Genomic DNA, 55945 nt, shown 5'->3' with positions numbered 1-55945 from the left:
CGCCCCGACCTTCAACAGGGGGGCGTGGCGCTCAGGAATGGCGAGCCGCAGGAACAGGCCGCCGGCCGCGATCGTTGCGACCTGCTCGCCCGGCAGCACCACCGATCCACGGCGGATCGGCACCGTCAGCACACGCCCGGCAGCCGGTGCGACGACGGAGCCTTCCGTCGCTTGCTGGAGGATGACGGCCCGCTCGGCCTCCGCCTGATTCATCTGGTTGGTGAGGACTTCGGCCTGCGTGCGCAACTGGTCGACGCGCTGCTGGGTCGCCGCACCACGGGCCAGAAGTGCGGTCGTCCGCTCGAACTCGACCCGCGCGTTATCGAGCTGCGAGGAGACGGCGCGGATGCGCGCATCGGCGGCGTTCAGTTGCAGCGCGAGCTTCTCGTCGACGACACGGGCGATCGGCCGGCCCGCTTCCACCACCGATCCCTCGGTCACATCGAGATCGACGAGCGTCCCGCCGATGCGCGAGCGGGCCGGCACGACGAACCGGCTTTCGATACGGCCATAGACAGCCTTGCTGTCCACCACGGCGACAGGGCTGACAACCTCCTCGGCCGCAAGGACATCCGTGGCGGGCAAGGCCGCAACGGCGAGGCCGAGGACGCCGGAGATCAGGAAATGGTGCGAGCGCATCGTCCCATCCTTACTTGAACGCGCAACCCGTCTTCAGGCCCATGGCCTTGAAGATCATGGCGGCGGGGCAGAATCCGGTGAACCCGGCCTGCAGCATGTTGACGCCGACGAAGGCATTGAACGCAAGGAACCACGGCGACACGAGATAGGCGAGCGCCAGCGAGGCGAGGATCATCAGGCCCGCAAAGCTGAGAACGGCGTTGTCGATGTTCATGGGAATCTCCCTCTCCTGTTCACGATGGAGCATGGTGTGGGCATGGCGTCGTTGCGATGGCCGCTTGACGCCCCCCGGGCGCTCCGGTATGTGCGCCCTTGTAATATATTCAATTATTCGAATATCAAGAGGGCGCGAGGATATTGCTCGTCTCGCGTGTCCGTAGGAACCGACAGGGACTGCTCGCCGGATCCCGACGGGCAGGCCCCATCCGCCGACCGCCGTCGCCGAGGCGGTGACGGCCTGCCATACCTGTTCTATCCATATTACCGCTTGCGGTGTGTAGATCGCTGACGCAGTCTAAGCCCCGATCTTTGGACGGGCTTCGAGGCAGCGCCTATGACCACGTTGGACACCATCGTCCGGGGCGGGAAAATCGTGTCCGCCACGGAAGTCTATGAGGCCGACATCGGCATCAAGGACGGTGTGGTGGCCGCCATTGGCAGAGATCTCGGACCCTGCGAGAAGATCGTCGATGCCACGGGACTGCTTGTTCTGCCTGGCGGCGTCGATACCCATGTTCATCTCGAACAGACCGGCCTCGGACCGGAAATGTGCGACACTTGGGAGAGCGGCACCGCATCTGCAGCCGCCGGCGGCACGACGACAGTCGTCTGCTTCGCCTGGCAGTCGAAGGGCGGTTCTCTCGCCGCCATCACCGCCGACTACCACATCAAGGCTCGCCAGGCGCGCGTCGACTATTCCTTCCACCTGACAGTGACGGACCCGACATCCGAGGTTCTCGATGTCGAGTTGCCGCGGCTGATCGCCGAGGGGTGCCGTTCGGTAAAGGTCTTCATGACCTATGACGGTGTCAGGCTCGACGACCGGCAGGCGCTGCGTGTGCTGGCGGCTGCCCGCCGCAACGAGGCCCTCGTCTGCGTCCACGCCGAGAACCACGACCTCATCGCCTGGCTCACTGAACAACTCGTCTCTGCTGATTTAACAACGCCTAAATTTCATGCATATGCCAAACCGATGATCGCTGAGCGGGAGGCTGTATACAGGATCATCAGCCTGGCCGAGGCACTCGACGTCCCCATCCAGATTTTTCACGTCTCCGGGGCCCAGTCGGCCGAGGAGATCGCCAGGGCCCAGGCCCGCGGCCTCAAGGTCTGGGGCGAGACCTGCGTTCATTATCTCACCCTGACCGCAGATGATCTCGACCGTCCAGGTTTCGAGGGTGCCAAGTTCATTTTCGGCCCCCCTGCCCGGACAAAAGCCGATCAGGAAGCGCTCTGGGGCTATCTCAAGCGCGGCGTTATCGAAGTGGTCTCGTCGGACCACTCACCGACGCGCTTCGACGACCCCAAGGGCAAGAAGTTCGCAGGCGACCCCGCCCCCTTCAACAAGGTGCCCAACGGGATTCCTGGCCTCGCGGCGCGGTTGCCTGTCCTGTTCACCGAGGGCGTCTCGAAGGGCCGCATCGACCTGCCGACCTTCGTGCGGCTCACCAGCACCAATCCCGCCAAACTTTTCGGGCTATTTCCCCAGAAGGGAAGCCTGGCGGTCGGCAGCGATGCCGATTTCATCCTCTGGGATGCAGAAAAATCGGTCATCCTGACCAATGAGCTGATGCATCACGGCGGCGACTACACGCCCTATGAAGGCTATCGGACCCGGGGTTATCCGGTGGCGACCTATTTGCGCGGCAAGGCGATCTTCGACGGCCGGACCGTGACCGGACCCGCCGGCGGTGGCCGGTTCATCGCCCGTCCACCCTATCCCATGAGCGCGCCGCTCGAACGGTTCCCGACGCCGTTCAACGCGGTCGACGGTCACCTCGTCTGAACCGCAGATCGGCGCGGGGAGATGGCACGTCCCTTGCGAAACCCGCGTCACACAAGACCAACGCCCCCAACCCGAGGATGATGCAGCATGGCCTACAAGACCCGCCTTTCGCGCCGCACCTTTGCTGCCGGTTCCCTTTTCGCCGTCACCGGCTTCCCCAACATTGTCCGTGGCCAGACGCGTGAGATCTTCGTCGGCGGTCCGGCCTCGCCGGGCCTGACGGACATCCTGTTTCCGGTGATCGAGCGCAAGCACAACATGAAGATCCTCTTCGAGGGGACCAACTCACTGATCAACCTCGAGAAGATCAGGGCGAACAAGGCTCGGCCGACAATGACCGTGACGATGATGGATGATCCGGTGCTGGTGCTGGCCGAGCGCGAGAAGGTCATCCGGAAGCTGCCGGCTGACATCACCAATCTCGGCGACATCCCGGCTGCTGCCAAGCCGCGCGACGCTATGTGGGTCAACTGGTGCCAGCCGATGTGCTCGTTCTCCTACAACACCCGGGCGCTGCCTCAGGGCCTCGCCTCCTACAACGACGCCTGGGACCGCAAATTCCGCGAGCGCATCATCATGATCTCGATGCGCATCACCCAGGCCGTCGCGCCGCTGGTCGCGGCCGCCTCCTACGCCACCAAGAAGCCCCTCGACCAGGCTTTGAAGGAGTGGGGCGCCGGCATCGAGCGTCTGAAGGAACTGCGCCCCAACGTGATCCAGGTCTCGTCGAACGCGCCGCAGGCCCAGCAGTTGCTGGAGACCGGTGAATGCGACCTCTACATGGCGCCGGATTCCCGCACGACGCTGTTCCGCAAGGCCCAGGGCGCGCCGGTCGACCAGGGGATGCCCAAGGAGGGCGTGCTCGCCATGCCCGCCGGCGTCGCGCTGGTCGAGGGCGGCCCCAACCAGGATCTTGGCATCGCCTTCATCAACGAAATGCTGAACCCGGAGACGCAGGCCCTCATCGCCCGCACCTTCTGGTCGAAGCCCACCAATGCCAAGACCGTGCTGCCGCAGGGTGTCAGCTTCCCCGAGCTCGTCGCCCTCGACTGGGAATACTTCGCCGACAATCGCAATGCGATGATCGAGCGGTTCGAGCGGGAAGTCTCCTCGCGATGAGCCAGCATGCGACGGCGACACCGCCGGCGACCGAGACGCATCAGGAGCCGAGCTATCTGGCGGTATCCAACGTCACCAAGCGTTTCGGTGCCGCCACCGTTCTCGATACGTTGAGTCTCTCGGTCGGCCGGGCGGAGTTCGTCTCTCTGCTCGGTCCGTCGGGCTGCGGCAAGACTACGCTGCTGCGGTTGATCGCAGGCCTCCTCGCGCCCGATCAGGGCGCGATCGAGGTCGGCGGTCGCGATCTCACGCGCGTCGCAGCCCACAAGCGCAACATCGGCGTGGTGTTCCAGAACTACGCCCTGTTTCCGCACCTCACGGTTGCGGAGAACATCGCCTATGGCCTCCGGGCCAAGGGCGTGCCGAAGGCCGAGCAGGCCCGAAAGGTCGAGAACGCTCTTGGACTCGTGCGGATGGAGGCCTTCGCCGACCGTGCCGTCACAGCCTTGTCGGGCGGTCAGCAGCAGCGGATCGCCGTCGCCCGCGCGGTGGTCGTCGAGCCGAGCCTTCTCCTCCTCGACGAGCCCTTCTCGGCACTCGACAGGAAGCTGCGCGAGACGATGCAGATCGAGCTGCGGCACATTCTCCGCAATCTCGGGATCACGTCGATCTTCGTCACCCACGATCAGGATGAAGCGCTCGTCATGAGCGACCGCATCGCCGTGATGAACGAGGGACGGATCGAGCATCTGGGCACGCCTTCGGAGGTCTATGCCCGGCCGAAATCGCTCTACACGATGGAGTTCGTCGGCCAGTCGAGCCGCATCACCGGCGTGGTCAAAGGCAGCAGCGAGAGCCTGGTCGAAATCGATACGCCCTTCGGTATGATCCGTGCCCCCGGCCATTTCCTCACCGGCAGCAAGGTCGTCGTCGGCGTGCGGCCCGAGGCGATCGCCGCCGGCGAAGGGCCGGCAGGCGAGTACAACACCGTGCGCGGCACCGTCGCCGAAGTCATCTATTTCGGTTCGCGCACACTGCTCCACTTCCAGACGGCGCAGGAGGGGGACCGTCTGCATGTCGAACTGAACCGCCTGCCCGACACTGTCGAGCCCGGCTCGGCCATGACGCTGCGCTGGCGCGTCGACGACAGCCGCGTCTTCCCGGCACCGACCGAGGCGGCCCGATGACGCTCGCCCGAGACGACCTGGCAGTGCCGCCCACCCCGGTTTCGCGCTGGCAATTCGATGCGAAGGCGCTGATCGCCGCGCCCGGCCTGGTATTCATGGCGCTGGCCTTCGCCGTCCCGGTGCTCATGCTGGTCGGCGACAGTTTCGTCGACAGCCAGGGCCTGAGCCTCGCCGGCTACCGCAAGGTGCTCGGCGACCCCTATTACATCGGGATCATCGGCAATTCGTTGCAGCTGGCCTGCATCACCACCGCCGTCTGCCTCGCCGTCGGCTACCCCGCCGCCTGGGCTCTCGCCAGGATCAAGGGCGTATGGCAGGTGGTCCTCTTCGCCCTGATCTTCCTGCCGCTCACCGTATCCGTCGTCGTCAAAACCTTCGGCCTGACGATCATGATGCGTCGCGACGGCATCATCAATTTCCTGCTGGTGAACCTCGGCTTCATCGAGCGTCCCATGCGCCTCGTTTTCACCGAGTTCAGCCTCTATTTCGGCATGGTCAACGTCTTCCTGCCCTTCATGATCCTGCCGCTCTATTCTGTGATGCGGATGCTGGACCCGCGGCTCATGGACGCCTCCGCCTCGCTCGGCGCCGGCCCGCTCCACACCTTCCTGCGCGTGACCTTGCCGCTCACGATGCCCGGTGTCATCGCCGGAGGGACCCTGGTCTTCTCGATTTCGGTGGCTGCCTATGTGACGCCCGGCCTGCTCGTCGGCGACCGCTTCATGACCATGTCGCAGGTCATGGCAAAGGCCTACCTCAACATCCGCGACTTCCAGCTCGGAGCGAGCATGGCGGTCATCATGCTGGTCATATCGGCCGCGCTGATCCTTGCCTCCTCTTATCTCGTCCGCTCGCCGGGCGGGGAGAAGCACTGAGCCATGGCCCTCTTCGGTTCCCTCTTCTGTCGCCTCATCCTCGGCCTCGTCATCGCCTTCCTCTTCATGCCGATCCTCATCGTCCTGACGGTGTCGTTTTCCTCCTCGGCCGTCTTCGCCTTTCCGCCGCCCGGCTTCTCGCTGCGCTGGTATGCGTCCCTCGGCAATGCCGACTCGATGCTGCAGGCGGTCTGGCTCTCGACGCAGATCGCCGCCCTCTCCACTGCCATCTCGCTGGTGTTGGGCACACTCTGCGCCATTGCCATCACAAGGGGCATGATTCCCGGCGCCAAGGCGGTGGCGACCTTCATGGCCTCGCCGCTGATGCTGCCCGGCCTCGTCCTCGGCATCGCCTTCCTGCAGGCAGCGCGCGATTTCGGTCTGCGCGACACCTATACGACCCTGCTGATCGCCCATGTCGTCATCACCATGCCCTTCATCATGCGCACGGTACTGGCGAGCCTGTCGTTGTTCGACTTCGCGATGGTCGATGCCGCCCGCATGCTCGGACGCTCCTACCCTGCGGCTCTCTGGACCGTGCTGGTGCCGAACATCCTTCCGGGCTTCGTCAGCGGCGGGCTTTTCGCCTTCATCGCGTCCTTCGACAATTATCCCGTCTCGATCTTCCTGGTGGACGTGCGCACCAAGACGCTGCCGATCCAGCTTCTCAACCAGGTTGAAATGTCACCGGACCCGACGGTCGCCGCCATCTCCGCGCTCCTCATCCTCGGGACCATCGTCGCACTCATCGTCTGCGACCGGCTGGTTGGCCTGAAGCGAATGGCCTCGATCTAGTGTTTCGTCACAACCCACAGGGGTGACCGCCATGTCCGCCGAAACCGCCTCCAGGGCTCTCTTCGTGTCGCTGGGACCGCAGCGCTACCGTGTCGAAAGGCCGTTCGGCGCCTTCGAACGCGGGAGCGCCCTGGTCAGCGATGTCGCCTGCGACAGCCGCGGTCACGTCTTCGTTCTGCTGCGGCTCGATCCGCTGGTCGATGAACCGCGCGACCCCGTCGTCGAACTCGACCCGCTCGGACGGGTTGTCAGGTCTTTCGGCGCCGATGACGTTCTGGACGCCCATATGCTGGCAGTCGATCCGCAGGACCGCGTCGTCGTCGTCGACCGCGACGCCCATCGCCTCGTCTTCTTCGGACCCAACGGAGCGGTGACGAGGACGATCGGTTCACCCGAGCGACCGGGCGAGCCCTTCTCGCACCCCTCCTCGGTCGCCTTCGCGGCGGATGGCAGCTTCTATGTCGCCGACGGCTATGGCGCCTCCAGGGTGCAGCGCTTTTCGGCGGCGGGAGATCGTCTGGGGAGCTTCGGCCGGCGTGGCAAGTCCCCGGGCGAATTCAGCACGCCGCACGGCGTCTGGGTCGCCGGCGACGGCAGGGTCCTCGTCACCGATCGCGAGAACGACCGGCTCCAGGTCTTTTCACCCGAAGGCGAGGCGCTGGCCCAGTGGCCCGACCTGCCGCGTGCCATGGACGTCTGGAGCGCGGCCGACGGCTCGATCTTCGTGACGGACCAGGTGCCACGGCTGACGCGCTACGACCGCGACGGCAACCTGGTCGGATCCTGCCGACCGGTCCTGAACGGCGCCCACGGCATCTGGGGCACCGGCGATGGGACGCTCTATCTGGCCGAGGTCAATCCAAGCCGCATTACCCGCCTGACCCCGGCCTGACGGCCCTCTGCGGCCCTGCCGGCCGGTCAGCCACCGCCTCTTGGAGCAGGCGAGGAATCTCCAGAAGACTCCCGCAAATGAGATCGGCCTCGCCGTGCCCGAGGGCCGGGCCGAAACCGATGACCAACAGCCCCGCCGCGCGCGCCGACACCGCGCCTGTGGCGCTATCCTCTACGGCCGCTACCTCATGCGGGGGCAGCCCGAGCATCGCGCAGGCGATCCGGTAGGGCTCGGGATCCGGCTTGCCGCAGGCCACATCATCGAGACTGATCGACCCCACGAGGTAGGGTGCGAGCCCGAGGGCGACGATATTGGCATCGACCACGACCCGGTTGGAGTTCGACACGCAGACCTGGGTCAATCCGGCCCCGTGCAGGGACCGGATGACGTCGACCCCGCCGGCGATGGGCGTCAGCGGCTCGGCATCGGCGACATAGGCGCGGTTGATCGCATCAAGCCAGGGATCCCTTCCCACATCGCTCGGGTAGCGCGATCGCAAGACCTCCCACACGTCCAGCATGTGAACACCGCGGAAGGCCTGATCGGGCAGGTCGTCGAGAGCGACGCCGAGAGCCCGGGATGCCACCAGAAGGGCGCGGTGGTGCCGCGGCTCGCTGTCGACAAGCGTCCCGTCGATATCCCAGGCGATGGCGCGGATCACGCGGGCCGCTCCGCCAGCCGGCGGTAGAGTTCACGGTAGCGACGGTAGCCCCGCTGGTAGACCTCCGCCTTCGTACCGTCCGGATCGAAGCCGCGGCCGGGCGACACGAAGGCCTGGAGCCCGTTCCAGTCGGTGGTCAAGCCCGCGCCGATGGCCGCGGTCCAGGCAGCGCCGAGGCAGGACCCCGGATGCCCGGCGAGGGTCTCCACCCTTTCGCCGATGACGTCCGCAACGATCTGCATCCAGAGCCCGCTCTGCGAGCCGCCGTCGGAAGCGAGAAACCGCCTCGGCTCGTGGTCCATGTCCCGCAGCACCTCCAGATGGTGCAGAAGCGCGAAGGCATAGGATTCAAGCAGGGCGCGCCAAAGGTGGCCGAGATCATGGCTCAGCGTCAGGCCGTCGACGATCCCGCGCGCATCGGCGTCGTGGACGGGCGTCTTCTCGCCGAGGAAATAGGGCACGATCGTCAGCCCTTCGGCTCCTGCCGGCCGGGCGGCCGCGAGACGGTCGAGATGCTGGTGGATCGTCAGGCCGGCACTGGCCGCGGCCGCCATTTCACCACCGGCAAAGGTCCGCGCGAACCAGTTGAGCGCCGAACCGCCGGTGGACATACAGCCGTTCGGCATGAAGAGGCCGGGCACGAGATGGTAGTCGAGATAGAGCCTGGGATCTGGCTGGACCTTGTCGGTGGCGACGAGGATGTCGACCGAGCCGCCGAATTTCAGCAGGACATCGCCGGGGGCGGTCACACCGGCGGCGAGCGCCGAGGCAATCATGTCGGCGGCGCCGCCGACCACCGGTGTTCCCGCTGCAAGCCCGGTCTCGGCCGCTGCTGCTGGCGAGATCGTGCCGATGATCTCCTGCGACAGCGCCTTCTGAGGCACCGCAGCGCGCGGCACATGCGCATAGGCCACGAGGTCGTCAGCAACAGCATGCGTTCCCAGGTCGACGAACCCGGCCTCCAGCGCCCAGTTCTGCTCGATCCGCCGCTCCCCGGTCAGCCGGAGATTGATATAGTCATACGAGCCGAAAACGGTGGCGATGCGTCCGAACACGTCGGGCTCGTGCCGCTCAATCCAGCGCAGCTTTGCGGCGACCAGCTGGTGATTGACGCCGTTGCCCGCACGGCGGATGAAGGCGGCCTCGTCGATCTCGCGGCGCAATTCCTCCACCTCGGCCCCGCAGCGCCCGTCGCTCTGCTGGATGCTCGGGCGCAGGACCTCCCCGGCCGCGCCGAGAAGCACGACCGCTGGCAGCATGCCGGTCGTCCCGACCGCCGCGACCTCCGCAGGATCGATCCCGGTGGTCGCGATCAGCTCGTGCGTCAACGCGCAGACATTGCGCCACCACTCGGCCGGGTCTTCCTCGCTCCAGCCGGGATGGAGCGAGTTCAACGTCACCGGCCGCGAGGCGAGGCCGAGAACCTCGCCGGGCATACGCACCAGGATCGCGATCGTCGAGGTGGTGCCGATGTCGATGCCGAGGATGCAGGCCATGGCCGTCTCCGTCAGCGCAGGCTCGCGACGCGGTCCATGAAGCGCTTCACCCGCGCCCCTTCGACCGGGTTCCAGGTGTTGCCGCCGACCTTGAAATGGGTGCCGATGACCACACCGCTGGCCAGCGCCAGGATGTCCCCGACATTGTCGATATTGACGCCGGTATTGGCGAAGACCGGAACGTCCTTGACGGTCTCGCAGACGGAGCGGAGCTGCGAGGCCTCGGCCGGCTGACCGGTGAGCGGGCCCGATACAAGGATCGCATCGGCCATCGACGAGAACACGGCGCTTCGCGCGCGCAGCTCGATCGGCCGCTGGTCGAGCGAATGGGCGAATTCGGCGTTGATGTTGAAGAGCATCTTCATGTCCTGCCGGCCGAGATTGCGGCGCAGCCTTGAGGCGGCGGCGCAGTCGGGCTGCCACAGCCCCATGTCCGAGGCAAAGAGTCCGGTGAATATCTCACGCACGAAGCTTGCGCCCGTCACGGCGCCGATCGAGACACTGGCCGTCGGGTCCCACAGATAATTGACACCGAAAGGCACGGTGAGGCTCGGCTTGACCGCCTCGACCACCGCGGTCATGGCGGCGATGCCCTCCGGCGGCGCCTTGAAGACATAGGGCCGGTCGTTCTCGTTGCCGAACATGATGGCATCGACACCGCCTGCCTGCAGCTTCTCGACGTCGGCGAGGACGCCGTCCACCAGCTTGGTCATGCCACCGTCGGCGTCGTAGTTCGGCGTCCCCGGCAGGGCGCCGATATGGGCCATGGCGATGACCACCTTCTTCTTGTCGCCGAAGCACGAGAAGACCATTCGTTCACTCCCGAGAAAATGAAGCGCCGCGACTCACGCCCGCGCATCCGATGAGCCGGCGATGCGGACATCGATGCCACTTGCTGCCAGCACGGCAGCAAGGGCCGGCGGCGGAGGCGCGTCCGTGACGAGAATGTTGACCTGGGCGAGCGCCCCGATATTGACCAGCGACATCCGCTGGAACTTGGACGCGTCGCACAGCACGATCCTGACGCCCGACCGCCGCAGGTAGACGCGCTTCAGTTCGGCATCCTCGACCGAATAGTCGAAAAGGCCTTCCGGCGTCACCCCGGAAACGCCGATGACGGCGACGTCGAACCACAGTGGCTCGAACTGCGCGACCGCAGCGGGCCCGTAGGTCGACATCTCGTCGGCGCGCACGAGACCGCCGGCCACGTAGATGTCGGGCGCGGCACCGTCGAGGGCGGCGGCGATCCGCAGGCTGTTGGTGAAGATCTTGGCATGAGCCAGCGACCGCAGGTGCGGCGTCATCAGGAAGGTCGTGGTGCCGACATCGAGAGCGATGGTCCGGTAGCGGGCGACGAGCTCGGCGGCCTTGGCGGCGATGGCTTCCTTGCCCTCCTGCTGCCGCCTCAGGCGCGAGGCGAAGCTCGGCTCCTCGCTGTCCATGGCGGCCGGCGGCAGATAGGCCACCGGCAGCGCGCCACCGTGAATGCGTCGCAGCCGCCCCTCGGCCTCGAGCTCGATCAGGTCACGGCGGATGGTCATTTCGGAGACCTCAAGCCGGACGGACAATGCCCGCACGACCACCGTGCCCGCAGCGGCGAGCTCGTCGAGGATCGCAGCCTTCCGCGACGGCGCGAGAAGGCCTGCTACGCCCCTGCCCTCGCCGCCCGCCGTATCCAGACCATGCTGAGCCGACATCATCCCAAGCTCCGCTTCTCACCTTGTCATAGCCCGACGTCGCACATTATCAAACATTATTTTCCGCCTTGATGGACGTTATTGTTTGGTATCTAGTGAGCCGCCGAGGAGCTTTGAGGACCCATGGCCGCAGTCCCCTCCTATCCCGAACTGGCTGGCAGGAAGGCGCTCGTCACCGGCGCCGCGGCCGGTATCGGACGCGCCATCGCCACGGCCCTGGCAGCCCAGGACATGATCGTCGGCGTCGCCGATATCGATCTCGACGCCGCCAGTGCGACGGCGGCGGCGATCGGCGGCACCGCCATCGCCCTGTCGATCGATGTGACGCGACGCGGGCGGGTCGAGGAGGCCTTTCAGAGCTTCGTCACGACGGTCGGCGGCTGCGACCTACTCGTCGGCAATGCCGGCGTCTCGACCATGCGGCGGGCCGTCGACCTCACGGACGAGGACTGGGATTTCAACTTCGCGGTCAACACAAAGGGCATTTTCCTGACCAACCAAATCGCCGCGCGCCATTTTCTGGCGCAGGGGTCTGGCTGCATCGTCAATACCGCTTCCCTCGCCGCCAAGGTCGGCGCCCCTTTGCTCGCCCACTACTCCGCCTCCAAATTCGCAGTCCTCGGCTGGACGCAGGCACTCGCGCGCGAGCTCGCGCCCAAGGGCATCCGCGTCAACGCCGTCTGCCCCGGCTTCGTGAAGACGGGCATGCAGTCGCGCGAGGTCCTCTGGGAGGCCGAGTTGCGGGGCATGACCCCGCAGGCCGTGCTCGACGAATATGTCGGCCTCACGCCCCTCGGACGGCTGGAGGAGCCTGAGGACGTCGCTGGTGTCGTCGTCTTCCTCGCCTCCGACCAGGCTCGCTTCATGACCGGCCAGGGCGTCAACGTGACGGGCGGCGTCTATATGACATGAACCCGCCAAAACGAACATTATAACGCATCAAACATCATCATCCTGATCGTTCCTGCGTCACGACCAACAACTCCAAACGAAGCCAGAGGGATAGCGTCATGTCGGATTCCAACTCCACGCCGGCGAAGCCGGGCATTCCCGTTCTCGACCGCCGGGTCGTTCTCGGCGGCATCGCCGGTGCCGTGGCGACGCCGCTCATCGCCGGCCGGGCCGTGGCGCAAGCGCGCTTCCAGCCGCCGGCGGCACTCGCCGCCAAGGGCGTCATCACCTATTGCGCGACCATCGATAACCCGCCGCGCGCCTTCTATGACAATCAGCAGCGGCCAACCGGCTTCGAGATCGAACTCGGCACCGAGATCGCCACGCGCATGGGCCTGCGGGTCAACTGGGTGCAGCTCCGTTTCGTCGGCCTCATTCCGGCGCTGCAGGCGCAGCAGTGCGACGCCCTGATGCAGGAACTCTTCATCCGCCCCGAACGCCTCGAGATCATCGACATGATCCCCTTCTCGCGCACCGGCCAGCGGCTCGTCACGACCAAGGCCTCAACGCTGCAGGCGACCTCGCTGGAAGGCCTGTCGGGCCGGAAGATGGCCGTGCCGAACGGCACCACGATCCACAATCTGGTGAATGAGGCGAACGTCAAACTGAAGGCCGAGGGCAAGCCGGAGATCAATCTCGTCGTCCTGCCGACGACGACCGAGACCTTCCAGCAGCTGGCCACCGGCCAGATCGAGGCCCTCGGCACCACGACGACGGCGGCCTCCTACTATGTCGGCCTGCGTCCGAACGACTTCAAGCCGCTGGGCGAGCCCTTCGGTCTCATCGGCACCGGCATCGGCCTGCGCAAGGGAAACACGGAACTCCTCAACCCGATGAAGCAGAGTTTCGATTCGATCGTCGCCGACGGCACCTACAAGCGCCTCATCGACAAGTGGGCGATGCAGGGCTCCGAACTCTGATGGGTTTCGACTGGCCTTTCTTCTGGAGCCGGCTCACGGATCCGGGAGACCTCTACATGATCGCGCTCGGCAGGACGGTCCTCATGGCCGTCCTCGCCATGCTTCTCGGCCTGGTCATTGGCGTTCTCGTCGGCTTCGGACGGCTGTCGAAATTCGCCCCGATCAGAGCCGTCTGCGCCTTCTACGTCTGGCTGATCCGCGGCATTCCCGTGCTGGTTCTGCTTGTCTTATTCTTCTCCGGCCTCGCGGCTGCCGGATTTTTTCGCTTCTCCGACATCACCCTCTTCGGCATCACCATGTCCGCTTCCTTCCAGGCGGCGGTGCTGGGCCTCGCCATTCACGAAGGCGCCTACATGGCCGAAATCGTGCGCAACGGCATCCAGGCGGTTCAGCGCGGCCAGATCGAGGCGGCGAAATCACTCGGCATGGGCACGTTCCAGCTCACCCGGCGCATCATCCTGCCGCAGGCCACGCGGGTCATCGTTCCGCCGCTCGGCAACGACTTCAACCACCTCCTGAAGACGACCTCGCTCGCCAGCGTCATCGGCGTGCAGGAAATCTTCCAGCTCACAGAGAGCATGTCAGCGACCACCTTCAAGACCTTCGAGCTGCTCATCGTCGTCTCGATCACCTACCTGGCGCTCACGACGGTGTGGAATGTCATCCAGGGCCTGATCGAAGCCCGTCTGCGCCGCCATGAGCGCGACGAGCAACCGACGACGCTGTTCGCGAAGATCGGATACTACCTCTGGCCCCGGGGTGATGCCGCCATGGAGCGGCGCTGATGACGGACGTGGATGGGGCCCTGGTGCGCGCCGAGAACGTGCACAAGTGGTTCGGGCAGAACGAGGTCCTGAAAGGCGTCAGCCTGCATGTCGGGCGCGGCGAGGTCCTGTCCATCATCGGCCCGTCCGGCTCGGGGAAAAGCACCTTTCTGCGCTGCATCAACCAGCTCGAGACCTATCAGAAGGGCCGTATCCACGTCGGCGGCGAGCTCATCGGCTTCGAGGACCGGGGCGGCAGGCTCGTGCCGCTGCCCAACCGCCGCATCGTCGCGCAGCGCCGCAACATTGGCATGGTTTTCCAGCAATTCAACCTGTTCTGGCACATGACCGTGCTGGAAAACATCATCGAAGCCCCGATGCTCGTGCTCGGCCAACGCCGGGTCGAGGCCGAGGCGACAGCGATGGCTCTCCTCGAACGCGTCGGCCTTTCTGAAAAGGCCCACGCCTATCCGATGAAGCTCTCCGGCGGGCAGCAGCAGCGCGCGGCCATCGCCCGCGCCCTCGCCATGAAGCCGGACCTGATGCTGTTCGACGAGCCGACCAGCGCCCTCGACCCGGAGACGACCGGCGAGGTCCTGAACGTCATCGCCGACCTCGCCAGGTCCGGCATGACCATGATCGTGGTGACTCACGAAATGGCCTTCGCCCGCCAGGTCTCGGACCGTGTCGTCCTGATGGAAGACGGCAAGGTCGATTGCGAGGCGGATCCGGAGACCTTTTTCCGCGACCAGCCCAGCGCCAGGCTGAAGGCGTTCCTCGCGACGATCCATTAGGTCACGTGCAGCGCAGCTTCTTGCCGGAGAATGACCGCGAGGCGGCCGCGTCTTCGCGGCCGTTGGTCGGCGTCACCCGAGCGTCGTCACCCAGATGACGCGAGCGACCTGTTGCGTCGGGTTGTCGAACATGTGTGGCACGGTCGAGGGGAAACGAAAACTGTCGCCGGGCTCGAGCACATGGGCCTCGTGATCGAGCCAGAGCCTGAGCCGTCCGGCCAGTACATAGCCGGCCTTCTCGCCGCTGTGGCGGACGAAGTCGGTCCCAGACGATCCGCCGGGATTGAGGGTGAGCTCGTAGAACTCGATCTCGCCCTTCTCGGCCGGCGTCAGTGCTTCCTTGACGACGCCACTGGCGGTCAGCCGCAGAAGACGGCGATCGTTCTTGCGCACGATGTAACGGACCGGCGAGACCGGCTCGTGGTCCTCGAAGAAATAGGAGATCGGCACGCCGAGCGCGATGCTGAGCAGACGCAGCGTCCGGACCGAGGGCGTCGCCAGCGCCCGTTCGACCTGGCTGATCATGCCTGTCGACAGGCCTGTCGTCTTCGCCACCTCCTGGATCGACAGCCCGGCGCGCTGTCGCATCATGCGGATGGTCTCGCCGAGGCGCTGGTCGCTATCGTCCTCGGCCACGGTGGCACTCGCCCCTGCTGCTCCGGCCCGACCCGTGCTGCCTCGACCGCTCATGCGACGTCCTTCCCGGGGGTGGCCCCTGACTGGTCTCGTCTTTGCCATCCGGACGGCCTCGGGAGATCATCTCCGTAAACAGACGAGCAAAGCGCAGGGTGCCATTGACAGCCCTGTTTAGCAGTGTTGAAGTTTGTTCTCGATAATTCAAGACCACTGAACGCTGCGGACGCTGATCCGCCGGGCGCCGGTTCTTTTCCGGCGAACGGCGCCGCCATGCCGCGGGCAACGGAAGGGGGCTGGACGATGGCCGACGACACGAAGCATGGCACGAGCGGTCTGTGGACCAACGGTATGCAGCCGAGCCGGCGCACCCTGATGGTCCTCGGAGCCGGCGCGGCGGCGGGCCTCGCCACATCCGGGCAGCTTCTCGCGCAGGGTGCCCGACCCGGGACGCCTCCGGACCGTCCCCGCGGTCAGATCGTCGCGGCCCTGTCGCAGGAACCGACGGTCTTCAACCCGCTCATGCCGGGCATCGAGGTCGACCAGGCGGTGTGGTGGCAGCTCTTTTCGACGCTCTGGTACATCGACCCGGACGGCAACTTCGTGCCAGATCTCGCCCGCGAGGTGCCCACCGTCGCCAATGGCGGCCTGTCGGCCGATGGACTGACCTGGAAGATCAAGCTGCGGACCGGGGTGAAGTGGCACGACGGCACGGCCTTCACCGCCGAGGACGTCAAATATTCGCTGGAGCTCATCAACAACCCCAATTTCCGCGTCCGCAACCGCGTCGGCCACAGCCTCGTCAAGGACATCACGGTCGTCGGTCCGGACGAGATCCACTGGCGCATGGACGCGCCCTATTCGCCCTATCTGTCGATCCTGTCGCTGACGTTTCTCGTGCCCAAGCACATCCTGGAAAAGGCGCCGGACCTGAACGCCTCGCCGATGAACAACGCGCCCATCGGCACCGGCCCTTTCCGCTGGGGCTCGCGCACGCCCGGCGACAACATCCTGCTCACCGCCAACACCGCCTATCACGGCAAGGGCCCCTATGTTGAGCGGCTGATCTTCAAGTACATTTCCGACCTGACCGTGCTCTACACCCAGTTCCGCACCGGCCAAGTGGACTATACCGGTATCCAGGGAATCCTGCCCAATTTCGTCGCCGAGGCGCGGACGCTGCGCGACCGCACGGTCGTCGTCTCCTCCACGTCCTCCGTAGAGCACATCGCGCCGAACCTCGAATTCGGCGCTCTCGCGGACAAGACCGTGCGTGAGGCGCTCTACATGGCGGTCAACAAGAAGGCGATCATCGATGCCCTGAACTACGGGCTGCCTTCGCCGACCGAGACCTTCGTGCCGCAGCAGGGCTGGTCGTTCCAGCAGGGTCTGCCCGCCCATGTCTATGACCCGGCCAAGGCCAACGCGCTTCTCGATGCCGCCGGCTGGGTACGCGGTTCCGACGGCATTCGCGCCAAGGGTGGCGTGCGCATCGAGTTCACAAACTCGACCACCTCTGGCAACGCCGTCCGCGAGCAGACACAGCAGCTCCTGATCCAGGACTGGCGGGGGATTGGAGCCGCCATGCGGATCCAGAACATGCCGCCGGCAGTCATGTGGGGCGAGTTCTGGCAGCAGTCGAAATTCAACTCCGCCCTGGTCTCGGTCAACTTCATGCTCGGGGCCGATCCTGACGTCACGCCGCGCTTCGGCTCCGGCGCCATTCCGGCCAAGGGCGGCCGCGGCTTCAACACCTACCAGTACCAGAACCCCGAGGCTGACCGGCTGCTCGCCCTCGGCGCGACGCAGTTCGACCTCGCCGCGCGCAAGGCGAGCTACGGGCAGTTGCAGAAGATCATCCGCGCCGATCTGGCGATCCTGCCGCTCTACCAGGGGGTGATCTCGGAGGGCCTCAAGGCCAATCTCCGCGGCTTCCGTCCGAACGCCAACACCTCCACCAATTGCTGGAACATCCGCGAATGGTACTGGGCCTGATCCCGTCGCCGGGCCGGATCGGCTGACATGGCGCGCTATCTCGTCAACCGCCTGGGCCAGGCGGTTCTGCTGCTCTTCATCGTCTCGATGCTGGGGTTTGCGATCCTGCACCTCGCCCCCGGCGGGCCGCTGTCGCAATTCGCCCTGTCGTCGCAGATGACGCAGGAGGATCTCGACCGCATCACAAGCCAGCTCGGACTCGACCGGCCGCTGCCCGTCCAATATGCGGACTGGCTGTGGCGGATGCTGCGCGGCGACTGGGGCGTCTCCTACCGGGACGGCGAGCCGGTCCTGAAGATCATCGGCGCGCATGTCGGCGCGACGGTGGAACTGATGGCCACCGCCACCGTCATCGCCGTCATTCTCGGCTGCTGGATCGGGGTCCTCGGCGCGATCCGCCGCTACTCGATCTTCGACCAGCTCGCCACCGTCGGCGCCATGGTGGCCCTGTCGATCCCGACCTTCTGGTTCGGCCTGATCGCCATCTACCTGTTCTCGGTGACGCTCGGCTGGCTGCCCTCCGGCAACCGCCAAACGGTCGGCGCCGAGGGCTCACTGCTCGACATGCTGCATCACCTGATCGCGCCGGCCCTGGTTCTGGCGCTGGTGGAAACCGCCATGTGGGGCCGGTTCATGCGGTCCTCCATGCTTGACGTCATCAACCAGGACTATATCCGCACCGCCCGCGCCAAGGGCCTGCCCGAATGGCGCATCCTGTCCCAGCACGCCCTGCGCAACGCCCTCCTGCCGATGATCACCGTGGCGGGCCTGCAGTTCCCCACCCTGCTCGGCGGCGCACTGGTCACCGAGACGGTCTTTACCTGGCCGGGGATGGGACGGCTCTTCCTCGATTCCATCGGCTATCGCGATTATCCGGTCGTGATGGGCATCCTCATGTTCTCCGCCACCATGGTGCTGCTCGGCTCGCTCATCGCCGACATGCTCTATGCGGTGGTCGATCCGCGCATCCGGGTGGGCTGAGCCATGACCGCCATATACGCCGCCGACACCGTCCACCTCTCGCCGGCCCAGGCCGCCTGGCAGCGCTTTCGCCGCCACCGGCTCGCCATGGCCGGCGGCATCATCATCGCGCTGCTGATGTTCGGATCCTTCGTCGGGCCGTTCCTGCTGCCCTTCGACGACAAGTTCATCAACATCATGCAGCGCTTTTCGCCGCCGCTGACGGGCGCGCATGTGCTCGGCACCGACGAACTCGGCCGCGACGTGCTGGCGCGGCTGATGATGGGCGGCCGCGTCTCGCTGACCATCGGCATCGTCGCCATGGTGATCGCCATGGCGGTCGGCATCGTCATCGGCACCTTTGCCGGCTTCTACGGCGGGATTTTAGGTGCCGCCCTGATGCGCTTCGTCGATGCGGTCCTCTGTTTTCCGGCGATATTCCTGCTGCTGGCGCTGGCGGCACTGATCGAACCGGGGCTCATCGCCACAACCATCCTGATCTCGGTCACAGCCTGGATGAGTGTCGCCCGCATCGTCGAGGCCCAGGTCCGCGCGCTGCGCGAACGCGACTTCACCGCGGCGGCCATCGCCTTCGGCTCCTCCAACATGCGCATCATGTTCAAGGAACTGGTGCCCAACGCCATGGCGGCCATCGTCGTGGCGGCAACCCTCAACGTGGCCAAGGCGATCCTGCTGGAATCCTATGTCAGCTATCTCGGCTACGGCATACAGCCGCCGGCCGCGAGCTGGGGCAACATGCTCAACAATGCCCAGATCTACATGACCAGTGCCCCCTGGCTCGCCATCGCCCCGGGCATCGCCATCACGCTCGCCGTGACCAGCTTCAACTTCCTCGGCGATGGCTTGCGCGACGCGCTCGATCCGCGCCTCGACATCCACTGACCGACCGATTGCCAGGAGCCTCGTGCCATGTCACCGCCGCTTGACCGTATCCAGGGTGACGAGCGCCTGCCCGAGAGCGCTGACGTCGTCGTCATCGGCGGCGGGGTCATCGGCGTCTCGGCCGCCTATCACCTGGCGAAGAAGGGCCATTCTGTCGCCCTCGTCGAGAAGGGCCATGTCGGCTGCGAGCAGTCGAGCCGCAACTGGGGCTGGTGCCGCCAGCAGGGCCGCGCCCGTGCCGAGATCCCGCTGGCGCGCGAGGCCCTGCGCCTGTGGGAGGAGATGCAGGCCGATGCCGGACAGGATGCCGGGTTCCGCCGCACCGGCGTGCTCTTCCTGACCAAGAACCCGGCCGAGCTCGCCGCCTGGGAGAAATGGGCCGAGATCGCCCGCGACATGCAGGTCCATTCCACGGTGCTGACCCCTGCCGAGGTGCAGGAGCGCCTGCCGGGCAACGCCGACACCTGGGTCGGTGGCCTGCATACGCCCAGCGACGGTCGCGCCGAGCCCTCGATGGCCGTACCGGCGCTCGCCGCCGCAGCCCGCAAGCACGGCGTCACCATCCATCAGGGCTGTGCCGCCCGAGGTCTCGAGCTGGCCGGTGGCCGGGTCGGCGGCGTCGTCACCGAGAAGGGCACGATCCGCACCTCCTCGGTGCTGCTCGCCGGCGGCGCCTGGTCCTCGCTCTTCTGCCGCCGCCACGGCATCGACCTCCCCGTCGGCCTCGTCAACGCCACAGCCTGCCGGACGACGCCAGGCCCCGACATCACCACCGGTGCCCTCGGCACGGATTTCTTCTGCATCCGCAAGCGCCTCGACGGCGGCTTCACGCTCGCCCTGCGCGGCCGCGGCACGGTGGATTTCACACCCGACCTGATCCGCTATGCCCGCACTTTCCTGCCGACCTACCGGCAACGCCGCAAGGGCCTGAAGATCGCCCTCGGCAAGCCCTTCCTCGACCAGCTCCTGCGCGGCACCAATTGGCCGCTGGACCGCCCCTCGCCCTTCGAGGCCGAGCGCGTCCGTGATCCCGCACCCGACATGACCTTGGTGGAAGAGGCGCTCGCCGCCCTGATCACCTCAAACCCCGACCTCAAGGGCATCGCGATCGCCGAGGCGTGGGGCGGCACGATCGACACGACACCGGACACGATCCCGGTCATCTCCGCCGTCGACACCCTTCCCGGCTTTTTCCTGGCGACGGGCTTCTCCGGCCACGGCTTCGGCATCGGCCCGGGTGCCGGCAAGCTCGCCGCCGACATCGTGACCGGGGACGCCCCGCTGATCGATCCGGCCGCCTATGCCTACGAGCGCCTGATCGACGGCCGCCCGCTCGCTCCGGTCGGCCTGTTCTAAGCTCGCCCTGACCTGAGGCCAAAATGACCTTTCTCTACAAGGCCAATCCCGTACGCGGTGCCGAATGGGGGCGCCATTTCGCAGCCATCGCCCCTGATACGCCCTTCCATCTGTGGCCAGACATTCCCGACCCGACCGCCGTGCGCTACCTCGCCACCTGGGTGCCGCCGGACGACATCGCCGGGACCTTTCCGAACCTCGAACTCGTCTTTTCGGTCGGCGCCGGCGTCGACCAGTTCGACTTCACGAAAGTGCCCAACCATGTGCCGTTGGTGCGCATGCTCGAGCCCAATATCGCCGAGAGCATGGTCGAATATGTCTCGCTGGCGGTGCTGGCGCTGCACCGCGACCTGCCGCGTTTCCTGAGCCAGCAGCGCCGCGGTATCTGGCAGGAAATCCAGATCACCACCGCTGCCCACCGGCGCATCGGCGTGATGGGCCTCGGACAGCTGGGACAGGCGGTGCTCGGCCGGCTCCAGGCCTTCGGCTTTCCGCTCGCCGGCTGGAACCGCTCGGCGCGCGCCATAGACGGCGTCGACTGCTATGCCGGCGCCGACAGCCTGCCGGCCTTCCTCGCCCGCACCGACATCCTCGTCTGCCTGCTGCCGCTGACCGACGAGACCCGCGGCATTCTCGACGCGCGCCTGTTCTCTGCCCTCCCCGCGGGCGCCATGCTCGTCAATGTCGGTCGCGGCGGCCATCTCGTCCAGGACGACCTGCTCGCGGCCCTCGCCGACGGCCGGCTCTCCGCAGCCATGCTGGACGTGGCCGAGCCCGAGCCGCTGCCATCAGGTCATCCCTTCTGGCAGCACGAGAAGATCATCCTCACCCCTCATGTTGCCAGCATGACACATCCGGAAACGGCCGTGCGCTTCGTGCTCGACACGATCGCCCGCCACCGGCGCGGCGAAGCCTTGCCTGGCCTCGTCGACCGGACGCGTGGCTACTAGGGCCGTCCAACGGCATGAAGGCTCGCGCCGCCGGCGGAGCCGCCACGCCAAATGATCGCTTGTTTCATCTTGTCATATGAGGAAGGCTTGCCCCGACAGCGACGTGGGACAGCCGGCGAATGGATGCATTGCTGACGGAGGAACAGCGCGGCATCGTCGACAGCGTCGATCGCTTTGCCGCGCGCCATCTCCCGCCCGAGGAGGTGCGCCGCCGTGACGCTGCCCATGTGCCGCCCTACGACCTTGTGCCGCTCATGGGCCAAGCCGGCTTCTTCGGGCTGGCCGTGCCGACGGATCATGGCGGCCTCGGGCTCGGCTGGACCGAAGTGGCGCTGGTGCAGCAGCGGCTCGGGCGTCACGGCTACATGGCGGCCTCGATCTTCAACCGTGTCGTCGGCTTTGGCGTCATGTCGGTCCTCACCTATGGCTCACCGGCGCAGAAGCGTGCGCTGCTGCCTGGCCTCCTCGCCGGCGAGTTCTTTATGGCGCTGGCCCTGACCGAACCCGGCGCGGGCAGCGATGCCGGCGCGATCAGGACGCGGGCCCGCAAGAACGACTCGGGCTATGTGATCTCGGGCAGCAAGATCTGGATCAGCGATGCCGCGGGCGCGCGTTTCCTGCTGACCGCCGCGCGCACCGGGCCCGATGGTTGCGGCGCCGCAGGCATCACCCTGTTTCTGGTGCCGAGCGACGCGCCGGGCGTTTCACTGACGCCGCTGGCCAAGGTCGGCAACAATTGCATGCCGAGCTTTGAAATCGGCCTGAGCGAGGTGCAGGTCGGCGCGGACGCGGTCATCGGCACCCCCGACGACGGCTTTCGCCATCTCATGTCGACGCTGCACTTTTCCCGCGCCAGCATGGCGGCGACCGTCACAGGCGCTGCGCAGGCGGCACTCGACGGGGTCATGGCCCATGCCAGGGAACGGGAGCAGTTCGGCCGCCCGATCGCCTCCTTCCAGGTGATCGCGCACCGCCTCGCCGACCTGCAGATGCGGATCGACCTGTCGCGGCTGATGGTCGGGCACCTCGCGACCCTCATCGCGCGCGGCCTTCCCTGTCGGCGCGAGGCAGCCCAGGCCAAGATCATCGCCACCGAGACACTGCGCGACGTCGCCGATCAGGGCATGCAGATCATGGCGAGCGCCGGCTATGCGGCAGGCAGCGACATCCAGCGGTTCTGGCGGGACTCCAGGCTCTACACCTTCGGTGAGGGCACCAACGAAATCCTGCGCGACGGGATCGCCCGCGAACTCGGGTTCATGGGAAAGGGACGAACATGAGCGGCATCAAGGCCATCGACACCGTGGTCAACATCTGGACCCCGGAGGCCCTCGCCGGCCGGCCCGACCGCACCGGCTTCTATACCGAGAAGATGCGGGTAAAGGCCGAGACCTTCGCCGGCGTCACCCACAAGGAGATGCTGGAGCGCATGGACCGCGCCGGCATCGAGAAGAGCTTCCTCATCGCCGCCAAGGTCGGCCAGATCGGCCATCCCGCCTGCTATCACGTGCCATACAAGCTGGTTGCCGATGCGGTGCAGGCCCATCCCGATCGTTTCCTCGGCCTCGCCGGTCTCGACCCGACCGAGGGCATGACCGGCGTCCGGGAGCTCGAACACGCCGTGCGCGAATATGGTTTCATCGGCGCGCATTTCTACCCGCACTGGTTCGAGCTCGCCCCTGACCATGCCAAATGGTACCCGTTCTACGCCAAATGCGTGGAGCTCGACGTGCCGATCCAGCTCCAGGTCGGCCAGTCGATGGTCTACGACCCGCGCTATCCGCGCCGCAGCGTCGGGCGGCCGATCTGCCTCGATGCCGTCGCCTGCGACTTTCCCGAACTGAAGATCGTCGGCATCCACGTCGGCATTCCCTGGACCGACGAGATGATCGCCATGGCCTGGAAACACGCCAACGTCTATATCGGCTCTGACGCCCACAGCCCGAAGTACTGGCCGCCGTCCTTCGTCCATTTCATCAAGAGCTTCGGCAAGACGAAGGTGCTTTTCGGCACCGACTTCCCCGTCCTCGACTTCGAGCGCACCATGGTCGAGATCGACGCGCTCGGCTTCTCCGACGAGGTCCGCGCCCTCTTCCTGCGCGACAATGCCATCAGGCTCTACAAGCTCGACCAGCGATGATGAACCTCGCGGACGCCCTCGACATCCATGCCCGGGCGCGGCCGGACCATCCCGCGCTGATCGAGAACGGCATGGTCATAGGCTATGGGGAACTGACGACGCGGGTCCGCCGCCTCGCGGCCTGGATCACGGCACGGGTGCCTGACGAGACTGCCGTCGTCGGCCTATGCCTCGCCGACACGGCACGGCACGTGATCGCGCTCTACGCGCTCGCGCGCGCGGGACGCATCATCCTGCCCATGGACCTGCGCTGGAGCGAGGCCGAGCGCGCCAATGTCGCGGGCCATTTCGGCGCCAGCCTGGTGCTGACCGAGCCTGGCCAACCCGCCGTTGACGGCATCGAGACCATCGCCTGGGATGCGACGCTGGATGCAGCCATCGCCGCCGCCGATCCCGACATCGCCTTCCCGCAGGACGGCGAAACCCCCTTCGTGCTCTCGCTCTCCTCAGGCACGACCGGCCGGCCGAAAGGCCCGCTGATCGCCCATCGTCACTTCTTCCGCCGCTTCATGACCCATTGGATCAATCTCGGCCTGAACGGGCGGGACCGGTTCGTCATGGCGACGCCGCTCTATTTCGGCGGCGGGCGCACCTTCGCCATGTCCGTCCTCTTCTCCGGCGGCACGGTGATCATGAAACCGCCGCCCTGCAGCCCCGAAGACCTCATCGCGACGGTTGCGGCGGCGGATGCCACCAGCCTTTTCCTCGTCCCGACGCAGTTCCGCCGGCTGCTGGAACTGCCGGACGCGACCCTTGCCCCGCTCAAGCGGCTGAACCTGCTGTTCTCCTCAGGCGCCCCGCTCTCGGCAGACGAACGCCGCGCGATCCGGGCCCGCATCTGCGACCGCTTCTTCGAGTATTACGCCTCGACCGAGGGCGGTGGCATCACCCTTCTCGGCCCCGCGGACATCGACGGCCATGGCGACAGCGTCGGCCGGCCGGTCTTCGCCGTCGAGGTCGAAGTGGTTGACGACGATGACACCCCCCTGCCCTCCGCCATGGTCGGCCGCCTGCGTTACCGCGGCCCAGGTGTGGCGACCGCCTACCACCGCGACCCCGAGGCCTCCGTGGAGGCCTTCCGGCACGGCTGGTTCTATCCCGGCGATCTCGCCGAGATCGACGCTGCCGGCTTCGTCAGCCTCAAGGGGCGCGCCAAGGACATGATCATCCGCGGCGGCATCAACATCTATCCCGCCGATGTCGAAGCCACGCTCACCGCCCACCCGGCCGTCGCCGAGGCCGCCGTGGTTGGGTGGCCATCACGGGAATTCGGCGAGGAGATCGCCGCCTTCGTGCGGCTGTCCGGCCCCGCCGACGAAGCGAGCCTCATCGCCTTCGCCGCGGCGCGCCTGGCGCGGGCGAAATGGCCGCGGGCGGTGTTTATCGTCAACGATCTGCCGAAGAACAGCGCAGGCAAGGTTCTCAAGCGTGACCTGGTGGCGCGGCTGGCACCGCTCTGAGGTCAGGCGGCGATGGGAAATTCCGCCGTACCCTCGGCCATGGCCTCAGCCATCGCATCAAGGCCGACCACGCGGCCGAAGCCGAAGGCGATGGCCGACAGCGCGGCGTCATGGCGCGCCTGGTCGAAATCGGCGACGGCCTCGCGCACGACGAAGGTGCGCATGTCCCGCTGCGCCGCGTCCCGGGCCGTCGTCTCGACACACATGGAGGTCGTCACACCGCCGAGAACCAGGCTGCGGATGCCGTTGGCGGCGAAGATCACATCGAGATCCGTGCCGAAGAAGGCCGAATAGCGCGGCTTGTCGACGATGATGTCGGAAGGATGAACCTCGGCGCCGCTGTAGAGCTCGACATCGGCCGTGCCGCGCTTCAACGCACCGAGCTGCCCGAGGCGCGGACGGATCTCGGTGACGAGCAGCCCCGCATCGGCATAGTCAGCGCGCAGGACGTGACGCGTCCAGATCACCCTCATCCCGGCGGCACGCGCGGCGCGGGCGAGCGCCACGCAACGGTCGGCGGCTTGGCGGCTCGCCGATACGTCGCGCCCCTGGATAGCGACGAAGCCCTCCGCGTCGACGAAACCGCGCTGCAGGTCGATGAGGACGAGTGCGGCTTCGCTCCGGTCGAAGCGCATCAGGCCAGCGCCTTCTCGACGAACTCGTTGGTGTAGAGCCCGTCGGCCTTGCCGGCCGGTGTGAAGCCGGCGGCCGCCATCAGGTCATAGCCCTTTTGCCAGCGGTCCGGCACGTGCTTGAGGATGTTCTGCCGGCCTGCAGTGAGCCAGAACTGCATCTCGTTGCGCAGGATGTCCGGCGCCACCGCGCGGTTGCGCATTTCGGCGATCTCGAAGCCCTCGATCCGCTTCAGCGTCGTCGACAGGTCGGTATCGGCCAGCATGTCGTCGATGGACTTCTTCACCGCCCGCAGGAAACGGACCACGAGATCGCCGTCGCGCTGCACGCTCTCACGCTTGGCGATGTAGCACTGGCCGGGAATGGGCGCGAACTCGTCGGTGTTCCAGGAGAGGAAACGCTCGTTCGCCGCCTTCAGCGCCACCGGCACCCCTGCGCTGACGATGTAGCCGTCGATGCGCCCTTGGGCGATCAGGGCCATGCCGGCCGGGGTGTTCGGCGCCTGTACCCGCGACACCGAGGCCTTGTCGACGCCCTGGGCCACCAGCATGCAGTCGAGCACGATCTCGGTCGCGCCGCCGACCGACAACACGCCGATCGTCTTGCCGGCCATGTCCTTCGGTGTCCGGATCGGTTTGTCGGGTGAGGAAATGACGAAGAAGGGCGAGCCCTGGCTGATCGTTCCCACCGAGATCAGCGCATCGCCACCGGGACGGCTGGAGGCGCGAATGTGGTCGGAGACGCCGGTCCGCGACAGCAATCCGCCGCCGCCGAGCACCTGCTGCACGGCCATGGCGGACCCACGCCCCTGCTGGATCGTCACATCGAGGCCCTCCCGCTGGAAATAACCTCCGCCCTGGGCGTGGAGGATGTCGACGAAGGCGAGGATGTAGGAGAAGGGCGTGATGAAGGTCATGGCCCTCGCGCCCTGGGCGCCAGCCGGGCGTACCGTGATGGCGACGAGGCCGGCGGCACCGGCGGACAGCGCCGCGCGGCGGGAGATGGAACCGTCGAGGATGGGCATGGGGCTCTCCGTCGTCCTGTGGTCAGCGAATGTCGAGACTAGGGGCATTCGAGCGCGCCGCAATCGGCTTGCCCATAAGACAGTTGCGGGCCGGCCGCGTCACGCCCCGCCGGTCGCATGCCAGGGGATCAGCAGGCGCTTGAGGAGGCCGATCGAGAAGTAGAAGGCGAAGCCAATCAGCGACATCTGGATGAGCACGGCGAACATCTGGCTGGTCTCGAAGCCGTTCATGCTCTGGATGAGCAGATGTCCGAGTCCCTGGTTGCCGCCGAGATATTCCCCGACCACCGCGCCGATGATGGCGAGGACGATGCCGACTTCGAAGCCGGTCAGGATATAGGGCAAGGCCGAGGGGAGCTCGAGCCGGCGAAAGATCTGCCAGCGGCTGGCATTGAGCGCGGTCATGACGTCGCGGTGGCCCTCGTCGATGGATTTCACGCCGAGCACCGTATTGGTGAGGATCGGGAAGAAGGCGAGCACCCCGGCGACGATGACCTTGGAGGTGATGCCGAAGCCGAACCAGACGACGAAGAGCGGCACCAGCGCGACTTTCGGGATCACCTGGGTCGCGACGATGAAGGGATTGAGTGTCAGTTCGAGCCAGCGGATCCGGGCGATCAGCACCCCGAGCACCACACCGATGAGCGCCGCCCAGAAAAAGCCGACCAGCGTCGCATAAACGGTCATGCCCGCATGGAACCAGGCGCGTCGGCTCTGGATAAGGTCGATCCAGTCGGACAGGACCGCGCCCGGCCCCGGCAGGATGAAGGGCGAAATGCCGGAAACCCGCACATAGCTGTGCCAGATCGCCACGAGAACGGCGAGCAGCAGCGGTGTTGTGATCCACGGAATGGTGGCTTCGCGGCCCGCCAGCCACGAGCGGCGCTGCGGAGCCGGCCGACCCGTAAATGCCGCGTCGCTCGGGGCCTCGGCCATGTCAGGAAATCTCCGTCAGGCGCTGGCGCAGCCCGAGCACGATAGACTGGAATTCGGCCGTCGCCTGGAGTTCGAGCGTGCGCGGCCGCGCGAAAGGCACGGTGATGATCTGATCGATCCTGCCCGGCCGCGGCGAGAGCAGCACGATTCGATCGGCGAGGAAGACGGCTTCGGCGATCGAGTGAGTGACGAGGACGATGGATTTCTCGGTGGTCAGGAACAGCCGCTGCAGTTCCAGGTTCATAGCGTCGCGCGTCATCGCGTCGAGAGCCCCGAAGGGTTCGTCCATGAGCAGAATCTTGGGATCGTAGGACAGGGCCCGGGCGATGGCCGCCCGCTGACGCATGCCGCCGGAAAGCTCCCTGGGCCATCGCTTCTCGAAGCCGGAAATGCCGACGAGCTTCATGAGATCGTGAGCCTTCGTCCGCCGCGCCGTGGCGGACATGCCCTTCAGCTCGAGCGGCAGCGAGATGTTGTCCTCGATCGACAGCCAGGGAAACAGGTTGGCGTCCTGGAACACCATGCCGAGATCGGCGAGCGCATCGGACTGCCGCTCACCCCTCGCCCACAGGCTGCGCCCGACGATGGAGAGGTGTCCCGATGTCGGCGCGATCAGGCCACCGATCATACGCAGCAGCGTCGTCTTGCCGCAGCCAGAGGGGCCGAGCAGCACGAGAAGTTCACCGGCGCCCACGTCGAGATCGGTTGCCGACAAAGCATGGACAGGACGGTCGCGCGTTCCGTACCACTTTTCGATGGCACGGAGCGCGATGACCGGAGGAGCAGCGACGCGATCAGACAGCATGAAACAAAGAACCATGGGCGACTGTCCGCCACAACCGGCAAATCGGTACGGCTGGCTCGCGGGCTGCCCGTGGATGATAAGCTCTTCAGGCCTGGAGACGGCGGCGACCCTCGGCCGCACGCCGCCCCTGACATGTGTCCATGGCCCGCCGGAGGCATCCACCTCCGGCAGGCCTTTCGGGAAGGCGGCCTGCCCCGGAATGCCAGGGGGCAGACAACGCTCAGTTGGACCTGATCTCGAGGCGCTTGATGACCGGCAGCCAGGTCGTGTCTTCCTTCTCCAGGTACTGCTGGAAATCAGCCCGGCTCATGGGGGCGGCTAAGGTCCCGATGGCACGCAGGCGAGCCTGGACGCCGGGTTCCCCGAGCGCCTTGACGGCCGCCGCGTGAAGCCGCGCCACGATCGCCTCGGGTGTCCGGGCGGGAAGCATCAGCCCGGTGAATGTCTGTCCGTCGAACTCGGCATATCCGAGCTCGGTGAAGGTCGGAACATTCGGAAGGTCGGGCGAGCGCTGCGCCCCGGTGATCGCCAGGGCTCGGGTCCGGCCATCCTTGAGGAACGGCAGAGCCACCGACAACTGGTCGAGGTTGAAGTCCATATGCCCGGCAATGACGTCGTTCGTTGCCGGTGCGTTGCCGCGATACTGGACCGTGGTCCAGTTGATGCTCAGCTTCGCCTGCATGACCTCGCTGATGAGGTGATTGGTCGTCCCAGGCCCGGGCGATGCCATCTTCAGCGGTGCCTGAGGGGTCCGCGCCAGGGCGAGGAACTTGTCGAACGTGTCGGCTGCCAGATTGGCGCGGACCTGCAGGACGAGCGGGGTCAGCGTCACCGTCGTGACAGGAATGAAGTCGCGGCGCCATTCATAGGCGCGCCGCGCGGACATTTCGGGGGCGAAGAGAATGGGGCCGTTGGCGCCGATCAGGATCGTGTAGCCGTCGGGTTCGGCTTTGGCGACGGCTTCGGCGCCGATCAGGCCACCGGCGCCCGCCCGGTTCTCGATGATGAAGGGCTGGCCGAGGTCCTGCTGCAGCCGCTCGGCAAGGATGCGCGCGGCGACGTCGACATTGCCGCCGGGCGGATAGGGAACGACAAGGCGTACCGTGCGTGCCGGCCATTCCTGGGCTGCCACCGCAGCCGGCTGAACGAGAGCCAATACCGCGGCCATGAGACTGACGATCATCAAAGGTTTCATGTGTTCCTCCCGATTATTGCTTGGGGTTTATGCGTCGAACCCGAAGAAGCGCGCCGGATTGGCAACGAGAACGGCATGGCGCTTGTCATCGTCCGGAAGCGCCCGGGCGAGGAAATCCAGCAGATCGCCCTCGTTCGGCGGTTGTTTCGTCGAAACGGGGTGCGGCCAGTCGCTCCCCCAGACGACACGGTCGGGGGCAGCCTCGATCAGGCGGTGCACGATCGGCACCACATCGTCCCAGGGCGGGCCGGCACGCGAGACCTTCTCGGTGAGCGACAGCATCACCCAGACATTGCCGTGCTTTAGCAGTTCCAGGACCTTCCGGAGGCTGGGATCGTCGTCGCCGGCCTGCGGATCGGGACGGCCCATATGGTCGAGCAGCACCGGGATATCCAGGCGCTCGAAGGGCGCGATGTTCTTGGCGATGCCGTCCACTTCGGGCTGCACCTTGACGTACCAGCCGAGTGCGCGGATGCGGTCGAGTGTCCGCTCGAAGCCTGCGCCCTCGAAGGAAATTCCCAGCCCCGCGCGCGTGAACCGCGCGCCGCGAACGCCCGCGTCATGGAGCTGCTGCAGATAGCGGTCGTCCTTCTCGGCGAAGACGGCGGCATTGGCGCAGCCGCGATAGTTCGGACCGGCCATGGCGAGACCATCGAGCGTAACCGCATGGTCGGCGCCATAGGTCGTCGGCTGAACGATGACGCCGCGCGCGATCCCCAGCGTCGCATGAAGCTTCAACGCCGTTTCGATCGTGGCCGACGGCATCTCGTAGACGGCGCCGGGCCGCACGGGATAGCGGTCGGCAGGGCCGAGGACATGGAACTGGCTGTCGCAGGACAGCGGCGGCAGGGCCGTTTTCGGCGCGCGGGGCGCCGGATCGAAGGGCAGATAGACGGTCATGGCTCTGTGCCCCCGGTGGTCATGATTTCGACGTCTGCTGGATCGCCCTCTGGGTGATGATCTCGCCCAGGCGCGCATAGTTCGGACCGGCGATCCGGCCGATCGGATCGAGGCTCCGTGTATCGACCTTCCCGTCCTTGAGGAGATCGGGTCGCAGACGGAACACCAGGACCTCGCCGACCAAAAGCCGGCTGCGCGTCTCGCCGAACTCGATGCAGTGACGGAGGCGGCATTCCATCGCCACCGGCGCGATCTTCAGCCGCGGCACCTTGACGTGCAGGCTCGGGACGGTCTCCAGCCCCAGGAGATCCGCCTCGCTGACATCGGGCGGATGCTCTTCGGCGCTGTCATGCAGCGGGCCGACGAGCGAACTATCGGCGATATGGACCACGAATTCCTCGGTGCGGAGGATGTTCGTCGCCGTGTCCTTGTAGGTGTCGCCCTTGCGCCCGACGCTGATCGCCAGCATCGGCGGCTTGGGCGAGACGAAGGTGAAGTGGCTGAACGGCGCGAGATTGACCGACTGCGTTGCCGACAGGGTCGTGACCCAGGCGATCGGCCGCGGCACGACGAGCCCGGTCAGCAGCCTGTAGCTCTGTTCCGCCCCCAGATCAGCCGCCGCGATGTCGGTCGTGGTCGCACCCGGATCCGTCATGCCATCACCGCCACGAAGTCGCACTGGACGAGCTTGCCGCCGTCGAGGTCGCCCGCCATCGCCTGCCGCGCCGGGCGGGTGGCCTCGTCGGGGAACATTGCGAGCCACTCACGGTTGACCGGCTCGCGCTGGCTGCGATCGGCGAGCCAGACAGTGACCTTGATGATGTCGTCGGTGCTGCCGCCGGCCGCCGCCATGATCGCCCTGATATGCTGGAACATCAGCCGGCATTGCTGGTCGAGGCCCTCCGCCGGTTTTCCGGTCGCCGGGTCGAGGCCGTAGACGATGCCGGACATCAGCAGATCGCCGACCCGGCAAGCCGCCGGGATCGGGTTCTTGTGACCGAAGCCTTCGACATAATAGCTGGTTCTGCGCGCCATGGAGTTCGCCTCAGCTGAAATGACAGGAGACTGTGCCGAACGGGCCGTAATCGGCCTGGATCGTGTCCCCCTTCGTGCAGTCGATCGGCCGGATGAAGGAACCCGACAGGATGACCTGGCCCGCTTCGAGGGCGACGTCATGGGCGGCAAGCTTGTTGGCGAGCCAGACGATGCCGTTGGCCGGATTGTTGATGACACCGGCCGCAACACCGGTCTCCTCGATCCGCCCGTTGCGCGCGCAGATCACTGAGACCCAGCGCAGATCCGCCGCGTCGGGCCGGAACGGCCGACCGCCGATGACGATCCCGCAGTTCGCCGCATTATCGGCGATCGTATCCACGACCTTGCGCGTCGTCTTCGTCGCCGGATCGACGCGCTGGATCCGCGCATCGAGGATCTCGAGCGCGGGCACGACATAGTCCGTAGCATTGAGCACGTCGAAGATGGTGCAGTCCGGCCCGGCGATCGGGCTCTTCAGCACGAAGGCGAGTTCGGCCTCGACCCGGAGCTGGACGAAGCGATCGGTGGGAATGGTCCCCCCGTCGTCGAAGAACATGTCGTCGAGAAGGACACCGTAGTCCGGCTCGTCGATATTGACCGCGAGTTGCATGGCGCGCGACGTCAGACCGATCTTGCGGCCCTTGATCCTGCGGCCACCGGCGACCTTCAGCGCCACCCAGGCGCTCTGCACCCGATAGGCGTCGTCGATGGTCATGCCCGGATATTGCAGGCTCAGCTGGCCGATCTGGCGCCCGGTGCGCTCGGCCTCCTCCAGCCTCGCGGCTGCATCCTCGATCTGGGCTGTCGTCAGCATGATGGTCTCGCTCGGGAACAGAGGGTCAAGGGCTGGCGCGGCCGGGTCAGGCTTCGTCCACCACGGTGTTGGTGAGGCATCCGATGCGGGGAACCTCGACCTCGACCACATCGCCGGGCTTGAGCCAGCGCGGCGGATCGAAACGCGCGCCCGCCCCTGTCGGCGTGCCGGTGACGATGAGGTCGCCTGGCTTCAGGGTGGCGAACGTCGACAGGTAGGCAATGAGATAGTCGAAGGGAAACATGAGACGGTCGGTCGTCTCGTGCTGGCGCACCTCGCCGTTGACCCGGGTGGTCAGTTCGAAGGGGCGGTCGTCACCCGCACCGCTGCGCGTGACGATCCACGGCCCGATTGCGCCCGAGCGATCGAAATTCTTGCCCTGGGTGACGTTGAACTTGCCGTGGTGGAGCCAGTCGCGGACGCTGCCCTCGTTGCACAGCGTGTAACCGAACACATGATCCATCGCGGTCTCGCGCGGAATGTGCCGTCCGGCCCTGCCGATCACGAGGACGATCTCGCCCTCGTAATCGAGTTGCGTCGAGACCTTCGGGCGTTCCAGCGGCGCGCCATGCGCCACGAAGGACGACGGGGTGCGGCAGAACAGGCTGGGATATTTCGGCGCGGACGTGCCGTCCTTGTACTCGGCGTTGCGGTCAGCGTAGTTGACGCCGATGCACCAGATTTTCTCCGGCCGGGTCACGGGGAGCCGCCAGGTGACTGCGGCCAGCGACACGTCGCTGGGTTCGTCACGGAAGAGGTCGTCCGTCAGAGCGCCAGCGGCGATGGCATCGAGCATGTCAGGCATTCCCGGCATCCGCGCCCCGAGGTCGAGGATGCCGTCGTCGCGCACGATCCCGTAGCTGTCGCGCCCGGCGGTCCGGTAGCTCGCGAGCCTCATCGATATCTCCTGGATGTTTCCCGCGCTCCTTGACCGGAGCTTTCTGTCGATCGAACCACCCATCACGGAAAGCCAGTCCCGCACAATCGACTTGTCGCGCTGGCTGTCCACATGATGGACATCGCCTTGCGCCGCATGAGATGATCGCTGGCCACATCGGATCTCGGGGGAGACATGCCCGTCGACAGCAAGACGACCGGCGGGGCCCAGGCCGTCCGGCGGGCCGTGAATCTCCTGCGCGTCCTGTCGATGGCGCGGGAGAGTGGTTACGGATTGACGGATCTCGCGCGGCTGACGGGCCTGCCGCATCCGACCGTGCACAGGATGCTGCGCGCCCTGATGGAGGAAGGGCTCGTGGAGCAGAAGGGAGCGACGCACCGCTATGTCGTGGGGCAGGAAATTCAGTTCCTCGCCCTCGCCCGCGCCCCCCAGACGCCCTTGATGACCGCCGCGGAATCTCACCTCGGTCGCCTCGCGGATCAGCTGGGCGATACGCTCTTCCTGACCCAGCGCACCGGACCGGAGACGATCTGCGTCGCCCGACGACTGGGTGCCTACCCTGTCCAGGTCGTGCCGCTGAGGGTGGGCGACCGTCGGCCGCTCGGCGTGTCGAGCGCCGGGCTGGCGCTGCTGGCGGCGCTGCCGGTCGAGGAGGCCAGACGCATTCTCGTGCTCAACGCCCCCCAGCTCGCCGAGTACCGCCTGACCGTCGAGGCGTCGGTGGCCATGGTCCGCGACGCGCGGCGGCTCGGCTACGCCCTGCGGGATCGCGGCATCGTGCCGGGAACAAGGGCAATCTCGGTCGTGTTGCGCGACGCGTCCGGCCTCCCCTCTGCCGCGCTGACCGTCGCCGGCGTCGTCCGTCGATTGTCACATCGTCGCACGCCGGATATCGCGGAGACCCTCTGGCAAGCCGCCGCCCAGATTCAACGGTCGCTCGGCTGAACGTCCGCCAAACCGAAAGAACGCCTTAGTCTCGACGGTTCAGTTCATTACTCACGAAAGCGTGAGTCCTGTAACGCCGCCGGACAGGGCGCCGTAGAGTTGATCGAACGCACACCCTTCCGAAAGTGATATCCTTGGCCAGCCCGACACCATCCTTGCTCCCCCCCAAGCTCCCGGAGCGCAGAAACGGCGTTCTGCATGCCGATCTCTGCGTCATCGGTGCAGGCTCAGGCGGGTTGTCGGTCGCCGCAGGCGCGGTACAGATGGGTGCCTCCGTCGTCCTCATCGAAAAGGGCGCAATGGGCGGCGACTGCCTCAACACGGGCTGCGTGCCCTCCAAGGCCTTGATCGCCGCGGCCCATGCGGCGCACGCCGTCCGTGACGGCAGCCGTTTCGGCGTCCATACGGCCGCCCCCGAAATCCGTTTTGACGAGGTGCACGCCCATGTCCACGGCGTCATCGGTGCCATCGCGCCGCATGACAGCGTCGAGCGCTTCCAGGGGCTCGGCGTCCATGTGATCCAGGCCGTCGGGCGTTTCATCGATCGCGAAACGGTGGAGGCCGGAGGCGAAAAGGTCATGGCCCGGCGCTTCGTGGTCGCCAGCGGCTCGCGCGCCGCAGTCCCGCCGATTCCGGGCCTGGCCGAGTCCGGTTTCCTCACCAACGAGAGCATCTTCGAACTGACGGAACGACCGGACCACCTCATCGTCCTCGGCGGGGGACCGATCGGCATCGAGATGGCACAGGCTTTCCGCCGGCTCGGATCACAGGTCACCGTGATCGAAAAATTCGGCATCCTGTCGAGGGACGAGCCAGAGGCCGTCGATGTCGTGCGTGCCGCGCTCGTTCGGGACGGGGTGACGCTGCTCGAGCGTACCGGCGTCGGGAAGGTGTCGCGCCACGACGGGCTCGTGACCGTGACGCTCGACGGTGACGGCGAGACCGGCCGCAGCGTCAGCGGCAGCCATATCCTCGTCGCCGCCGGCCGGCGGCCCAACGTAGAAGGACTCGGCCTAGACGCGGCCGGTGTTGAAACGACGCCGAAAGGCATCACCGTCGACGCTCGCCTGCGGACGAGCAACCGCAAGGTCTTCGCCATCGGCGACGTCTCGGGCGGCCCGCAGTTCACCCACATAGCCGGCTATCACGCAGGTATCGTCATCCGCAACGCGCTGTTCGGGCTGCCGGCCAAGGTCAACTATGCCGCCTTGCCCTGGGTGACCTATACCGATCCGGAACTGGCTCATGCCGGCCTGACCGAAGCCGATGCGCGCAAGGCCGGCCACGAGGTCCAGGTGCTGACCTGGTCATTCGACGGCAATGACCGCGCCCAGGCCGAGCGCGCGACCGAAGGGCTTGCCAAGATCGTTCTCGGCCGCAAGGGCCGCATCCTCGGGGCGACCATCGTCGGCCCCCGCGCGGGCGAACTGATCGGCACATGGGGCCTCGCCATTTCGGCAGGCCTGAAGATCGGCGCCGTCGCAAGCGCCGTGATGCCCTATCCGACGCTGTCGGAGATCTCGAAACGGGCGGCCGGAAGCTATTACACGCCGAAGCTCTTCGGGCCTCTGACCCGAAGGATCGTCGGCTTCGTTCAGCGCATCCTCCCGTGACGGAGAAACCGATGTCTTCCGCAACCATTCTGAAGGACCGCAGGTTGTGGCTGGTCCTCGCAGCCCTCTGCGCCTTCGCCCTGCTCCGCTGGTCCGGTCTGACCGACGTCCTGTCGCTCGACACGCTGAAGACCCACAGGGGCACGCTCACCACCTGGGTCGGCAGCAACATCGTGCTCGCCAGCCTCGCCTATGTCACGGTCTATGTAGTTGCCGTTGCCTTCTCGTTTCCCGGGGCGGTCTTCCTGACGCTCTCGGGCGGCTTCCTGTTCGGCGCGGTGCTCGGCACGCTGCTGACGGTGACCGGCGCAACCATCGGCGCGACGCTGATCTTCATCTTCGCCAAGTCGCTCTTCGGCGAGAATGCCCTCGACCGCTTCGGCGCCCCGGCCGCGCGCCTTGCCGAGGGAATCCGGCGCAACGCCGGCTCCTATCTCCTCGTGCTGCGTCTGGTGCCGCTGTTTCCCTTCTTCCTGGTCAACCTCGTGCCCGCCTTCGTCAGCGTGCCGCTCGTCACCTATGTGCTCACCACCTTCTTCGGAATCATCCCGGGCACGGCGGTCTTCTCGCTGGCCGGCGCCGGCCTCGGTTCGGTCCTCGACCAGGGCGGCACGGTGACGGCGGGCTCGATCCTGACGCGGGAGATCATCGCGGGACTAGTCGGCCTCGCGCTCCTGTCCCTCGCCGCCATTCCCCTGCGCAAGCGTTTCGAGGCGCGCAGTGGCTGAACGCATCGACCTTCATCCGCTTCGACGCTGTCGTCTGGAGAAAACCATGATGCCTTTGGCTCCTCTGCGATCCCTCTCGCGGCGCTCGGCCCTCGGCCTTGCGGTCGCCCTCTTTGCCACCGCCGCTACGGCCCAAAGCGCTGATCCAGAGGCTGGTTATGACAGTCTCTTGAATAAATATGTGAGCGTCGACGCGGACGGGATCAACCGCGTCGACTATGCCGGATGGCGAGCCAGCGCCGCTGATATGGCGACGCTCAACGCCTATCTCGCCGAGTTGTCGGCGCGGCGGCCTTCGGCCATGCAACGCGCCGAGGCCATGGCCTACTGGGGCAACCTCTACAATGCCGTGACTCTCAAGGTCATCCTCGACCGCTATCCCGTCGCCTCGATCCGCGACATCAAGAGCGATTCCTGGCTCGATCCGAAGGCCTATACCGGGCCCTGGCGCCAGCAGCGCGTCACGGTCGAGGGCCGCAGGCTCTCCCTCGACGACATTGAACATGTGATCATGCGGCCCACCTTCAAGGATCCGCGGGTCCATTACATCGTCAATTGCGCTTCGAACGGCTGCCCCAACCTGATGAACCGGGTCTGGCGGGCGGCGACGCTGGAGGCTGATCTGGACGCGGCGGCGCGGGCCTTCGTCAACCATCCGCGCGGCGTTGCCATGCTGCCGTCAGGCGGCCTGCGGGTATCATCGATCTACAAGTGGTTCATCGAGGATTTCGGCGGCGACGATGCCGGGCTGATCGCCCACTTCCGCTCCTATGCCGAGCCGGTTCTGGCGCGCCAATTGGCGGGATCGCCGAGGATCGCCGAGGACGACTATGACTGGGCGCTCAACCGCACGGCAACGACCCGGCCGCGCAGCTGACGCGAGGACGTCTGGACACCGCATGACGGTACGCCCGAAGACCCGTAGACTCGCGATCGGTGCCGTGACCGGAGCAATCCTGCTCGCCGCAGCCGCCGCATTCCTGTGGAACACCGCACCGCATCTCGCGCCGTGGACGCTCGATCCGACCGATCCGCGGGTCTCCCTCGAGGATGTCGAGCGCGAGGTCGTCCGCCGCTATCGCGTCCCCGAGATGACCCCCGCAACCCTGGCGGCAGGACTGCCAGGCGGCTCCGTGACGCTGTTCGACGTCCGGACCGTGGAAGAATTCGAGACCGGCCACCTTCCGGGGGCCATCCGGATCGAGCCCGGCAGTACGGCCGAGGAGATCCTCAGGCTCCACCGTGACCGGATAGCTGCCGGTCCCGTCATCTTCTACTGCGCGGTCGGCGTCCGCTCCTCGGTTCTGATGATGCGGACCCTCTCGCAGATCGCGCCCCACGCACGGGCCGGTCTGTACAACCTGCGTGGCGGCGTCTTCCGCTGGACGGCGGAAGGCCGCGCGCTGGTGAGCCGGGCAGCACCAGGGCGCGCACATCCCTTCGACGAGAACTGGGGCCGCCTGCTGACCAGGACCACAGCTGCCCCATGACATCTCGGGGTATCCCATCGACGGGCACCGCCCTTGCCGCGCTACGCAACCCGTCGCCGGAGCGCCGCGCCACGGCGCTGGTCGCGGCACTCGGTCTGGCTGTCGCGACCCAGGTCGCGCTGGCCTGGACATTCGGGCATACGGCGGTCGCCACGCGTGACGCGTGGTGGGCCGCGACCCTCCTCGCCCTGCTGCTGGCGCTGTCGACCGCGGGGGTCACCTTTGCGGTCTGGGCGGGGCGCAACCTTGCCGTGGATTGGCGCCTGGTGGTCGCCGTCGCGGCAACCGGCATGCTCATGCGCCTGCCCTATTTCGGCGCCGGGCCCCTGCTGGAAGACGACCATTTCCGTTACCTTCTCGACGGCGCCACGGTGGCTCAGGGCGCAAGTCCCTATGCCATCTCCCCCGAACAGGTGCTTCAGGGTCTCGGCGCCCTGCCGCCGGACATGGTCGCAGCCGGCCATCAGGCCATCACCGCGATCAACTTTCCCACCTTGCGCTCGATCTACCCGGGCGGTGCTCAGGCGCTCTTCGCCCTCGCCCATCTCATCGCCCCCTGGAGCCTCGACGGCCTGCGCGTGGTGATCTTCGTGTCCGAGGCCCTGACGGCTGTCCTGATCTGGCGGCTGCTGCTCTCGTCGGGCCATAGCCCGCTTGCAACGGCGCTCTACTGGTGCAACCCGCTGCTGGCCTTCTGCCTGACGGGGCAGGCCCATATAGATGCCGCGCTGGCCGCACCGATCCTGCTGGCGCTGGTCGCCGCCCAGCGGCGCGCCGGGCTGGTTGCAGGGCTCGTGGTCGGCTTCGCGGTGGGTGTGAAGCTCTGGCCGATCCTCCTGGCGCCGCTGATCGCGCGCGCCCTCTGGCCCGACCGGAGGGCCCTGGCGCTGTTCGCGCTGGCGCTCGGAGTAACGATGCTGCTGCTTTGCGGCCCGCTGGTCTGGAGCAGCCTCTCGGCGAATGCCGGCCTGACGGCCTATGCCAGCGGCTGGAGCATCAACAACGCCCCCTTCGCCTGGGCGTCCTATCTCTTTTTTCGGGTCTTCGGGTCCGGTTGGGGTGAGGTCGTCCTTCGGGTTCTGGTGGTATCGGCCGCAGCGATCGCCAGTCTCTCGGTGGCGGTGCGCCGCCCTGCCGGACTGCAGGGCCTGATCGGCCGCGCCGCCCTGCTCGCCGCGATCCTGTTCTACCTCTCCCCGGCGCAGTTTCCCTGGTATGCGGTCTGGTTCCTGCCGCTTGCGGCGGCGAGTGGTGCCTGGCCGCTGTCGGCGGCGGCGGTTGGCCTGCCGATCTACTACCTCTTTTTTCCTCTTGCAGCCGCAGGGCTGCGCGACCTTCACGGCTATGGGCTCGCCGCCCTGCATGTCGCGCCGGTCATCATCATCGCCTTGCTGGCACGGCGGTCGGCAACATCGGGAGCCTCGGCATGAGCCTCGCAGGATCGAGGATCGGCGTCGTCATCCCGACCCGCAACGAGGCGAAGGCACTGCCGGCGGTGCTGGGCGCCATGCCCGTTTTCGTCGACACGGTCGTGATCGGTGACTACCTCTCGACGGATGGGACGCAGGACGTCGGCCGGCGGCTTGGCGCCATCGTCGTGAATGTCGAGGGCCCCGGCTACGGACGGGCATGCCTCGCCGCCATCGCGGCGCTGCCCCCCGTCGACGTTATCGTCTTCGTCGACGGCGACGCCGCCGACGATCTCTCCGCAATGACCCACCTGGTGCAGCCGATCATCGACGGCGAGGCCGATCTGGTGCTCGGATCGCGGGTTCTGGGACAGCGGGAAGCCGGGGCGCTGACGCCGCAGCAGGTCTTCGGCAACTGGCTCGCCTGCTCGTTGATGCGCCTCGTCTGGGGGCGAAGTTTCACCGATCTCGGCCCGTTCCGCGCGATCTCGCACGCCGCGCTCCAGCGTCTCGCCATGGCCGACCTCAACTACGGCTGGACGGTGGAAATGCAGATCAAGGCGGCCCGCGTGGGACTGCGGACACGGGAGATTCCCGTCGACTATCGCCGCCGCATCGGTGTTTCCAAGGTCTCCGGGACGGTGAGCGGGACGATCAAGGCCGGCACCAAGATCTTGTGGGTCATCGGCCGGGAGGCTCTCCGACCGACACGGCGGGAGCCGCTCTGAAGACCATTACACGCGCGCACCATGCGCGCGCCCCGCGCGGCCCGACGTGGTCTGTTGCTTTCGCATCGACATGGTCATTGCTTCGTCCGGCGCGCCCTTGCTAGATCAGCGCAACCGGACCGCCCCACTGAAGGGCGGCGGAAGAAGTCGAGGAGGATATGCCGATGACCCGATTCACCCGCGCAGGGGTGCTCGCGCTCGCCACCACATTGGCTTTTGCCGTCGTCGGCCCGGCCACGGCCCAGGAGCGCGTCAAGCTGATCAACGTGGTCGAGCTCTCGGGCGCCGGCGCCACGGCGGGCACCCAGTGGCGCAACGGCATCGACCTCGCGGTCGCCGACATCAACGCCCGCGGCGGCATCCTCGGCCGCCAGATCGACATGGTGCACTACGACACCCAGACCAATCCCGGAAACACCCGGGCGGCCGTCCAGCGGGCCATCGATGAGGGCACCTATTCCGTCCTGGGCCCGGTCTTCTCTGGTCCGATCGGGGCCTCCATGCAGATCGCCCAGCGGGCCGAGATCGCCCAGATCGTCGGCGGTGAGGCTGCCGGCCTGACCCGACAGGGCAACCAGTTCCTGTTCCGCACCTCGCTCAGTCAGGCCGCGGCCATGCCCAAGCTCGCCACCTATCTGAAGGAGACGGTGAAGGCGAACCGCATTGCAATCGTTTGGGTGAACAACGACTTCGGCAAGGGTGGCCGCGACGCCATGCTCCCCGAACTGCAGCAGCGGGGCATTCAGGTGGCGCTCGACGTCTCCACCGAACAGGGTCAGGCGGATTTCACGGCTGACGCCATCCGCATCCGCAACGCCAATGTCGACGCCGTCTTCGTCTATCTCAACGAGGACGAGAGCGCGCGTTTCCTGCTCGCCGCACGGCAGCAGAATGTCGGCAAGCCAATGATCGGCGAGACCACGCTGCTCGGCGCCCGCGTCATCCAGTTGGCCGGCGAAGCGGCAAACGGCGCGCGCGGCCATGTCGGCCTGTCGATCGATGCGCCGGTCCCTGCCTTCCAGGATTTCGGCCGGCGCTATCAGGCCCGCTTCGGCATCGCCTCGGATCATAACGGGCTGAAGGGCTACATGGCCGTCCACATGATCAAGTGGGCGACGGAGAGGATGGGCCGCTTCGATCGCAAAGGTGTCGCCGACACGCTGCGTGGCGCCACCATCACGCCGCAGATGGAGCCGGGCATCCTCATTACGACCCGGATCGAAGCGAACGGCGATCTGGACCGGGAAAGCTTCCTCGCCGAAGTCGAGGGCGGCCGACAGGTCATCCGGTCCACCCTGCCGATGATCCGGCCCTGAGGTAAAGACGCGCCGGCCGCAAGGCCGGCGCGTCCACCCCTGCCATCTCCCAGCGGGCCGCGACAGCGGCCACCGAACCATCGTCAGGAGGCATGCCGGCATGGCCGAACTCGTCGCTTACATCGTGGCAGGTCTCGCCACCGGCGCCATCTACGCGCTGGCGGCCATAGGCTTCACACTCGTCTGGCAGACCTCGCAGACGATCAACTTCGCGCAGGGCGAGTATGTCATGCTCCCGGCGATCCTGATCCTCGCCGGTGTGTCCTTCTTCGGCCTGCCGCTCTGGGCGGCCGCGCTCCTCGGTGGCCTCGTCTTCGTCGCCGTCTTCGGGGCGGGGTTCAAGATCGCGGTGGTCGATCCGATGATCCGCCACGGGGTCCTGCCGCTGGCGATCGCGACCATGGCGCTCGCCATCATCATGAAGGAAGGCGCCAAGGACTTCTTCTCGTCGGAAGCCCAGACCTTCCCCTCGCCCTTTCCCGCCGGAGCCGTCGACATCCTCGGCGTCTCGCTCTCCATTCAGCACATCGCCATCATCGCCGTCGCCTTCATCGCGATCGGGATGCTCCAGTGGTTCGTGTCCCGTACACGGACGGGGCGGCAGATGCAGGCGACGGCCCAGAACCCCGGCGTCGCCCTGATCCTCGGCATTCCCGTCGCACGGATGGTGATGCTGACATTCGCCATCAATGCGGCGCTCGCCGTCCTCGCCTCGGTGCTGGTCTCGCCGCTCTATCTGGCCAAGTTCTCAAACGGCGAGGTCATTGGCCTTTTCGCCTTCATCGCCGCCATTGTCGGCGGCTTCAACCAGGTCCGGGGCGCCCTTGGCGGCGGCCTGATCGTCGGCGTGGTCGACTCCCTCGCGGCGGCCTACATCTCGTCCTCCTATCGGCTGGCCGTTCCGCTCGCCCTTCTCGTCCTGATCATCCTCATCAAGCCGGAAGGTCTGTTCGGCCGCCGCGAGGAGCGCCGGATATGACGGAGGTCGTCGCGCCCTCGCCGCCTCCCTCCCCGCCGGTCGCGCGCGCGGCCAGCGGCCTGTCCCGCCGGCTCGACGGCGTGCTTCTGACGCTGATCGCCGGCGCTGTTCTGCTCTGGTTCCTGCCGGTCGGCATGGGGCGCTACGGCACCTATGTGCTGACCCTCTGGCTCGTCACCAGCATTGCCGTCATGGGCCTCAACCTGACCCTCGGAATCGCCGGCCTGAAATCGCTGGCCCAGGCCGCCTTCATGGGGATCGGCGCCTATACGACCGCGATCCTCGGCACGAAATTCGGTGTCGACTGGTATTCCTGTTTCCTTATGTCCGGTCTCCTGTCCTTCGCGCTCGGGCTGCTGCTCGGTTTTCCTGCGCTGCGGGTCAAGGCCCATTACCTCGCCTTCGTGACCCTGGCCTTCGCCACCCTGGTCTGGCTGGTGTTCCGCAACGAGCAATGGCTGACCGGCGGCACTTTCGGCATCGCCAACATCGCGCGGCCGACCCTTTTCGGGATCAGGACCGACGGCGCCCTCGCCTTTCATCGCTTCGTGGTCGTGGTCACCCTTGTGCTCGCTCTGGCACTCTGGTGGCTCATCCGCAGCCCCTGGGGCCGGGCCTTCCTCGCGCTGCGCGAAAATCCGATCCGGGCCGCGTCGCTCGGCGTCGACATCCGCGCCTATACCCTGCTGGCCTTCGCCATCGGCTCGGCCTATGGCGGGTTCGCGGGGGCGCTCTATTCTCCCCTCGTCGAGTTCATCGATCCTTCGCCCTTCGCCCTCTCGGCGTCCTTCATGCTGCTGCTCATGGTGGTGGCTGGCGGGTCGGGCTACCAGCTCGGCCCCTTCGTCGGCGCCCTCGTCGCCGTAGCCCTGCCGGAATGGCTGCGCTTCACCGGCGGACTCTATCTGATCGTCTTCGGCGTCGTCGTGCTGCTGCTGCTGATTGCTTGCCCCCAGGGCATCCTCGGACTCGCCGAGCGCGGCTGGAACGCCCTGCGGGCGCGGCTTGGCGCGGGCGCGGCGGAACCTTCGCGATGAAGCCCGTCCTTCAGGTTACGGGGCTGCGCAAGAGCTTCGGAGGCGTGGTCGCCGTCGATGGCGTCTCCTTCGAGGTCCATGAAGGGGAGATCCTCGGCATCATCGGCCCGAATGGCTGCGGCAAGTCGACCCTGTTCAACTGCATCCTCGGCCAGCTCGTACCAAGTGCCGGCGACATCAGGCTCGATGGTGTCGACGTCACCGGATCGACGCCGGAGGCCATGAATCGGCGCGGTGTCTCCCGCACCTTCCAACTGCTGCAGGTCTTCCCGGAACTCTCGGTGCGGGAGAACCTGATCCTCGCCGGCCAGGAGCACCGTGGCACCATGCTCGCCCGCCTGTTCGGCCCTGGCGATGCGGGCCTGACGGCCGAGGCCGACCGGATGATCGGCTTCTTCCGCCTCGTCCATCTCGCCGATGCCAGGGCGGGCAGCCTCTCCTATGGCCAGCAGAAACTGCTCGATGCCGCCATGGCCTTCATGGCCGGTCCCCGACTGGTGCTGCTCGACGAGCCCGCCGGAGGCGTGAACCTGACCATGCTGGCCGATCTGAGGGAGCGGCTACGCGCAATGAACGCGGAACGCGGTGCGACCTTCGTCGTCATCGAGCACAATATGGACTTCGTCATGAGCCTGTGCAGCCGGGTGATCGTCATGGTCGAAGGCAAGGTGCTGATGACGGGCACCCCGGCGCAGGTGCGGTCCGACCCGGCCGTTCTCGAAGCCTATCTCGGGAACTGAGGACCGCAGCGATGACCGAGACGATCCTCGAACTCGACGACGTCGTGGGCGGCTATGGCCGCATCACCATCCTCAACGGCTGCTCTTTCAAGGTTAGGCGGGGGGCGATCACCACGGTCATCGGCCCGAACGGAGCCGGCAAATCGACGGTCTTCAAGGCGATCTTCGGGCTGATCCGGCCGAGTTCCGGGCGGATTCGCTTCTACGGCACCGACATCACCGGCTGGTCGCCGCGCCAATTGCTGGAGGCAGGCATTGTCTACGTGCCGCAGGGCCGCAACCTCTTCCCCGAACTCTCGGTCCGGCACAATCTCGAACTGGGGACGGTCGCGGCCGGCCCCGGCATCCGCGATGTCGGGGCGCGCATCGAGCGGGCCCTCGACCGCTTCCCGATCTTGCGCCAGAAGGCCGATCAGCAGGCGTCGACCCTGTCGGGTGGCCAGCAGAAACAGCTGGAGATCATGCGCGGACTGCTGCTCGATCCCCGGCTGATCCTCATCGACGAACCATCCATCGGCCTGTCGCCGCTGCTGGTTCAGGAGACCTTCGCCATCCTGACCGAACTGCGCGACCAGGGCGTCAGCATCCTGATGGTCGAGCAGAATGCCCGCTCAGCCCTGCTGATCTCCGACGAGGGCATCGTGCTCGAACTCGGTCGCGCCAGGATGCAAGGCCCGGCTGACGAGATCCTGAGAGATCCCAGGGTGGGGCAGCTCTTCCTCGGCGGCGGCCTTGCGGAGCCTGCGGCATGAGGATCGGCCCGGCGTGGCGCGCCATGGCGGTAACGCGATGAGCATCGACGGTCAAACCCGCATCATCGCCCATGTCGGTCATCCCACGACGACGTTCAGGTCGCCCTCCATCTACAATCCCTATTTCGCGCGCATCGGCCTGAACGTGGCGGTGGTGCCGATGGGGGTGCGCCGCGAGGACGGCAACGCGGCTTTGCCCGTCATCTTCCGCATGACCAATGTCATCGGCGCGCTCATCACCATGCCGCTCAAGATCGACGTCGTCGCGATGCTGGACGAGGCCAGTCCCGCCGTGACGATCGCCGGCTCCTGCAACGCCGTGCGCATCGGCCACGGCGGCCGCATCGAAGGCCACAATGTCGACGGCGAGGGTTTCGTCCGCGCTCTGGCGCGCAACGGTGTCGATCCTTCCAACGCCTCGGCACTGGTGGTAGGCGCCGGCGGCGTTGGCTCGGCCATCGCCGCCTCGCTCTCCGCAGCCGGCATTGGCAGCCTAACCCTCGTTGACACCGACACCAGCCGCGCCCAGGCCCTGGCCGCCCGCCTGCATGCCCATGCCCCGCGACTGTTGGTGGCAACCGGTCCATCCGATCCCGCGGCGTTCGACATCGTCGTCAATGCGACGCCGCTGGGCATGAACCCCGACGATCCCCTGCCCTTCGACCCGGACCGCCTGAGCCCGGGCAGCCTCGTCGGTGAGGTGGTCCTCGCGGAAGAGATGACGCCCCTGCTGCGCGCAGCGGCGGCCCGCGGCTGCAGGGTCCAGACCGGGCTCGACATGCTGTTCGAAATGATCCCCGCCTATCTGGAATTCTTCGGCCTGCCGACGACCACGTCGGACGAGCTGCGAGCCGGTGCACGGTTGTGATCCTGTCGGCCTGGCGGAAGGCCCACTATCGCCGCGCCTCATGGCGCAACTGCTGCTCCCGCAGGAAAATGAACAGGCCCGCGCCAATGATGATGGCGGCTCCGACGAAGGTCGGGGGATCGCTGATCTCTCCGAAGACGAGATAGCCCATCAACACCCCCCAGATGATCAGCGAATACTGGTACGGGACGACGACAGATGCAGGGGCGATCTTCAGCGAAATGTTGACGCAGGAATTGCCGAGAAGCGATCCGAGCCCCAGGACGACCATCAGGGCGAGATCGATGGGTCGGAGCGGTGCCCACCCCTGATAGGCCACCAGGGCGATACCGATCACGAGGGCGGCAACGAGTTGCCAGCCCATCAGCACCCGGGCATCCGTGGCGGCGAGCTTGCGGGTCGCGATCATGAAGCAGGCATAGGCGAAACTGCCGACCAGGGCCGCGAGCGCCCCCCAGGAAAAGCTCTCCTGTCCCGGCTGGATGGCGATGACGACCCCGACGAAGCCGAGGATGACCGCGAGCCAGCGGCGCCAACCGACACGCTCTCCCAGCAACCAGGGTGACATGGCGGTCACGTAGATCGGTCCTGCGAGATAATAGGTCATCACGTCGGCCAGCGGCAGGAACTTCAGGGCCCAGAAGAACAGGGCCGATTCCAGCGCCGACAGGAAACCGCGCAGGACCTGCAGACCGATGCGGGGCTGCGTGCGGAGCGGTCCGGGACCGGCGGGGGCCAGCAGGACACCAACCACCGTGAGACCGACCACGGCGCGCGCCAGCATCAATTGACCGACCGTCGCGGTCGCCAGAAGCCACTTGCCCAGGGCGTCATTCGCCGCGAACAGGAAAAACGCCAGCAGCATCATGAAGATGCCAAGTCCGTAATTCTGTCGCTGATCGGACATGGGTTCTCATGGTCTGTCGTCGCCCAACCGGGCGCCTATCGCGGGCGCCGCAACGTCCGGCATGGCCCCGCCTCTACAGGAGTTCGCCGACAACCCCAATGGCGGGAATGGCACCGCGACATCGACGACAGCAGCTTAGGGCCTGCGGCGTGGTGACGTCTCGCGGCCACGACGCCATCCCGCATCCAGTTTGGGCCTGGACGAGGCGGGATCGTGCGTGACGGCCGGACTGGCGCCCCACGATAGACATGATTAAACGCGCATATAATGTTTTTATTCATATTCTTATCGGCGCTTTCTAAATCGTTTTCATGCCGATCTGTCCGCCCGTACAGAATACCGTCGCCGATGCCCTGGCGAGACGACCCGGGCCGAGGTCCCGGCAGGGTCGCAGCGCCTGCGGGACGCAGTTGACGGGCTCGGATTGCAAGGCGAGCGAATGTGACGGACAGTCGGCCCCATGAACCTGCGCTTTCTCGAGACCTTCCTGATGGTCGCCCGCCTCAAGAGTTTTTCGGCCGCCGGCGAACGCATGAATACGACGCAAGCGGCCGTCTCCAGCCGCATCGCCACCCTCGAGCGCCAATTGGGCGTACGCCTGTTCGAACGCGACATGCGGTCAGTGGTCCTGACGCCTCACGGCCTGAGCGCGCTGGCACGGGCCGAGGAGATCGTCAAACTGGTGGCCGAATTCCGCACCGGGATCGGGTCACCGGCGACCCTCAGCGGAACCATCGCGATCGGTACGGTCGACACGATCGTCTACACGTGGCTTCCTCGCCTGCTCGACCAGATGAAGGCGACGTACCCCCATGTCAGCCTCGACCTGACGGTCGATACGAGCCGCAACATCGCCGAACTTGTCCGCGACGGGGGCGTCGATCTGGGGATCCTGATGGGCCCGGTCATGGATGAGACCTTGCAGAGCATCGAAGTCTGCAGCTTCGAATGCGCCTGGTTCGCATCGGCCAAGCTCGGCCTGCCTTCGCGGCTGGAACTTTCCGATGTCATTCTCCACCCCTTGTTCGCCTATTCCAAGGGATCCCAGCCGCACCAGGCCATCCTGCGCCTCCTCGAACAGCATGGTGTCCCGGCAAACCAGGCGCGCATTTACAATTCCAACTCGATCGCCACGATGATCCGGCTCCTCTGCGACAGCGGCGGCATCGCGGCCCTGCCCGCGCCCATGGTCGAGGATCATCCCGACGCTGCGCGAATTGCGCGCATCGATGTCAATGTCGTCCTGCCGCCGATGCGGTTCCATGTCGTCTATGGAGAAAGCGCAGCGAACCCCATCCCGGCCACGATCGCGCGAATGGCCCAGCGCATCGCCGCAGAATTCGACGCCCAACGATGTGCAGTTACCTGACGCTGGGGCAGCGATCGATTTTCCTTGTAGCTCAGGACAAGTTTTTCAGTGTTGCCGACCCTCTGACCCCATGGTTAGCTTCGTCACGCACCCGGGGGGATCGGCCATGAAAGTCGGCGTCGTTCAGATGAATTCGCAGGATGACAAGGCGGCCAATATCGCCGTGGCATCCAGTTTGGTGGCGAAATGCGCGGAAGATGGCGCACGGCTCATCGTTCTGCCGGAGTACTTCGCCTATCTGGGATCGAGCCCCGACAATGCGCGGGCGAGCGCCGAGACGCCGCCTCATGGAGACGCCTATGCGGCGATGAAGGCACTGGCGGCCAAGCACAAGGTGACCTTGCATGCCGGCTCCATCGTCGAGCAGGACGGCAACCAGTTCTACAACACCTCGCTGGTCTTCGGCCCAGACGGCGAAGAGAAGGCCCGCTATCGCAAGATCCATCTTTTCGATGTGGACGTCCCCGGCGGCGCCCGATATCGGGAGTCCGACATGGTCGGCCGGGGCGACAAGATCGTCACCTATGACGCGGACGATGTTACGGTGGGTTGCACGGTCTGCTACGATCTGCGCTTCGCCGAACTCTTCCGCGCCCTCCGGGACAAGGGTGCCAAGGTGATCGTGCTGCCGGCCGCCTTCACCTTGATGACCGGCAAGGACCACTGGGAAGTGCTGTTACGCGCCCGCGCCATCGAGACGCAGTGCTGGATTATCGCCTCGGCGCAGATCTTCAACCACGCCGACGGCAAGAAGGCCTGCTACGGTCATTCGATGATCATCGACCCCTGGGGTCATGTCACCGCGATGGTTCCCGATCAGGTCGGCGCGACGACGGCCGTACTCGACTTCGACCGTCAGGACTCGATCCGCACCAATCTGCCGGTCGCCCACCACCACGTGCTGCCGCTCTGAGCCCGCCACTTCCGCAACCCGCACCGATACAGGGCTGGACTTCATGTTCGTGATCAAACCGATGCCGGACCAGATTCCGGACGATCTCGTCACCTTGCTGGAGCAGGTCGAGACGGCGACGGTCGGCCACGTTCTTCATTCCGGCTTCGTCGACCGGCACATTCGGGCGGTGCTGCCGAACAAGCGTGTCGCCGGAACGGCTGTCACGATCCGCATCCCGCATGCGGACTCGGCGCTGCTGCATTGGCTTACGGCACATGTTCGCCCCGGCGACATCGTCCTCGTCGATCGCTGTGGTGACGATCGCCATGCCTGCTGGGGCGGCGTGATCACCAATTGCATGAAGATGGCGGGCGTCAAGGCCGGCGTGGTCGACGGGCCGGCAACGGATTTTTCCGAATTTACGCGTGTCGACATGCCGATGTGGTGCCGTGGACCGTCAGCGATCACCACCAAGCTCCTCGGGTCTGAGGGGGCGGTGAATGTGCCGATCAGTGTCGGCGGCCAGGTGGTCCATCCCGGCGATGCGATCCTGTGCGACGAGAGCGGGGTCATCGTGCTCGACCCCCTGCAGGCGCGGGCGGTCGCCGAAAAGGCGATCGGCATGCAGGAGAACGAACTGGTTCTGCTCGAGAGGCTGCGGAAGGGCGAAAAGCTCCCCGATATCTCCGGCGCACGAGCCATGGTCGATGCGAAGCTCGCACCCTGATTAAGCCTAACGCCACTTCACCCGGGGTCATCACCGGATCATCGCACGAGGGGACTGGACATGAAACGCAGAACATTCGTCGCCGCGACCACATCGCTGATCGTTGCCCCCTGGATCAATCGGGCATCGGCACAACAGCCGGTCACCATCAACGTCATGGCCTATACGGGCCTGTTCCAGGATCGCTACACCGCAGCGGTCGTCGAGCCTTTCATGCGGGCCAATCCGGGCATCCGGGTCAACTATTCGCCGTTGCCGAACTCGGCGGCCATGATCGGCCAGTTGCGGGCACAGCGCGCGGCGCCGCAGGTCGACGTCGTGATCCTCGACGTCACGGTGGCCAAGGTCGGCACGGACGAGGGCATTTTCTCCCGTCTTGACGCCGCGGCGATCCCGGAGATCAACGAGCTTTATCCCAATGCTCGGTTTCCGAATGTCGGCGGCGTTGCCGTGACGTTCGACAATCTCGTCATGATCTACAACACCGACGCCGTGAAGCCGCCGCCGACCTCGCTTCTCGACATGGCGACCCCGGGGATGCGCGGCCGTGTGGCGATCCCGGGACTGCCCGATATCCAGGGCATGTCGCTTGTCATGATCCTCGACAAGCTCAATGGCGGACCGGGCGTGGAAGGGCGTTTTGCCAAGGGCATCGAAGCCATGGCGCCGATCGCCCCCAACGTGCAGACCTGGGAACCGCGCCCGGATGTCTACGCGCCGATCATCAATGGCCAGGCAGCGATCGGCATCGGCTGGAATGCCCGCGCGCAGGTCAACGCCGACACATCGAACGGCAAGCTCGCAGCGCTGATCCCGAAAGAAGGGACGGTCTTCCAGATCAATGTGATCAACCAGGTTCAGGGGGCACCGCAGGCACAAGCCGCACAGCGCTTCATCTCCTATGCCCTGTCGGCACCGGCGCAGAAGGCCTTCACTGAATCCATGTTCTACGCACCCACCAATGCCAAGGCGCAGATTGCGCCGAGCGCGATCGACCGGACGGCCGTCAAATTCCTCGATCGCGTCGTGCCGGTCGACTGGATCGCTGTCGCAGGCGTGCGTGACCAGATCATGGACCAGTGGCGCCGGCGCGTGATCCCGCTCTCTCGCTGATCGCCATCCCGCATGCCCGCAGAGGATCATGTAAGTCCCGTGACGAAACAGAACGCGGACGAAACGGCGGCTACGGACCGTTTCCTGTCGCTACAGGCACTGACCAAGCGCTACGGCGACACTGCCGCCGTAGACGCCGTCGACCTCGATGTGCGGAAGGGCGAGTTTCTTGCCATGCTCGGCCCCTCGGGCTGTGGCAAGACGACGACGCTGCGGATGATCGCCGGGCTGGTTCCGACGACGGCAGGTCAGATCGTCGTCGCCGGGCGCGATCTGACCAACGTTCCCCCCTACCAACGGGACATGGGTCTGGTGTTCCAGAGCTATGCCCTGTTCCCGCATATGAGCGTCGCAGCCAACGTCGCCTTCGGACTTGAAATGCGCGGGATGGCCAAGGCCGATATCCGCGCGCGCGTAGCGGAAGCTCTGCAGCTCGTCCGGCTGACAGGTTACGAGGACCGTCGGCCGGGTCAATTGTCGGGTGGCCAGCAACAGCGTGTCGCCTTGGCAAGGGCGCTGGTCATTCGTCCGTTGATCCTCTTGCTCGACGAGCCTCTGTCGAACCTCGATGCGAAGCTGCGCGAGGAAATGCGTAATGAGATCCGGGACATCCAGCGGCGGCTCGGCACGACGGCCCTGTTCGTGACCCACGATCAGGACGAGGCCTTGACCATGGCTGACCGGGTGGTCGTCATGAACAAGGGACGGATCGAGCAGACCGGGACGCCCGAAGATCTGTACGAACGACCGCGCACCGCCTTCGTGGCGGCCTTCGTCGGACGGACCAATCGGTTCCCCGGAACCGGCGCGGGCGAGGTGGTCCATGTCGGCGGCGTCACGATGCGCTGCGCGCGTCCTGTCAGCGGTCCCGTCGAAGTGATGATCCGCCCTCACCGTATCCATCTCGATGGCGCCGGCGAAAGGCGCGCCGATGACAACCATGCGGCAGGCACCATCATCCGGACGACCTATGCCGGCAATGTCGTGCAATATGACGTTCAGGCGGGCGACGCCGTTTTCAATGTCGAGCAGTCGACGGATGCGACCGGTGCGCTCGTCAGCGTCGGCACAGCCGTGACATTGTCCTGGTCGGTCGCGAACACACTGGTGTTCGAGGCCGCTCCATGAGCGCGGCAGCAACCGCCCAGGGCCCTGCCCAAAGCCGGCGCGGCACCACGTTCACCGCGGCGACATTGCTGCTGCCGATCCTCCTGATCAATGCGATCGGCTTCATGCTGCCGGTCGCCAACCTCGCGGTCATTTCGGTCTCCGAAATCCGTTCGAGCGGCGCGATGACCGGCGGATGGTCGATCGCCAAATGGACGACGGTGGCCACGGACCCCTTCTACTGGGAGCTTCTGGCGAACACGGTCAGAACGAGCCTGATCGTCACCATCCTAACCCTGGTCGTGTCCTATCCGATCGCACTGTGCCTCCACCGGATGAACGGCGCGTGGAAGAGCATTCTGCTGGTGCTGGTGATCTCGCCTCTGCTGTTGTCCTCGGTCGTGCGCACCTACGGCTGGATCGCCATCCTCTCGGATCGCGGACTGGTGAACTCGGCCCTCGCCGCGCTGGGGGCACAAGAGCCTTTTCGGCTGATGTTCAACCTGACGGGCGTGATGATCGGTCTGACCGAAATCCTCATGCCCTACATGATCCTTGCCTTGCTGGCCGGTTTCGGCCGCCTGGATCCGCGGGTCGAAGAAGCGGCCGCCACGCTCGGCGCCCCGCCCTACCGCGTCTTCTGGCGGGTCGTGCTGCCCCTGTCGCTGCCGGGAGTCGCACTCGGCTCGCTCCTGACCTTCGTCCTGGCGATTTCCTCCTTCATCACGCCGAAGCTGCTCGGGGGTGGACGCGTTTTTCTCCTCGCAACAGAGGTTTACGATCAGGCGATCGTGACCCTCGACTGGCCGCTCGCAGCGACCTTGTCGATCATCGTGCTGGTGGTGTTCGGCCTGGCTTTGGCCGTCTACACCCGTATTCTCCGCCAGATCGGGTGAACCGCCGTGGATGAACGCCCGATATCCCGTATCCTGATCTGGCTGGCGAGCGCGTCGTTTCTGTTCCTGCTCGCGCCGGTCCTGATCGTCATTCCGCTGTCGTTCTCCGGCGACGTGTTCATGTCGTTCCCGCCGAGCAGTTGGAGCCTGCGCTGGTATGCGTCGATCGGCCAGCATCCGAAGATGATCGATGCCTTCTTTTTCAGCCTCAAACTCGCCGGTGCCGTGACGGTGGTGAACCTTCTGATCGCCGTGCCGGCGGCCTATGCACTGGTGCGGCTCGCGCCCCCCGGCGCTGCAACGCTGATGAGCGTGCTGACCGCGCCACTTCTCCTCCCGACCATCGTGCTGGCGCTGGCCATGCTCATCGTCGCGGCGCGGGCCGGCCTGCTGGCAACCCCTCAGGGCCTTTTCCTCGCCCATTTGGTGGTGACCCTGCCCTATGCCCTGAGGATCATTTCAACCGCGCTGGCAACCGTGCCGATCGCTGTCGAGGAGGCCGCCGCAACCCTGGGCGCGACGCCCCTCACGGTTTTTCGCAGGGTGACGCTGCCTCTGATCATCCCCGGCCTCGTCGCGGCCGGCGCCCTGTCGTTCCTGGTGTCGTTCGACGAGGTGGTGCTGTCGCTGTTCATGTCCGGGCCGCGCCTGTCGACCCTGCCCGTCGAAATGTATCACCACGTCGAATCGCGCGCCGATCCGCTTGTCGCGGCGATATCGGTACTGCTGGTCCTGTTCACGCTCTTCATCGTCATTGTCGTCGATCGTTCGCTCGGCCTTGCCAGAACCTTCGTGAAATAGATCCGAAAAACCACCGCCCCTGCCCTGCCCGGAATGAGTGGGTTCAATGACCACATCTGTTCGCATAGCCGTCGATATCGGCGGCACGTTCACTGACATCGAAGTCCTCGATGGGGCGACCGGTCTCGTGCATCAATTCAAGACGCCGAGCACCCCGCGCGATCCCTCGGTCGGCCTGATCGAAGGCATCCGGCAGGCCTCCCGCAAATTCGGATTCGACACGGCACATATCGAGCAGATCCTGCATGGTACGACCATCGCCACCAACGCCGTGCTCGAGCGCAAGCTGCCCGACGGCGCCGTCCTGACCACCGCGGGCTTCGAGGATGTCTTGGCGATCGGCCGTCACGGCCGCCGGGATGTCTACGCCATCACGCTGTCTCCGCCGCCGCCGCTGATCCCGAGGCGACATGCGTTCGGCGTCGTCGAACGGGTGCGGGCGGATGGCAGCGTCGAAACCGCGCTGGACGAGGCGAGCGTCCGTGCCGCGGCCGCCCGCATCAGGGAGGCGGGAGCATCCGCGGTAGCCGTCTGTTTCCTCCACGCCTACGCGAACCCGGTGCACGAACGACGGGCTGGCGCCATTCTGGCCGAGGAACTTCCCGGCATTGCGATCTCGCTGTCATCGGACATCAGCCTCGAAATCCGGGAATATGAGCGGCTGTCGACAACCGTGCTGAACGCGCTGCTGATGCCGGTCGTGTCGGTCTATGCGGCGAGACTGGAAAGCCGGTTGCGCGAGGCGGACCTGACCCGGCAGATCTATCTCGTCCAGTCCAATGGCGGCGTCAGCGGGCTGGCCAAGGCGGCGCGGGAACCGGCGCGCCTCCTCCTGTCGGGTCCAAGCGGAGGGGCTGCCGCCGCCCGGCGCCTCGCCGCCGCCTTGGACGAACCCAACCTGATCGCCGTCGACATGGGCGGCACCTCCTTCGACATTTCGGTCGTCCATCAGGGGGCTGTGGCAACCGTGAATGAGGGAGAGATCGATGGCTTGCCGGTCCGCTTGCCGATGGTCGAGATGCGCACCATCGGAGCCGGGGGTGGTTCGATCGCCTGGGTCGACAACGGCGGGCGGCTAAGGATCGGTCCTCATTCGGCAGGTGCCGTACCTGGGCCGGCCTGCTACGGGCGGGGCGGCCTTGAGCTGACCGTGACGGATGCCAACCTCATTCTCGGCCGGCTGGATGCAAAGGCCTTCATGGGAGGCGCCATGACCCTCGACCGCGACAAGGCGGTCGCGGCGGCCGCGCCCCTAGCGCGAGCACTCGGCCTGTCCATCGAGGAAATCGCGGCTGGCGTCGTTGCCGTCGTCAATTCCAACCTGTCGACAGCGATCCGGTTGTCGCTCTTCGAAAAAGGTCTCGATCCCGATGATTTCGCCCTCCTCTCCTTCGGCGGAGCGGGAGGCGTCCACGCCTGCGAAGTCGCCGATGATCTGGGCGTCAACCGGGTCATATTCCCCGAGCATGCCTCGACGCTCTCGGCCTGGGGCATCCTGTGGTCGGACATCACCCACGATCTCACGACGACCGATATCGGCCCGCTCGAAAGGGCCGGCGAGAGGCTTGCCCGCCATGCCGTCAGGATGACGGCGGAAGCCGAACGTCTGTTTGCCGAGGATGGCACGCCGAAGGCAGCACGCGAGCTGCGCTTCAGTCTCGACCTGCGCTATGCCGGCCAGGCCTTTGATCTCCCCGTACCGGTGGACGGTGCGGACTTCTCGCCGTCTGCGCTCGCCGAAATCTCGCGCCGCTTCCATGCCGTTCATCGTCAGCGTTTCTCCTATGACGAACCGCATACCGCAGTCGAAATGGTCGCGCTTCGGCTGGCTGCGATCGGCAGACTGCCGAAACCGGTCCCGTCGCCGGGCACTAATCGCCCGGCAGAGACGGCGCCGATGATGAGGCCGGTCCACGTCGACGGACGGGTTCAGGATGTCGCGGTCTTCGAGCGAGGCGGGATGGCCGACCAGGTGGCCCGCGGGCCCGCCATCGTGTCGGAAACCTACACCTCGTCATACATTCCGCCCGGCTGGAGTGCCGCAATCGCAAGCAGCGGCGCCTTGATCGCGCGGCGCCTCGCGTGATCGTTTCGGGAGAGCCTGCCATGGAAACCATCGGTCCCGTTCGCGTCGAGGTCATCCGCAATGCGCT

57 protein-coding genes (1 of these 57 cut by a window edge) are annotated in these 55945 nt (G+C 66.2%); 39 read left to right on the top strand and 18 right to left on the bottom strand.

Annotated features, from left to right (window positions below):
• Window positions 1-639, bottom strand: partial view of an efflux RND transporter periplasmic adaptor subunit gene (locus tag Q8O26_RS09780; protein ID WP_305575322.1) — the 5' portion only. Its footprint begins 363 nt before the window's first position; 639 of the gene's 1002 nt are visible here — the first part of the coding sequence; its start codon is at window positions 637-639; its stop codon lies off the left edge, out of view.
• 10 nt (window positions 640-649) lie between these two features.
• Complete coding sequence (locus Q8O26_RS09775) at window positions 650-853, bottom strand: DUF2892 domain-containing protein (protein WP_305575321.1); 204 nt, start codon at window positions 851-853, stop codon at window positions 650-652.
• Between the two features lie 339 nt (window positions 854-1192).
• On the opposite strand from Q8O26_RS09775, the gene hydA reads away from it, so the two are divergent.
• From hydA to Q8O26_RS09745, 6 genes are all read left to right on the top strand, one after another.
• Window positions 1193-2644, top strand: a complete 1452-nt coding sequence (gene hydA, locus Q8O26_RS09770; RefSeq protein ID WP_305575320.1) for a dihydropyrimidinase — start codon at window positions 1193-1195, stop codon at window positions 2642-2644.
• 87 nt (window positions 2645-2731) lie between these two features.
• Window positions 2732-3763, top strand: a complete 1032-nt coding sequence (locus Q8O26_RS09765) for an extracellular solute-binding protein (RefSeq protein WP_305575319.1) — start codon at window positions 2732-2734, stop codon at window positions 3761-3763.
• Window positions 3760-4890 carry an ABC transporter ATP-binding protein gene (locus Q8O26_RS09760; RefSeq protein WP_305575318.1) on the top strand — a complete coding sequence of 377 codons (1131 nt, stop codon included), beginning with the start codon at window positions 3760-3762 and terminating at the stop codon, window positions 4888-4890. The genes Q8O26_RS09765 and Q8O26_RS09760 overlap by 4 nt, the downstream gene beginning before the upstream one ends.
• Window positions 4887-5765 (top strand): ABC transporter permease, encoded by an 879-nt coding sequence (locus Q8O26_RS09755; protein ID WP_305575317.1) that lies wholly within the window; start codon window positions 4887-4889, stop codon window positions 5763-5765. The genes Q8O26_RS09760 and Q8O26_RS09755 overlap by 4 nt, the downstream gene beginning before the upstream one ends.
• Window positions 5766-5768: 3 nt before the next feature.
• A complete protein-coding gene (locus Q8O26_RS09750; protein WP_305575316.1) occupies window positions 5769-6560 on the top strand; it encodes an ABC transporter permease in 792 nt (263 codons plus the stop codon).
• Window positions 6561-6591: 31 nt separating this feature from the next.
• Window positions 6592-7452 carry a hypothetical protein gene (locus Q8O26_RS09745; RefSeq protein ID WP_305575315.1) on the top strand — a complete coding sequence of 287 codons (861 nt, stop codon included), beginning with the start codon at window positions 6592-6594 and terminating at the stop codon, window positions 7450-7452.
• On the opposite strand, the gene Q8O26_RS09740 is transcribed toward Q8O26_RS09745, so the two are convergent.
• From Q8O26_RS09740 to Q8O26_RS09725, 4 genes are read right to left on the bottom strand one after another with little or no spacing between them, the layout of a single operon-like run.
• The gene (locus Q8O26_RS09740; protein ID WP_305575314.1) at window positions 7430-8113 is read right to left on the bottom strand and encodes an HAD family phosphatase; all 684 of its coding nucleotides are present in this window, start codon (window positions 8111-8113) and stop codon (window positions 7430-7432) included. The two genes, Q8O26_RS09745 and Q8O26_RS09740, sit on opposite strands and share 23 nt — an antisense overlap.
• Window positions 8110-9609, bottom strand: coding sequence for an FGGY-family carbohydrate kinase (locus tag Q8O26_RS09735; RefSeq protein WP_305575313.1), 1500 nt, complete (start codon window positions 9607-9609; stop codon window positions 8110-8112). Before Q8O26_RS09735 ends, Q8O26_RS09740 begins: the two co-directional genes overlap by 4 nt.
• Before the next feature lie 11 nt (window positions 9610-9620).
• Window positions 9621-10421 (bottom strand): BtpA/SgcQ family protein, encoded by an 801-nt coding sequence (locus tag Q8O26_RS09730; protein WP_305575312.1) that lies wholly within the window; start codon window positions 10419-10421, stop codon window positions 9621-9623.
• A 33-nt stretch (window positions 10422-10454) separates the two neighbouring features.
• Window positions 10455-11306 (bottom strand): DeoR/GlpR family DNA-binding transcription regulator, encoded by an 852-nt coding sequence (locus Q8O26_RS09725; protein WP_305575346.1) that lies wholly within the window; start codon window positions 11304-11306, stop codon window positions 10455-10457.
• 123 nt (window positions 11307-11429) lie between these two features.
• Here Q8O26_RS09725 and Q8O26_RS09720 point away from each other — a divergent pair, with 123 nt between their 5' ends.
• The 4 genes from Q8O26_RS09720 to Q8O26_RS09705 all read left to right on the top strand — a co-directional run bounded on the left by Q8O26_RS09720 (window position 11430) and on the right by Q8O26_RS09705 (window position 14735).
• Entirely contained in the window at window positions 11430-12218 is a 789-nt protein-coding gene (locus Q8O26_RS09720) for an SDR family NAD(P)-dependent oxidoreductase (protein ID WP_305575311.1), read from the top strand.
• Window positions 12219-12316: 98 nt separating this feature from the next.
• Window positions 12317-13177, top strand: a complete 861-nt coding sequence (locus Q8O26_RS09715; protein WP_305575310.1) for an ABC transporter substrate-binding protein — start codon at window positions 12317-12319, stop codon at window positions 13175-13177.
• A gap of 56 nt (window positions 13178-13233) precedes the next feature.
• Complete coding sequence (locus Q8O26_RS09710; protein ID WP_305575309.1) at window positions 13234-13962, top strand: amino acid ABC transporter permease; 729 nt, start codon at window positions 13234-13236, stop codon at window positions 13960-13962.
• On the top strand, window positions 13962-14735 hold the full coding sequence (locus Q8O26_RS09705; RefSeq protein WP_305575308.1) for an amino acid ABC transporter ATP-binding protein: 774 nt from the start codon (window positions 13962-13964) through the stop codon (window positions 14733-14735). Before Q8O26_RS09710 ends, Q8O26_RS09705 begins: the two co-directional genes overlap by 1 nt.
• A 72-nt stretch (window positions 14736-14807) precedes the next feature.
• Here Q8O26_RS09705 and Q8O26_RS09700 read toward each other — a convergent pair whose 3' ends face one another.
• Entirely contained in the window at window positions 14808-15371 is a 564-nt protein-coding gene (locus Q8O26_RS09700) for a cupin domain-containing protein (protein ID WP_305575307.1), read from the bottom strand.
• 300 nt (window positions 15372-15671) lie between these two features.
• On the opposite strand from Q8O26_RS09700, the gene Q8O26_RS09695 reads away from it, so the two are divergent.
• The 8 genes from Q8O26_RS09695 (at window position 15672) to Q8O26_RS09660 (ending at window position 25132) form a co-directional block, all read left to right on the top strand.
• Window positions 15672-17363 carry a peptide ABC transporter substrate-binding protein gene (locus Q8O26_RS09695; protein WP_305575306.1) on the top strand — a complete coding sequence of 564 codons (1692 nt, stop codon included), beginning with the start codon at window positions 15672-15674 and terminating at the stop codon, window positions 17361-17363.
• Between the two features lie 27 nt (window positions 17364-17390).
• Complete coding sequence (locus tag Q8O26_RS09690) at window positions 17391-18344, top strand: ABC transporter permease (protein ID WP_305575305.1); 954 nt, start codon at window positions 17391-17393, stop codon at window positions 18342-18344.
• A gap of 3 nt (window positions 18345-18347) precedes the next feature.
• Window positions 18348-19226 carry an ABC transporter permease gene (locus Q8O26_RS09685; protein WP_305575304.1) on the top strand — a complete coding sequence of 293 codons (879 nt, stop codon included), beginning with the start codon at window positions 18348-18350 and terminating at the stop codon, window positions 19224-19226.
• A 27-nt stretch (window positions 19227-19253) separates the two neighbouring features.
• Window positions 19254-20582, top strand: coding sequence for an FAD-binding oxidoreductase (locus Q8O26_RS09680; RefSeq protein WP_305575303.1), 1329 nt, complete (start codon window positions 19254-19256; stop codon window positions 20580-20582).
• 23 nt (window positions 20583-20605) lie between these two features.
• Window positions 20606-21532 (top strand): glyoxylate/hydroxypyruvate reductase A, encoded by a 927-nt coding sequence (locus Q8O26_RS09675; protein ID WP_305575302.1) that lies wholly within the window; start codon window positions 20606-20608, stop codon window positions 21530-21532.
• 119 nt (window positions 21533-21651) lie between these two features.
• Entirely contained in the window at window positions 21652-22812 is a 1161-nt protein-coding gene (locus Q8O26_RS09670; protein WP_305575301.1) for an acyl-CoA dehydrogenase family protein, read from the top strand.
• The gene (locus Q8O26_RS09665; protein ID WP_305575300.1) at window positions 22809-23672 is read left to right on the top strand and encodes an amidohydrolase family protein; all 864 of its coding nucleotides are present in this window, start codon (window positions 22809-22811) and stop codon (window positions 23670-23672) included. Before Q8O26_RS09670 ends, Q8O26_RS09665 begins: the two co-directional genes overlap by 4 nt.
• The gene (locus Q8O26_RS09660; RefSeq protein ID WP_305575299.1) at window positions 23672-25132 is read left to right on the top strand and encodes a class I adenylate-forming enzyme family protein; all 1461 of its coding nucleotides are present in this window, start codon (window positions 23672-23674) and stop codon (window positions 25130-25132) included. The genes Q8O26_RS09665 and Q8O26_RS09660 overlap by 1 nt, the downstream gene beginning before the upstream one ends.
• Window positions 25133-25134: 2 nt before the next feature.
• On the opposite strand, the gene Q8O26_RS09655 is transcribed toward Q8O26_RS09660, so the two are convergent.
• The 10 genes from Q8O26_RS09655 to Q8O26_RS09610 form a co-directional block, all read right to left on the bottom strand.
• The gene (locus Q8O26_RS09655; protein WP_305575298.1) at window positions 25135-25767 is read right to left on the bottom strand and encodes a cysteine hydrolase family protein; all 633 of its coding nucleotides are present in this window, start codon (window positions 25765-25767) and stop codon (window positions 25135-25137) included.
• Window positions 25767-26789, bottom strand: coding sequence for an ABC transporter substrate-binding protein (locus Q8O26_RS09650; RefSeq protein WP_305575297.1), 1023 nt, complete (start codon window positions 26787-26789; stop codon window positions 25767-25769). Before Q8O26_RS09650 ends, Q8O26_RS09655 begins: the two co-directional genes overlap by 1 nt.
• 99 nt (window positions 26790-26888) lie before the next feature.
• Entirely contained in the window at window positions 26889-27725 is an 837-nt protein-coding gene (locus tag Q8O26_RS09645) for an ABC transporter permease (RefSeq protein ID WP_305575296.1), read from the bottom strand.
• A gap of 1 nt (window position 27726) precedes the next feature.
• The gene (locus Q8O26_RS09640) at window positions 27727-28545 is read right to left on the bottom strand and encodes an ABC transporter ATP-binding protein (RefSeq protein WP_305575295.1); all 819 of its coding nucleotides are present in this window, start codon (window positions 28543-28545) and stop codon (window positions 27727-27729) included.
• Between the two features lie 205 nt (window positions 28546-28750).
• Complete coding sequence (locus tag Q8O26_RS09635; protein WP_305575294.1) at window positions 28751-29725, bottom strand: tripartite tricarboxylate transporter substrate binding protein; 975 nt, start codon at window positions 29723-29725, stop codon at window positions 28751-28753.
• 27 nt (window positions 29726-29752) lie between these two features.
• The gene (locus Q8O26_RS09630) at window positions 29753-30625 is read right to left on the bottom strand and encodes an amidohydrolase (RefSeq protein ID WP_305575293.1); all 873 of its coding nucleotides are present in this window, start codon (window positions 30623-30625) and stop codon (window positions 29753-29755) included.
• A 19-nt stretch (window positions 30626-30644) separates the two neighbouring features.
• A complete protein-coding gene (locus Q8O26_RS09625; RefSeq protein WP_296576844.1) occupies window positions 30645-31280 on the bottom strand; it encodes a flavin reductase family protein in 636 nt (211 codons plus the stop codon).
• Window positions 31277-31660: a RidA family protein gene (locus tag Q8O26_RS09620; RefSeq protein WP_305575292.1), complete on the bottom strand. Its 384-nt coding sequence runs from the start codon at window positions 31658-31660 to the stop codon at window positions 31277-31279. The genes Q8O26_RS09625 and Q8O26_RS09620 overlap by 4 nt, the downstream gene beginning before the upstream one ends.
• A 10-nt stretch (window positions 31661-31670) precedes the next feature.
• Entirely contained in the window at window positions 31671-32474 is an 804-nt protein-coding gene (hpaH, locus tag Q8O26_RS09615; RefSeq protein WP_305575291.1) for a 2-oxo-hept-4-ene-1,7-dioate hydratase, read from the bottom strand.
• A 46-nt stretch (window positions 32475-32520) separates the two neighbouring features.
• Entirely contained in the window at window positions 32521-33372 is an 852-nt protein-coding gene (locus tag Q8O26_RS09610) for a fumarylacetoacetate hydrolase family protein (RefSeq protein WP_305575290.1), read from the bottom strand.
• A gap of 174 nt (window positions 33373-33546) precedes the next feature.
• Here Q8O26_RS09610 and Q8O26_RS09605 point away from each other — a divergent pair, with 174 nt between their 5' ends.
• From Q8O26_RS09605 to Q8O26_RS09545, 13 genes are all read left to right on the top strand, one after another.
• Window positions 33547-34317, top strand: a complete 771-nt coding sequence (locus Q8O26_RS09605) for an IclR family transcriptional regulator (RefSeq protein ID WP_305575289.1) — start codon at window positions 33547-33549, stop codon at window positions 34315-34317.
• A gap of 125 nt (window positions 34318-34442) precedes the next feature.
• Window positions 34443-35930, top strand: coding sequence for an NAD(P)/FAD-dependent oxidoreductase (locus Q8O26_RS09600; protein ID WP_371134511.1), 1488 nt, complete (start codon window positions 34443-34445; stop codon window positions 35928-35930).
• Between the two features lie 11 nt (window positions 35931-35941).
• Entirely contained in the window at window positions 35942-36658 is a 717-nt protein-coding gene (locus Q8O26_RS09595; RefSeq protein WP_305575287.1) for a TVP38/TMEM64 family protein, read from the top strand.
• Window positions 36659-36839: 181 nt separating this feature from the next.
• A complete protein-coding gene (locus Q8O26_RS09590) occupies window positions 36840-37535 on the top strand; it encodes a DUF547 domain-containing protein (RefSeq protein WP_305575286.1) in 696 nt (231 codons plus the stop codon).
• A 64-nt stretch (window positions 37536-37599) separates the two neighbouring features.
• Complete coding sequence (locus Q8O26_RS09585; RefSeq protein ID WP_305575285.1) at window positions 37600-38148, top strand: rhodanese-like domain-containing protein; 549 nt, start codon at window positions 37600-37602, stop codon at window positions 38146-38148.
• Window positions 38145-39578, top strand: a complete 1434-nt coding sequence (locus tag Q8O26_RS09580) for a glycosyltransferase 87 family protein (RefSeq protein ID WP_305575284.1) — start codon at window positions 38145-38147, stop codon at window positions 39576-39578. Before Q8O26_RS09585 ends, Q8O26_RS09580 begins: the two co-directional genes overlap by 4 nt.
• Window positions 39575-40285: a glycosyltransferase family 2 protein gene (locus Q8O26_RS09575; RefSeq protein WP_305575283.1), complete on the top strand. Its 711-nt coding sequence runs from the start codon at window positions 39575-39577 to the stop codon at window positions 40283-40285. Before Q8O26_RS09580 ends, Q8O26_RS09575 begins: the two co-directional genes overlap by 4 nt.
• Window positions 40286-40449: 164 nt before the next feature.
• Window positions 40450-41601 (top strand): ABC transporter substrate-binding protein, encoded by a 1152-nt coding sequence (locus Q8O26_RS09570; RefSeq protein ID WP_305575282.1) that lies wholly within the window; start codon window positions 40450-40452, stop codon window positions 41599-41601.
• Between the two features lie 100 nt (window positions 41602-41701).
• Window positions 41702-42580, top strand: a complete 879-nt coding sequence (locus Q8O26_RS09565) for a branched-chain amino acid ABC transporter permease (protein ID WP_305575281.1) — start codon at window positions 41702-41704, stop codon at window positions 42578-42580.
• A complete protein-coding gene (locus Q8O26_RS09560) occupies window positions 42577-43617 on the top strand; it encodes a branched-chain amino acid ABC transporter permease (protein ID WP_305575280.1) in 1041 nt (346 codons plus the stop codon). The genes Q8O26_RS09565 and Q8O26_RS09560 overlap by 4 nt, the downstream gene beginning before the upstream one ends.
• Entirely contained in the window at window positions 43614-44357 is a 744-nt protein-coding gene (locus tag Q8O26_RS09555; protein WP_305575279.1) for an ABC transporter ATP-binding protein, read from the top strand. The genes Q8O26_RS09560 and Q8O26_RS09555 overlap by 4 nt, the downstream gene beginning before the upstream one ends.
• 11 nt (window positions 44358-44368) lie before the next feature.
• Complete coding sequence (locus Q8O26_RS09550; RefSeq protein ID WP_305575278.1) at window positions 44369-45109, top strand: ABC transporter ATP-binding protein; 741 nt, start codon at window positions 44369-44371, stop codon at window positions 45107-45109.
• 37 nt (window positions 45110-45146) lie between these two features.
• Complete coding sequence (locus Q8O26_RS09545; protein WP_305575345.1) at window positions 45147-45977, top strand: shikimate dehydrogenase; 831 nt, start codon at window positions 45147-45149, stop codon at window positions 45975-45977.
• A gap of 25 nt (window positions 45978-46002) precedes the next feature.
• Here the strand turns inward: Q8O26_RS09545 and Q8O26_RS09540 are convergent, their stop codons facing one another.
• Window positions 46003-46884, bottom strand: a complete 882-nt coding sequence (locus tag Q8O26_RS09540; RefSeq protein WP_305575277.1) for a DMT family transporter — start codon at window positions 46882-46884, stop codon at window positions 46003-46005.
• A 460-nt stretch (window positions 46885-47344) separates the two neighbouring features.
• On the opposite strand from Q8O26_RS09540, the gene Q8O26_RS09535 reads away from it, so the two are divergent.
• The 8 genes from Q8O26_RS09535 (at window position 47345) to Q8O26_RS09500 (ending at window position 55878) form a co-directional block, all read left to right on the top strand.
• A complete protein-coding gene (locus tag Q8O26_RS09535) occupies window positions 47345-48253 on the top strand; it encodes a LysR family transcriptional regulator (RefSeq protein WP_305575276.1) in 909 nt (302 codons plus the stop codon).
• A gap of 106 nt (window positions 48254-48359) precedes the next feature.
• Window positions 48360-49166, top strand: a complete 807-nt coding sequence (locus tag Q8O26_RS09530; RefSeq protein ID WP_305575275.1) for a carbon-nitrogen hydrolase family protein — start codon at window positions 48360-48362, stop codon at window positions 49164-49166.
• A gap of 43 nt (window positions 49167-49209) precedes the next feature.
• A complete protein-coding gene (locus Q8O26_RS09525) occupies window positions 49210-49875 on the top strand; it encodes an RraA family protein (protein WP_305575274.1) in 666 nt (221 codons plus the stop codon).
• Window positions 49876-49935: 60 nt separating this feature from the next.
• Window positions 49936-50988 (top strand): extracellular solute-binding protein, encoded by a 1053-nt coding sequence (locus Q8O26_RS09520; RefSeq protein WP_305575273.1) that lies wholly within the window; start codon window positions 49936-49938, stop codon window positions 50986-50988.
• Window positions 50989-51000: 12 nt separating this feature from the next.
• Entirely contained in the window at window positions 51001-52116 is a 1116-nt protein-coding gene (locus tag Q8O26_RS09515; protein WP_305575272.1) for an ABC transporter ATP-binding protein, read from the top strand.
• Between the two features lie 164 nt (window positions 52117-52280).
• A complete protein-coding gene (locus Q8O26_RS09510) occupies window positions 52281-52991 on the top strand; it encodes an ABC transporter permease (RefSeq protein WP_371134515.1) in 711 nt (236 codons plus the stop codon).
• Between the two features lie 6 nt (window positions 52992-52997).
• Window positions 52998-53792 (top strand): ABC transporter permease, encoded by a 795-nt coding sequence (locus Q8O26_RS09505; protein WP_305575270.1) that lies wholly within the window; start codon window positions 52998-53000, stop codon window positions 53790-53792.
• Window positions 53793-53838: 46 nt separating this feature from the next.
• Window positions 53839-55878 carry a hydantoinase/oxoprolinase family protein gene (locus Q8O26_RS09500; protein ID WP_305575269.1) on the top strand — a complete coding sequence of 680 codons (2040 nt, stop codon included), beginning with the start codon at window positions 53839-53841 and terminating at the stop codon, window positions 55876-55878.
• Window positions 55879-55945 lie beyond the last annotated feature (67 nt).

This window comes from Phreatobacter sp. (assembly GCF_030691135.1).
Lineage (GTDB): Bacteria > Pseudomonadota > Alphaproteobacteria > Rhizobiales > Phreatobacteraceae > Phreatobacter.
Note: the sequence above shows the minus strand (reverse complement) of the source record. Positions and strands in the feature narration are given on the sequence as shown.

Excerpts from the sequence above, each read along its gene's own strand:
- Q8O26_RS09675 (WP_305575302.1), top strand. The coding sequence starts at position 20,606 with ATGACCTTTCTCTACAAGGCCAATCCCGTACGCGGTGCCGAATGGGGG.
- Q8O26_RS09575 (WP_305575283.1), top strand. The coding sequence starts at position 39,575 with ATGAGCCTCGCAGGATCGAGGATCGGCGTCGTCATCCCGACCCGCAAC.
- Q8O26_RS09525 (WP_305575274.1), top strand. The coding sequence starts at position 49,210 with ATGTTCGTGATCAAACCGATGCCGGACCAGATTCCGGACGATCTCGTC.
- Q8O26_RS09690 (WP_305575305.1), top strand. The coding sequence starts at position 17,391 with ATGGCGCGCTATCTCGTCAACCGCCTGGGCCAGGCGGTTCTGCTGCTC.
- Q8O26_RS09650 (WP_305575297.1), bottom strand. The coding sequence starts at position 26,789 with ATGCCCATCCTCGACGGTTCCATCTCCCGCCGCGCGGCGCTGTCCGCC.
- Q8O26_RS09750 (WP_305575316.1), top strand. The coding sequence starts at position 5,769 with ATGGCCCTCTTCGGTTCCCTCTTCTGTCGCCTCATCCTCGGCCTCGTC.
- Q8O26_RS09605 (WP_305575289.1), top strand. The coding sequence starts at position 33,547 with ATGCCCGTCGACAGCAAGACGACCGGCGGGGCCCAGGCCGTCCGGCGG.
- hydA (WP_305575320.1), top strand. The coding sequence starts at position 1,193 with ATGACCACGTTGGACACCATCGTCCGGGGCGGGAAAATCGTGTCCGCC.
- hpaH (WP_305575291.1), bottom strand. The coding sequence starts at position 32,474 with ATGCTGACGACAGCCCAGATCGAGGATGCAGCCGCGAGGCTGGAGGAG.
- Q8O26_RS09765 (WP_305575319.1), top strand. The coding sequence starts at position 2,732 with ATGGCCTACAAGACCCGCCTTTCGCGCCGCACCTTTGCTGCCGGTTCC.
- Q8O26_RS09665 (WP_305575300.1), top strand. The coding sequence starts at position 22,809 with ATGAGCGGCATCAAGGCCATCGACACCGTGGTCAACATCTGGACCCCG.
- Q8O26_RS09760 (WP_305575318.1), top strand. The coding sequence starts at position 3,760 with ATGAGCCAGCATGCGACGGCGACACCGCCGGCGACCGAGACGCATCAG.
- Q8O26_RS09745 (WP_305575315.1), top strand. The coding sequence starts at position 6,592 with ATGTCCGCCGAAACCGCCTCCAGGGCTCTCTTCGTGTCGCTGGGACCG.
- Q8O26_RS09710 (WP_305575309.1), top strand. The coding sequence starts at position 13,234 with ATGATCGCGCTCGGCAGGACGGTCCTCATGGCCGTCCTCGCCATGCTT.
- Q8O26_RS09565 (WP_305575281.1), top strand. The coding sequence starts at position 41,702 with ATGGCCGAACTCGTCGCTTACATCGTGGCAGGTCTCGCCACCGGCGCC.
- Q8O26_RS09630 (WP_305575293.1), bottom strand. The coding sequence starts at position 30,625 with ATGACCGTCTATCTGCCCTTCGATCCGGCGCCCCGCGCGCCGAAAACG.
- Q8O26_RS09670 (WP_305575301.1), top strand. The coding sequence starts at position 21,652 with ATGGATGCATTGCTGACGGAGGAACAGCGCGGCATCGTCGACAGCGTC.
- Q8O26_RS09725 (WP_305575346.1), bottom strand. The coding sequence starts at position 11,306 with ATGTCGGCTCAGCATGGTCTGGATACGGCGGGCGGCGAGGGCAGGGGC.
- Q8O26_RS09735 (WP_305575313.1), bottom strand. The coding sequence starts at position 9,609 with ATGGCCTGCATCCTCGGCATCGACATCGGCACCACCTCGACGATCGCG.
- Q8O26_RS09530 (WP_305575275.1), top strand. The coding sequence starts at position 48,360 with ATGAAAGTCGGCGTCGTTCAGATGAATTCGCAGGATGACAAGGCGGCC.
- Q8O26_RS09625 (WP_296576844.1), bottom strand. The coding sequence starts at position 31,280 with ATGACGGATCCGGGTGCGACCACGACCGACATCGCGGCGGCTGATCTG.
- Q8O26_RS09560 (WP_305575280.1), top strand. The coding sequence starts at position 42,577 with ATGACGGAGGTCGTCGCGCCCTCGCCGCCTCCCTCCCCGCCGGTCGCG.
- Q8O26_RS09730 (WP_305575312.1), bottom strand. The coding sequence starts at position 10,421 with ATGGTCTTCTCGTGCTTCGGCGACAAGAAGAAGGTGGTCATCGCCATG.
- Q8O26_RS09775 (WP_305575321.1), bottom strand. The coding sequence starts at position 853 with ATGAACATCGACAACGCCGTTCTCAGCTTTGCGGGCCTGATGATCCTC.
- Q8O26_RS09610 (WP_305575290.1), bottom strand. The coding sequence starts at position 33,372 with ATGAGGCTCGCGAGCTACCGGACCGCCGGGCGCGACAGCTACGGGATC.
- Q8O26_RS09510 (WP_371134515.1), top strand. The coding sequence starts at position 52,281 with ATGACCGGCGGATGGTCGATCGCCAAATGGACGACGGTGGCCACGGAC.
- Q8O26_RS09695 (WP_305575306.1), top strand. The coding sequence starts at position 15,672 with ATGGCCGACGACACGAAGCATGGCACGAGCGGTCTGTGGACCAACGGT.
- Q8O26_RS09550 (WP_305575278.1), top strand. The coding sequence starts at position 44,369 with ATGACCGAGACGATCCTCGAACTCGACGACGTCGTGGGCGGCTATGGC.
- Q8O26_RS09640 (WP_305575295.1), bottom strand. The coding sequence starts at position 28,545 with ATGGTTCTTTGTTTCATGCTGTCTGATCGCGTCGCTGCTCCTCCGGTC.
- Q8O26_RS09620 (WP_305575292.1), bottom strand. The coding sequence starts at position 31,660 with ATGGCGCGCAGAACCAGCTATTATGTCGAAGGCTTCGGTCACAAGAAC.
- Q8O26_RS09545 (WP_305575345.1), top strand. The coding sequence starts at position 45,147 with ATGAGCATCGACGGTCAAACCCGCATCATCGCCCATGTCGGTCATCCC.
- Q8O26_RS09555 (WP_305575279.1), top strand. The coding sequence starts at position 43,614 with ATGAAGCCCGTCCTTCAGGTTACGGGGCTGCGCAAGAGCTTCGGAGGC.
- Q8O26_RS09715 (WP_305575310.1), top strand. The coding sequence starts at position 12,317 with ATGTCGGATTCCAACTCCACGCCGGCGAAGCCGGGCATTCCCGTTCTC.
- Q8O26_RS09755 (WP_305575317.1), top strand. The coding sequence starts at position 4,887 with ATGACGCTCGCCCGAGACGACCTGGCAGTGCCGCCCACCCCGGTTTCG.
- Q8O26_RS09570 (WP_305575282.1), top strand. The coding sequence starts at position 40,450 with ATGACCCGATTCACCCGCGCAGGGGTGCTCGCGCTCGCCACCACATTG.
- Q8O26_RS09500 (WP_305575269.1), top strand. The coding sequence starts at position 53,839 with ATGACCACATCTGTTCGCATAGCCGTCGATATCGGCGGCACGTTCACT.
- Q8O26_RS09595 (WP_305575287.1), top strand. The coding sequence starts at position 35,942 with ATGTCTTCCGCAACCATTCTGAAGGACCGCAGGTTGTGGCTGGTCCTC.
- Q8O26_RS09540 (WP_305575277.1), bottom strand. The coding sequence starts at position 46,884 with ATGTCCGATCAGCGACAGAATTACGGACTTGGCATCTTCATGATGCTG.
- Q8O26_RS09685 (WP_305575304.1), top strand. The coding sequence starts at position 18,348 with ATGACCGCCATATACGCCGCCGACACCGTCCACCTCTCGCCGGCCCAG.
- Q8O26_RS09660 (WP_305575299.1), top strand. The coding sequence starts at position 23,672 with ATGAACCTCGCGGACGCCCTCGACATCCATGCCCGGGCGCGGCCGGAC.
- Q8O26_RS09680 (WP_305575303.1), top strand. The coding sequence starts at position 19,254 with ATGTCACCGCCGCTTGACCGTATCCAGGGTGACGAGCGCCTGCCCGAG.
- Q8O26_RS09515 (WP_305575272.1), top strand. The coding sequence starts at position 51,001 with ATGCCCGCAGAGGATCATGTAAGTCCCGTGACGAAACAGAACGCGGAC.
- Q8O26_RS09655 (WP_305575298.1), bottom strand. The coding sequence starts at position 25,767 with ATGCGCTTCGACCGGAGCGAAGCCGCACTCGTCCTCATCGACCTGCAG.
- Q8O26_RS09720 (WP_305575311.1), top strand. The coding sequence starts at position 11,430 with ATGGCCGCAGTCCCCTCCTATCCCGAACTGGCTGGCAGGAAGGCGCTC.
- Q8O26_RS09535 (WP_305575276.1), top strand. The coding sequence starts at position 47,345 with ATGAACCTGCGCTTTCTCGAGACCTTCCTGATGGTCGCCCGCCTCAAG.
- Q8O26_RS09645 (WP_305575296.1), bottom strand. The coding sequence starts at position 27,725 with ATGGCCGAGGCCCCGAGCGACGCGGCATTTACGGGTCGGCCGGCTCCG.
- Q8O26_RS09520 (WP_305575273.1), top strand. The coding sequence starts at position 49,936 with ATGAAACGCAGAACATTCGTCGCCGCGACCACATCGCTGATCGTTGCC.
- Q8O26_RS09705 (WP_305575308.1), top strand. The coding sequence starts at position 13,962 with ATGACGGACGTGGATGGGGCCCTGGTGCGCGCCGAGAACGTGCACAAG.
- Q8O26_RS09635 (WP_305575294.1), bottom strand. The coding sequence starts at position 29,725 with ATGAAACCTTTGATGATCGTCAGTCTCATGGCCGCGGTATTGGCTCTC.
- Q8O26_RS09580 (WP_305575284.1), top strand. The coding sequence starts at position 38,145 with ATGACATCTCGGGGTATCCCATCGACGGGCACCGCCCTTGCCGCGCTA.